Origin of the sequence: Candidatus Corynebacterium faecigallinarum (assembly GCF_052264515.1) — a bacterium.
Taxonomy (GTDB): domain Bacteria; phylum Actinomycetota; class Actinomycetes; order Mycobacteriales; family Mycobacteriaceae; genus Corynebacterium; species Corynebacterium faecigallinarum.
Window position 1 is genome coordinate 1 of the sequence record NZ_JBQQOC010000014.1, and the last position, 57671, is coordinate 57671.

45 protein-coding genes and 1 tRNA gene (1 of these 46 running past the window's edge) are annotated in these 57671 nt (G+C 67.2%); 23 read left to right on the forward strand and 23 right to left on the reverse strand.

The window, feature by feature from the left end; translation table 11 throughout:
* Positions 1-167 precede the first annotated feature (167 nt).
* From ACTXPP_RS08690 to ACTXPP_RS08710, 5 genes are all read right to left on the reverse strand, one after another.
* Positions 168-530, reverse strand: coding sequence for a hypothetical protein (locus tag ACTXPP_RS08690; protein ID WP_301524899.1), 363 nt, complete (start codon positions 528-530; stop codon positions 168-170).
* Positions 531-618: 88 nt separating this feature from the next.
* A complete protein-coding gene (locus ACTXPP_RS08695; RefSeq protein ID WP_301495503.1) occupies positions 619-1182 on the reverse strand; it encodes a hypothetical protein in 564 nt (187 codons plus the stop codon).
* Between the two features lie 121 nt (positions 1183-1303).
* Positions 1304-1969, reverse strand: a complete 666-nt coding sequence (locus ACTXPP_RS08700) for an SDR family oxidoreductase (RefSeq protein WP_301495505.1) — start codon at positions 1967-1969, stop codon at positions 1304-1306.
* A gap of 42 nt (positions 1970-2011) precedes the next feature.
* Positions 2012-3898 (reverse strand): hypothetical protein, encoded by a 1887-nt coding sequence (locus ACTXPP_RS08705; protein ID WP_301495507.1) that lies wholly within the window; start codon positions 3896-3898, stop codon positions 2012-2014.
* A 1-nt stretch (position 3899) separates the two neighbouring features.
* Positions 3900-4529 (reverse strand): DUF4232 domain-containing protein, encoded by a 630-nt coding sequence (locus ACTXPP_RS08710; RefSeq protein ID WP_301495509.1) that lies wholly within the window; start codon positions 4527-4529, stop codon positions 3900-3902.
* 137 nt (positions 4530-4666) lie between these two features.
* Between ACTXPP_RS08710 and ACTXPP_RS08715 the strand changes: the two genes are divergently transcribed.
* Positions 4667-5836: an acyl-CoA dehydrogenase family protein gene (locus ACTXPP_RS08715; protein ID WP_301520949.1), complete on the forward strand. Its 1170-nt coding sequence runs from the start codon at positions 4667-4669 to the stop codon at positions 5834-5836.
* A gap of 21 nt (positions 5837-5857) precedes the next feature.
* Here ACTXPP_RS08715 and ACTXPP_RS08720 read toward each other — a convergent pair whose 3' ends face one another.
* Positions 5858-6424, reverse strand: coding sequence for a ribonuclease FAU-1 family protein (locus tag ACTXPP_RS08720; RefSeq protein WP_301495513.1), 567 nt, complete (start codon positions 6422-6424; stop codon positions 5858-5860).
* Positions 6425-6472: 48 nt separating this feature from the next.
* Entirely contained in the window at positions 6473-7192 is a 720-nt protein-coding gene (locus ACTXPP_RS08725; RefSeq protein WP_301495515.1) for an Rv1157c family protein, read from the reverse strand.
* 389 nt (positions 7193-7581) lie between these two features.
* Between ACTXPP_RS08725 and typA the strand changes: the two genes are divergently transcribed.
* From typA to dapC, 6 genes are all read left to right on the forward strand, one after another.
* A complete protein-coding gene (gene typA / locus ACTXPP_RS08730) occupies positions 7582-9492 on the forward strand; it encodes a translational GTPase TypA (protein WP_301520302.1) in 1911 nt (636 codons plus the stop codon).
* A 40-nt stretch (positions 9493-9532) separates the two neighbouring features.
* Positions 9533-11473, forward strand: coding sequence for an ABC transporter family substrate-binding protein (locus tag ACTXPP_RS08735; protein ID WP_443341814.1), 1941 nt, complete (start codon positions 9533-9535; stop codon positions 11471-11473).
* Entirely contained in the window at positions 11466-12449 is a 984-nt protein-coding gene (gene mshB / locus ACTXPP_RS08740) for an N-acetyl-1-D-myo-inositol-2-amino-2-deoxy-alpha-D-glucopyranoside deacetylase (RefSeq protein ID WP_301495521.1), read from the forward strand. Before ACTXPP_RS08735 ends, mshB begins: the two co-directional genes overlap by 8 nt.
* A gap of 4 nt (positions 12450-12453) precedes the next feature.
* Positions 12454-12927, forward strand: coding sequence for a hypothetical protein (locus ACTXPP_RS08745; RefSeq protein WP_301495522.1), 474 nt, complete (start codon positions 12454-12456; stop codon positions 12925-12927).
* A 116-nt stretch (positions 12928-13043) separates the two neighbouring features.
* The gene (gene fdxA, locus ACTXPP_RS08750; protein ID WP_301495524.1) at positions 13044-13367 is read left to right on the forward strand and encodes a ferredoxin; all 324 of its coding nucleotides are present in this window, start codon (positions 13044-13046) and stop codon (positions 13365-13367) included.
* Positions 13368-13419: 52 nt separating this feature from the next.
* Entirely contained in the window at positions 13420-14568 is a 1149-nt protein-coding gene (gene dapC, locus ACTXPP_RS08755) for a succinyldiaminopimelate transaminase (RefSeq protein WP_301495526.1), read from the forward strand.
* A gap of 16 nt (positions 14569-14584) precedes the next feature.
* Here the strand turns inward: dapC and ACTXPP_RS08760 are convergent, their stop codons facing one another.
* The 3 genes from ACTXPP_RS08760 to ACTXPP_RS08770 all read right to left on the reverse strand — a co-directional run bounded on the left by ACTXPP_RS08760 (position 14585) and on the right by ACTXPP_RS08770 (position 19720).
* Positions 14585-17209 carry an ABC transporter permease gene (locus ACTXPP_RS08760; RefSeq protein WP_301520304.1) on the reverse strand — a complete coding sequence of 875 codons (2625 nt, stop codon included), beginning with the start codon at positions 17207-17209 and terminating at the stop codon, positions 14585-14587.
* 142 nt (positions 17210-17351) lie between these two features.
* Positions 17352-18314, reverse strand: coding sequence for a 2,3,4,5-tetrahydropyridine-2,6-dicarboxylate N-succinyltransferase (gene dapD / locus ACTXPP_RS08765; protein ID WP_301497898.1), 963 nt, complete (start codon positions 18312-18314; stop codon positions 17352-17354).
* 11 nt (positions 18315-18325) lie between these two features.
* Entirely contained in the window at positions 18326-19720 is a 1395-nt protein-coding gene (locus ACTXPP_RS08770) for an amino acid permease (RefSeq protein WP_367618713.1), read from the reverse strand.
* A 184-nt stretch (positions 19721-19904) separates the two neighbouring features.
* On the opposite strand from ACTXPP_RS08770, the gene dapE reads away from it, so the two are divergent.
* From dapE to ACTXPP_RS08790, 4 genes are all read left to right on the forward strand, one after another.
* Positions 19905-21074: a succinyl-diaminopimelate desuccinylase gene (dapE, locus tag ACTXPP_RS08775; protein WP_301520305.1), complete on the forward strand. Its 1170-nt coding sequence runs from the start codon at positions 19905-19907 to the stop codon at positions 21072-21074.
* Positions 21071-21922, forward strand: a complete 852-nt coding sequence (locus ACTXPP_RS08780; protein WP_489926552.1) for an LOG family protein — start codon at positions 21071-21073, stop codon at positions 21920-21922. Before dapE ends, ACTXPP_RS08780 begins: the two co-directional genes overlap by 4 nt.
* Before the next feature lie 28 nt (positions 21923-21950).
* Positions 21951-23432 (forward strand): aminopeptidase, encoded by a 1482-nt coding sequence (locus ACTXPP_RS08785; RefSeq protein ID WP_443341818.1) that lies wholly within the window; start codon positions 21951-21953, stop codon positions 23430-23432.
* Between the two features lie 71 nt (positions 23433-23503).
* Complete coding sequence (locus ACTXPP_RS08790; RefSeq protein WP_301496362.1) at positions 23504-24385, forward strand: methyltransferase domain-containing protein; 882 nt, start codon at positions 23504-23506, stop codon at positions 24383-24385.
* A gap of 473 nt (positions 24386-24858) precedes the next feature.
* Here ACTXPP_RS08790 and ACTXPP_RS08795 read toward each other — a convergent pair whose 3' ends face one another.
* Both ACTXPP_RS08795 and ACTXPP_RS08800 read right to left on the reverse strand, forming a co-directional pair.
* Positions 24859-26397, reverse strand: a complete 1539-nt coding sequence (locus ACTXPP_RS08795; RefSeq protein WP_443341820.1) for a glycoside hydrolase family 32 protein — start codon at positions 26395-26397, stop codon at positions 24859-24861.
* Positions 26398-26447: 50 nt separating this feature from the next.
* Complete coding sequence (locus tag ACTXPP_RS08800; RefSeq protein WP_301496366.1) at positions 26448-27116, reverse strand: O-methyltransferase; 669 nt, start codon at positions 27114-27116, stop codon at positions 26448-26450.
* Between the two features lie 262 nt (positions 27117-27378).
* Between ACTXPP_RS08800 and sigE the strand changes: the two genes are divergently transcribed.
* From sigE to tatB, 3 genes are all read left to right on the forward strand, one after another.
* Positions 27379-27990, forward strand: coding sequence for an RNA polymerase sigma factor SigE (gene sigE, locus ACTXPP_RS08805; protein ID WP_443341822.1), 612 nt, complete (start codon positions 27379-27381; stop codon positions 27988-27990).
* A gap of 81 nt (positions 27991-28071) precedes the next feature.
* Positions 28072-28518, forward strand: a complete 447-nt coding sequence (locus ACTXPP_RS08810; protein ID WP_301496369.1) for an anti-sigma factor — start codon at positions 28072-28074, stop codon at positions 28516-28518.
* A 46-nt stretch (positions 28519-28564) separates the two neighbouring features.
* A complete protein-coding gene (gene tatB / locus ACTXPP_RS08815) occupies positions 28565-29179 on the forward strand; it encodes a Sec-independent protein translocase protein TatB (RefSeq protein WP_367618712.1) in 615 nt (204 codons plus the stop codon).
* Positions 29180-29199: 20 nt separating this feature from the next.
* On the opposite strand, the gene ACTXPP_RS08820 is transcribed toward tatB, so the two are convergent.
* The 4 genes from ACTXPP_RS08820 to ACTXPP_RS08835 all read right to left on the reverse strand — a co-directional run bounded on the left by ACTXPP_RS08820 (position 29200) and on the right by ACTXPP_RS08835 (position 33409).
* Entirely contained in the window at positions 29200-30339 is a 1140-nt protein-coding gene (locus tag ACTXPP_RS08820; protein WP_301496371.1) for an Mrp/NBP35 family ATP-binding protein, read from the reverse strand.
* 35 nt (positions 30340-30374) lie between these two features.
* On the reverse strand, positions 30375-30908 hold the full coding sequence (locus ACTXPP_RS08825; protein WP_301496373.1) for a DUF1003 domain-containing protein: 534 nt from the start codon (positions 30906-30908) through the stop codon (positions 30375-30377).
* An 8-nt stretch (positions 30909-30916) separates the two neighbouring features.
* Entirely contained in the window at positions 30917-32260 is a 1344-nt protein-coding gene (locus tag ACTXPP_RS08830) for a magnesium transporter MgtE N-terminal domain-containing protein (protein ID WP_301496374.1), read from the reverse strand.
* A 93-nt stretch (positions 32261-32353) separates the two neighbouring features.
* Positions 32354-33409 carry a magnesium and cobalt transport protein CorA gene (locus tag ACTXPP_RS08835; RefSeq protein WP_301496376.1) on the reverse strand — a complete coding sequence of 352 codons (1056 nt, stop codon included), beginning with the start codon at positions 33407-33409 and terminating at the stop codon, positions 32354-32356.
* Positions 33410-33481: 72 nt separating this feature from the next.
* On the opposite strand from ACTXPP_RS08835, the gene ACTXPP_RS08840 reads away from it, so the two are divergent.
* Together ACTXPP_RS08840 and ACTXPP_RS08845 are read left to right on the forward strand one after the other, a co-directional pair.
* Positions 33482-33676, forward strand: coding sequence for a hypothetical protein (locus ACTXPP_RS08840; protein WP_301496378.1), 195 nt, complete (start codon positions 33482-33484; stop codon positions 33674-33676).
* Between the two features lie 86 nt (positions 33677-33762).
* Positions 33763-34389, forward strand: a complete 627-nt coding sequence (locus ACTXPP_RS08845) for a hypothetical protein (protein WP_301496380.1) — start codon at positions 33763-33765, stop codon at positions 34387-34389.
* A 199-nt stretch (positions 34390-34588) separates the two neighbouring features.
* Here the strand turns inward: ACTXPP_RS08845 and ACTXPP_RS08850 are convergent, their stop codons facing one another.
* The gene (locus tag ACTXPP_RS08850) at positions 34589-38317 is read right to left on the reverse strand and encodes a multifunctional oxoglutarate decarboxylase/oxoglutarate dehydrogenase thiamine pyrophosphate-binding subunit/dihydrolipoyllysine-residue succinyltransferase subunit (protein WP_301520600.1); all 3729 of its coding nucleotides are present in this window, start codon (positions 38315-38317) and stop codon (positions 34589-34591) included.
* Positions 38318-38575: 258 nt separating this feature from the next.
* On the opposite strand from ACTXPP_RS08850, the gene ACTXPP_RS08855 reads away from it, so the two are divergent.
* A complete protein-coding gene (locus ACTXPP_RS08855) occupies positions 38576-39346 on the forward strand; it encodes a hypothetical protein (protein ID WP_443341848.1) in 771 nt (256 codons plus the stop codon).
* A 28-nt stretch (positions 39347-39374) separates the two neighbouring features.
* Here ACTXPP_RS08855 and ACTXPP_RS08860 read toward each other — a convergent pair whose 3' ends face one another.
* The 3 genes from ACTXPP_RS08860 to ACTXPP_RS08870 all read right to left on the reverse strand — a co-directional run bounded on the left by ACTXPP_RS08860 (position 39375) and on the right by ACTXPP_RS08870 (position 43081).
* Complete coding sequence (locus ACTXPP_RS08860) at positions 39375-39995, reverse strand: hypothetical protein (protein ID WP_301496658.1); 621 nt, start codon at positions 39993-39995, stop codon at positions 39375-39377.
* 80 nt (positions 39996-40075) lie between these two features.
* A complete protein-coding gene (locus ACTXPP_RS08865) occupies positions 40076-41551 on the reverse strand; it encodes a glyceraldehyde-3-phosphate dehydrogenase (RefSeq protein WP_443341826.1) in 1476 nt (491 codons plus the stop codon).
* 90 nt (positions 41552-41641) lie between these two features.
* Positions 41642-43081: an amino acid permease gene (locus ACTXPP_RS08870; RefSeq protein WP_443341828.1), complete on the reverse strand. Its 1440-nt coding sequence runs from the start codon at positions 43079-43081 to the stop codon at positions 41642-41644.
* A 122-nt stretch (positions 43082-43203) separates the two neighbouring features.
* Here ACTXPP_RS08870 and ACTXPP_RS08875 point away from each other — a divergent pair, with 122 nt between their 5' ends.
* Entirely contained in the window at positions 43204-45387 is a 2184-nt protein-coding gene (locus ACTXPP_RS08875) for a DEAD/DEAH box helicase (protein WP_443341829.1), read from the forward strand.
* 60 nt (positions 45388-45447) lie between these two features.
* Here ACTXPP_RS08875 and ACTXPP_RS08880 read toward each other — a convergent pair whose 3' ends face one another.
* Complete coding sequence (locus tag ACTXPP_RS08880; RefSeq protein ID WP_443341831.1) at positions 45448-46170, reverse strand: HNH endonuclease family protein; 723 nt, start codon at positions 46168-46170, stop codon at positions 45448-45450.
* A gap of 104 nt (positions 46171-46274) precedes the next feature.
* Positions 46275-47909, reverse strand: a complete 1635-nt coding sequence (putP, locus tag ACTXPP_RS08885) for a sodium/proline symporter PutP (protein WP_301520603.1) — start codon at positions 47907-47909, stop codon at positions 46275-46277.
* Positions 47910-48282: 373 nt separating this feature from the next.
* Between putP and ACTXPP_RS08890 the strand changes: the two genes are divergently transcribed.
* The 4 genes from ACTXPP_RS08890 to ACTXPP_RS08905 are packed head-to-tail and all read left to right on the forward strand — an operon-like array spanning position 48283 to position 56821.
* Positions 48283-51555 carry a DEAD/DEAH box helicase gene (locus tag ACTXPP_RS08890; RefSeq protein WP_301497521.1) on the forward strand — a complete coding sequence of 1091 codons (3273 nt, stop codon included), beginning with the start codon at positions 48283-48285 and terminating at the stop codon, positions 51553-51555.
* Positions 51548-52702 carry a hypothetical protein gene (locus ACTXPP_RS08895; RefSeq protein WP_301497523.1) on the forward strand — a complete coding sequence of 385 codons (1155 nt, stop codon included), beginning with the start codon at positions 51548-51550 and terminating at the stop codon, positions 52700-52702. Before ACTXPP_RS08890 ends, ACTXPP_RS08895 begins: the two co-directional genes overlap by 8 nt.
* Positions 52695-53990 carry a metallophosphoesterase family protein gene (locus ACTXPP_RS08900; protein ID WP_301497525.1) on the forward strand — a complete coding sequence of 432 codons (1296 nt, stop codon included), beginning with the start codon at positions 52695-52697 and terminating at the stop codon, positions 53988-53990. The genes ACTXPP_RS08895 and ACTXPP_RS08900 overlap by 8 nt, the downstream gene beginning before the upstream one ends.
* Positions 53984-56821 carry an AAA family ATPase gene (locus tag ACTXPP_RS08905; protein WP_301520968.1) on the forward strand — a complete coding sequence of 946 codons (2838 nt, stop codon included), beginning with the start codon at positions 53984-53986 and terminating at the stop codon, positions 56819-56821. Before ACTXPP_RS08900 ends, ACTXPP_RS08905 begins: the two co-directional genes overlap by 7 nt.
* A gap of 70 nt (positions 56822-56891) precedes the next feature.
* Here the strand turns inward: ACTXPP_RS08905 and ACTXPP_RS08910 are convergent.
* A tRNA-Arg gene (locus ACTXPP_RS08910) sits at positions 56892-56964 on the reverse strand.
* A gap of 102 nt (positions 56965-57066) precedes the next feature.
* Between ACTXPP_RS08910 and argS the strand changes: the two genes are divergently transcribed.
* On the forward strand, positions 57067-57671 hold the 5' portion of the coding sequence (gene argS, locus ACTXPP_RS08915; protein WP_443341835.1) for an arginine--tRNA ligase. Its footprint extends 1090 nt past the window's final position; only the first 605 of its 1695 coding nucleotides appear in the window; it begins with the start codon at positions 57067-57069; the stop codon falls past the right edge of the window.

Here is a 57671-nt window from a genome sequence, read left to right on the forward strand (position 1 = left end):
GATCGGCAGTGCGATCGCCCCGACGAAGGCAGTCAGGATCATAGCGACGCCCAGCAGGATCATGCCGATCTTGAGCGCCCAGAGGAACGCCCAGAGTGCGACGGCGAACAGGATGAGCACCCCACACCCGGTGACAGCGGGGCCGTTACCGCGGTTGTCGTTCATGACTATCCCACTTCCCAGGCGACGCCGATGTCGAAGATCCAGGTGCCGAGGGCGGCGAGGAGCAGGGCGCCGATCAGCGTCAGGATCGTCAGGACCGTAGCCGCCATCGGGGTGGAGACCTTTGTGACGGCACGGGCGCGCGCATCGGCGATCAGTCGAAGATCCTGGGTGGTTCCGTGGAGGTTCTCGCGCAGTTCGGCATCGCGCCGCAACCCGTCGGCAGGTGTCTCCGGGGTGGTGCCGGGGATCCCGATCCGGGGGAGAGGTGTGGGGGCTGGTGACAGCAGGGCTGCCCGGGTGCCCAGGACGTCCTTCAACTCAGGGACCGGGGCGGCAGGAGCACCGGGGTCGTGTTGTGCGTTCATACCCACAACATTACCGGTCCGGCCGGACATGAATCGGGATGAGGTGTTCGAGATGTTCGACTGAGTCGAACACCTCACTGGCGGGAATCTAGCGCCGGCGATGGAGGATGTCTTCGAGTGCATGAAGCAGCTCTGCGCGGGTCGACACCACATGGACCGGATTGTCGACCGGTGACTCCGTCACCAGTCCACCGACCTCACGCCGGAAGAGGTCGTCCTGAGCCAGAGCCCGGCGGTGCAGCAGAGCGCCGGACCACAGGTGAGTGAGGGCCAGTGCACCGCTGCACAGGCCGGCGAAGATGACCAGCAGGCCGACGACGGTGAGCGCCACACCGTTGCCCAGGGCGAGTGCCCCGGCAGTGAACAGGGCGGCGGCGACAGTGACCACCGGGAGCGTCCACACCAGGGCAGAGCGGACGGTCCGGGAGCGGTCGATGTTCTCGGTGATCATCGTGTCGATCCGCCACAGGTCCGCGAGTGCGTCCACAGCGACATCCTCACCGGAGCGCTGCGCTATCGCAGAGCGGTACCGGGCGACGACCTCCGGTGTGTCAGAGGGGCGCACGGGACCACCCTCGGCAGAGGTACCGCGGGCATCCGGGATGTCTTTGGCGTTATTGGCGCGCGTGGTGCCCGTGAACGGGTGGGTCATGTACAGAACACTACCGTTGCACCCCTACCCGTGGGCGTACTCGGCGTAGATGGGTGCCGGCACCCTATCGGGGACACCGGCGATCAGGTCCGACGGGATCGCTCCCTGGTGGACGGGGGAACTACCAGACGCTGCGCAAAGCGTCGTGGGGGTCGGTGTCGCCAGCGTTGAATCGGACGACCGCGCCGGAGGACTGGGGGCACTCCAGGGCGGCGAGGATGGTGCGGGCCACGGTCTCCCGGGGTACCTCGGTGGCATCGGTGTAGCCGTCGCCCTCGGGCAGTACGGAGATCCCGCCGCTGTCGGGGTCGTCGGTCAGTGTGCTGGGGCCCAGCACCGTCCAGTCGAGTTCGGAGTCCATCAGATGCTGGTCGGCAATGGCCTTGGCCTCGGCGTAGGGGTAGAACCCGCTGTCCTCGGGAATGCCGTGGTCCAGGTAGGAGCCGGACCAGGAGACCATGATGAAGCGGGTGACGCTGACCTCTTCGGAGGCGTTGATGGTGCGGATCGCCGCGTCCAGGTCAACGGCGAAGGTCCGCTCGGGGTCGCCGCCGCCGGCACCGGCCGCCCAGATGACGGTGTCGTGGCCGGAGAGCATCTCGGCGATGTCGTCGGTGCTCATGGTCTCGATGTCCGCGACCTTCGGGGTCGCCCCGGTCTCCCGGATGTCCGCGGCGTGATCCGGGTTGCGGATGATCGAGGTGACGGTGTTACCTGCCTCGACCAGCATCGGCGCAGTCAACAGCGCTACTTTGCCGTGGCCGCCGACGATGACGATGTCATGCATGATGAGGAGTCGCCTTTCTCAGGTGGATGTGTGACATCCACCCTATCTGGGAATGAGCGGCCCCATGGCCCCAGCCCCGATACAGATGTGTGCCCCGGTGGGACCGACGACATTGGCCATGAGGGTTCCGCCGCCGCCGCCGGACATGTTCACCCACCGGGTGGTCAGGGAGTCGTCGACCGGGACGGTGAGCGTCCGTGCCCGCCACTGCGACTCCTCTTCCAGACCGTTGGGCATCGACAGCTCCACGTCCACCTCCTCGGTGGCTGTGGCAGTGAACTCCCAGGTCCAGTCGCCGAGGGGCAATGGCGGCTCGACGCGGATGATCCGGGGTTGGCCAACCTCCACCCGCACGCCGCACTGGGGTTCCTCCCCGGCTTCACTGCGGGAGGCGTCGAGAACGTGGCCTTCGACCAGCTCTCCGTCTGGCGTGATGATCTGTGGATTGTCCACGACGTCGGAGACACCTCCCTGCCCGCCGGCGACGTGGCTGGCGGAGTTGTAGGGGGTGACCAACGGGGTCAGGAGGTCGAGGGGGAGGTTCTGGTCCAGCAGTGGACGCTCGGGATCTGCGGTGGCCTCGCGCAGCGTCGCGAGATATTTCGCCGAAAGGTCGTCCGACCACGCGGCCACCCAGGTGAGTGTCGAGGCGGTGGAACTGCAGACAAGGAGCACAGCCAGGGTGAGCAGGACCGGTGACACCGGGCGCAGGGCGCCGCCGGCAGGGCGTCCTGCCTCAGCATCCGTGTCTGCGCCGGAATTTGCGTCGATATCGACGTCGCTGTCTGTTCCCGTGCCGGATGCCGGCCCACGCGCAGGCACGGGCACAGACACAGCCGCGACCAGCGCCAGCACGGTGACCGACCACCAGTCGACGTAGTAGTGCATTCCGCGGGCCAGCAGGTCGGTGGCACCGTCCCCGGAGCGTCCCGACTGCAACAACAGAAGTACCGTCGCCAGGTAGCCGACGCTGAGCAGCAGAGCGGCGCCCACGGGAACCGGACGCCGCCGGTTGGCGACCACCAGGGCCACCACCGCGGCCAACAGAACACCCGCCAGGACGGCCTGCACGGCGCCCGGGGTCGTCGGGAACGCCGGGGAGGAGTTCCAGCGGTCCCAGGTCCACGGGCCCCCGAGAGCCCCGGGCAACACCGCAGCGCCCATCGCGCCGGTCAGATCGTCCAGCGCCGGCCCGGAACCCGGGGACATCCGGCCCGCGAGATACAGGTACAACCCCGCCCACCCAGCGGTGATCGCCGTCGGTGCCAGCCACGGCAGTGCTGGCAGGCGTCGTCCTCCCAGCCGCAGAATGATCCCCACAGCGATCAAGGCGGGAACCACGGTAAGGACCTTCTCGGTCATCAGTAGGCCGACCAGCAGCACCGCCGACGCCGCGAGCGTGTGCTTCCATGTCACCCGGGGACGCAGCAACAGCAACGCCACTGCCCCGGCGGTCAGCTGCCAGGACAGGGCGTTCACCCCGGCTGACCACCAGCCGGACGCGATACCGAGGAAGGGGGAGAAGACAAGGGCCGTGAAGCCCAGCAGCCGGACCCACGGGGCCCGGGTGAGCTGCCCGAGCACCAGCCACCACAGCACGCCCGCGGCCACGGTCGCGACCAGGGTGATCACCACAGGTAACCACCACTGCAGTGGCGCGAGGGTGTCGGCGACGATCTGCAGCGCCCCCGATCCCGGCATCAGGTGGCCGTCATAGGGAACCCAGAGTCCGGCGTCCCGGAAGCGTGCCGGGATGACAAGGTCATCCCAGTAGAAGGTGCGTTGGCTGAGCTGCCAACCGCGGAGGACGACGGCGAGGGTCAGGATCAGTGCCGGGGCGGCGAGGGCTCGTGAGGAGAGGGGCGAGTCGGAGAGCGGCGAGGTCGAGGGGGAAGGGACGTCGGACTCCCGCGTGATGGGGGACGCCACCTTAGATGGCGGGGGTGAACGGCTGGACGGACAGGAGTTCGACCTCGTCGCTGGCGCAGGCGGTCAGGTCGTCCTGCCCGATGACGACCGGGGTGGTCTCCTCCGGGATGATGACCTGGTAGCCGGCGGCCGGGGTCGGCTCACAGGTGGCCTCGTCGTAGTTGCCGGCCTGGCCCAGGCGCACCCCGGAGGTCGCGGACTCGCCGGGTGCCAGGCTGACGGCCTCGGAGCTGCCGGTGTCTTCACGGGTGGCCGGTGCACCGATCGTTTCCTCGTCGGCGTCGACCAGGGCCACGCCCGGGTATCCCTGGACGGTGCAGGGGGTGTCGGAGTCGTTGAGCACGGTGATGTCGGCGAGCATGCTGCCCGCCGCACCCTGCTGGTTCTCCAGGCTGACGGTCACGTCGTCGGCGGTGCAGGCACCGTCGGACCCGTCGGTGCCGGAACCATCGCCGTCGTTGCCTGCGTCGGTGCCCCCGTCGGCGGTCGCCGCGGTGTCGGAGACGGCCCCGGACGCTCCGTCATCGGTGCTGTCGTTGTCGTCGGTGCCGCAGCCGACGATTCCAGCGAGGGTGAGCACGGCGGTAGCGGCGATGGCCGCGCTCCGGGTGAGTAGGTGTGTGTTCGTCATGTCATCCAGTGTAGGTACACTGAACAACACAGGTCACTGCGGGTGTGAGACGGCCAAAATGCCACCAGCGGACGGTGGGATGACTACCATTGACGGACGAGCACGAACCACCCCACAATCTCAGGAGACTCACGTCCATGGCCTTCAACCCTGAATTCGACCTCTTCCAGCTTCCGGCGGAGTACCAGGAGCTGCGCGACAGCATCCGCGCACTCTCCGAGCAGCAGATCGCACCGTACGCGGCGGCCGTCGACGAGGAGGAGCGTTTCCCGGAGGAGGCGCTGAAGGCCCTCAACGAATCCGGCTTCAACGCCGTCCACGTCCCCGACGAGTTCGAGGGCCAGGGCGCTGACTCCCTGGCCGCCGTCATCGTCATCGAGGAAGTCGCCCGCGTCTGCGGTTCGTCCTCCCTGATCCCGGCCGTGAACAAGCTCGGCACCATGGGTCTTATCCTGCAGGGCTCCGAGGAGCTCAAGGCGAAAGTCCTGCCGGACATCGCCAACGGCGCACTCGCCGCCTACGCGCTGACCGAGCGTGAGGCAGGTTCGGATGCCGGCGGTATGAAGACCAAGGCCGTCCGCGACGGTGATGAGTGGGTCCTCAACGGCTCGAAGTGCTTCATCACCAACGGTTCCCGCGCGACCTGGATCACCGTCATGGCCGTCACCGACCCGGAGGCCGGTGCCAACGGCATCTCCGCGTTCATGGTCCACAAGGATGATCCGGGATTCCGCGTCGGTGGCCTGGAGCACAAGCTGGGCATCAAGGGTTCCCCGACCGCGGAGCTGTACTTCGAGGACTGCCGCGTCCCTGCCGACCGGATGATCGGCGAGGAGGGCACCGGTTTCAAGACCGCGCTGCAGACCCTCGACCACACCCGTCCGACCATCGGCGCCCAGGCTCTCGGCATCGCCCAGGGTGCCTTCGATGCTGCTGTGGAGTACGTCAAGGAGCGCAAGCAGTTCGGCAAGCCGATCGCCGCCTTCCAGAACACCCAGTTCACCCTGGCCGACATGAAGATGAAGATCGATGCCGCCCGGCTGATGATCTACACCGCAGCGTCCAACGCCGAGCGCGGTGTGGCCGAGGACGGCGGCAAGCTCGGTCTCATGGCCGCCGGCTCGAAGGCCTACGCCTCCGACATCGCCATGGAGGTCACCCTCGATGCCATCCAGCTGCTCGGCGGTTACGGCTACACCCGCGACTTCCCGGTGGAGCGGATGATGCGCGACGCCAAGATCACGCAGATCTACGAAGGAACCAACCAGGTCTGCCGCATGGTCATGGGCCGCCAGATCCTCGGCTAGAGGTTCACCGGGGCCAGGGGGTCACCCTTGCGGGGCCAGGGTGACGTCACCGGCCCAGGTCAGTTGGACGCCTTCGCGGGCCAGCCAGGGGGCGACACCGCCAGCGTCGAGCATGCCGGTGACCAGGCGCTGTGCTGAGGCCAGCGCCCGGTCGGCGGTGGGGGTGTCGATGTAACCGCGGGTCAGGGCGCCGCCGAGCTCATCGAGGTCGAGGACCTCCCAGCGGTTGCCGCGGTAGGTGACCACATCGATGTAGAGGTCGGTGGTGTGCCAGGTGGCCCCATCGTCAACGCCGCCGTCGGTACCGTGCTCACGGCTGATCTGGGCGATGTCGACGTAGAGCTGCTGGCCGGCGAGACTGCCGCGGGCACCGGGGCGGAAGTGGAAGATGCTGACCCGCACGTCGAGACGGGGGATCAGCCAGCTCTCGAGGTAGCCGAATCGGGGATGGTCGGCAGGGCGTGCCATGTACAGCGCGTCACCGACCACCCGGTACTCGTCGACCGGGCGCACGAAGCCTTTGGGGTCGGTGTTGGTCCGGGCCTGGACGTCAAAAGTCTCCTGCTTGGGCGGGTGAATGTCCACCATGGCAGGAGACTTTACGGTGTCTGCGGAGGCTCGGCGACCGGAAGGAAGTTACCGGACGTTGAATACTCCGACGGTCGGGATGTAGTCACAGCTGACGCGACCGGAGTCCTCGTCGGTGCTCACGCCGCCCTCGAGCAGGGCGACGACGGTGCCACCGCCGGTGTTGGCCTGGCCGTTGACCGTGCCGGGGCCGTCGGCGTTGATGCCGTTGAAGCGCAGCGGGGTCTGGCCGGTGCGGCCGTTGTTGATGTTGACCCAGTGCACGCGCATGCCGTTGGCCTGACGCTCGGACACCGGGCCGGTGCCCAGGGCGGTGAAGACGAAGTCGATGTGGCCGCGGGGGACACCGGGCAGGGGCAGATCGGCCGGGCCGGGCACGCCCATGCCCATGCCGATGGGGCTGCCGTCGCTGCCCTGGCAGCCCGTGGACGGGGCGGGCCAACCGAACTGGGTGAAGGCGGGGCCGCCCTCGGGCATGGCGACACCGGGCTCGCCGTCGCCGCGGAAGAAGCCCACCACGCGCATCAGGGTGTCGCCGATGTCATCGGGGACCTGTGGGCTCTTCGCGAAGTTCTCGATCTCCTTGAGGATCTGCTCGTTCGGGCGCCCCAGGTGGTCGATCGGTGCGGGCGGCAGGCCGGGCAGGGCCTGGGCTGCGGGGGCTGCGGCCAGGGCCGTGCCACCCGCCAGTGAGACGGCAGCCAGTGCTGCGACGGCTGCGCGGCGGACGCGGCCTGGGGAGCGGTTCTGCGAGTGGTGGGTGAGCACGGGCGGCCTTTCGGTCGTTTGTCTGGTGTGAGTCGTCAATAGCGGTCCTGCGGGACAGCGGAACCTTAGTCACATCAGTCACAATAGTAACACGAGCAACATATACGCTATCTCTTCGGTTTTATCCACCATATCAGCGTCGGTAGCGCGGGTGCAGTCGAATCGGCGGAAAAGTTCCACCACCTCCCGGAAGTATGCGCGTGCGCGCGGGCGCAGAGAGGCGGGATTCCCGTTCAATGAGATAAATGGGCGCTACGTCGCGTATCGTGTAGTGCTGTTGACGGTGTGTGGCGTCCGGACCATCCCGGACCTTCCCGCCCGCACCGCTGAAATCGCCCTGTACCGCTGCCGGTACCAACTGCATCCACTGCAAGGAAGCTGAAGGATCTGTGTCACTGACTGAATTCCGTAACGTCGCCATCGTCGCACACGTCGACCACGGCAAGACCACCCTCGTTGACGCCATGCTGCGTCAGTCCGGCGTCTTCGACGCCCACGGCGATGTCGAGGACCGTGTGATGGACTCCGGCGACCTGGAAAAGGAGAAGGGCATCACGATCCTGGCGAAGAACACCGCCATCCGTCGTGCCGGTCAGGGCAAAGGCGGCTCCGACCTCGTCATCAACGTCATCGATACCCCGGGCCACGCCGACTTCGGCGGCGAGGTCGAGCGCGCGCTGTCGATGGTCGACGGTGTCGTCCTGCTGATCGACGCCTCCGAAGGCCCGCTGCCCCAGACCCGCTTCGTGCTGGGTAAGGCTCTCGAGGCCAAGATGCCGGTCATCATCTGCGTGAACAAGACCGACCGTCCGGACGCCCGCATCGACGAGGTCGTCACTGAGGCCCAGGACCTGCTGCTGGAGCTCGCCGCGTCCCTGGACGACGACGAGGCCGCCGAGGCAGCCGAGACCCTGCTGGACCTGCCGGTGCTGTACGCCTCCGGGCGCGCCGGCAAGGCCTCCACCGAGAACCCCGGCAACGGCAACATCCCGGACGCCGAAGACCTCCAGGCACTGTTCGACGTCCTCTACGACACCCTCCCGGAGCCCTCCGCCGACATCGACGCCCCGCTACAGGCCCACGTCACCAACCTGGACTCCAGCTCCTTCCTGGGCCGTATCGGCCTCATCCGCGTCTTCGCCGGCACGATCCGCAAGGGCCAGCAGGTCTCCTGGATCCACTACGACGCCGATGGCAACCAGCACTTCAAGACCGCCAAGATCGCCGAGCTGCTGCGCACCGTCGGTGTCTCCCGCGTGCCCACCGAGGAGGTCATCGCCGGTGACATCGCCGCGATCTCGGGCATCGAGGACATCATGATCGGCGACACCCTCGCCGACACCGAGAACCCCGTCGCCCTGCCGCGGATCACCGTCGACGAGCCGGCGATCTCCATGACCATTGGTGTGAACACCTCCCCGATGGCCGGTCGCGGCGGCGGCGACAAGCTCACCGCCCGCGTCGTCAAGGCCCGCCTGGACCAGGAGCTGATCGGTAACGTGTCGATCCGCGTCCTGCCCACCGAGCGTCCCGACGCCTGGGAGGTCCAGGGCCGTGGTGAGATGGCACTGTCGATCCTGGTGGAGACCATGCGTCGTGAAGGCTTCGAGCTGACCGTGGGTAAGCCGCAGGTCGTCACCCGTACCGTCGACGGCAAGCTGCAGGAGCCCTACGAGCACATGATCATCGACGTGCCCGAGGAGCACCTCGGTGCCGTCACCCAGCTGATGGCCGCCCGTAAGGGCCGCATGGAGGCGATGGACAACACCGGCTCCGGCTGGATCCGGATGAACTTCACCGTGCCGTCCCGCGGCCTGATCGGTTTCCGCACCATCTTCATGACCGAGACCCGTGGTACCGGTATCGCCAACCACTACTCCGCCGGTTACGAGGGCTGGGCCGGTGAGATCAAGGACCGTCCCAACGGTTCGCTGGTCTCGGACCGCACCGGTCAGATCACCGCCTATGCACTGACCCAGCTGGCCGACCGCGGCAGCTTCTTCGTCGAGCCCGGCACCCAGACCTACGAGGGCATGGTCGTCGGGCAGAACAACCGCGACGAGGACATGGACATCAACATCACCAAGGAGAAGAAGCTCACGAACATGCGCTCGGCGACCGCCGATGCCACCGTGACGCTGGCCAAAGCCCACAACCTCACCCTGGACGAGGCCATGGAGTTCTGTGGCCACGACGAGTGCGTCGAGGTCACCCCGGAGAACGTCCGGGTGCGCAAGGTCATCCTCGGTGCGACCGAGCGTGCTCGCGCGCTGTCGCGCATGAAGGCACGTAACAAGTAGCCGACCCACCGGGTCACACCGGGTAAGGAGCCGTTGACAGGTGAGTCATATTCGTCGCCCGTCGACGGCTTCTCGTCGTCGTGTCCCGGTGGCGGTTCTCACCACCCTGGGACTGGTGTTGACCGGATGCCAGGCGAACCCGGGGGACGCACCGACGGTGGAGGACCAGGCACCGGCCACCGACATCGAGGACGGCGCGGGGGATGCCGATGACACCGACCAGGGGGACTCGTCGGTTGCTCCGGAACTGCGCCGCATCGAGATCGGCGTGGACTCGGTGCCCGCCGACCTCAATCCGCACCTGGTGTCCACCCAGTCCATGCTGACCTCCACGGTCGCCGAGTTGACCCTGCCCAGTGCATACCGCCGCGGCCCGAACGGGCTACGCCACGACATCAACAACGACCTGCTCGACTCGGTGGAGATCGACGGGGGCGACGAGGACGCCCCGGAGAAGGTCGTGTACGTGATCAACAGTCGGGCGCAGTGGTCCGACGGGACCCCGATCGTGGGCTCGGATTTCGAGTACCTGCATCAGCAGATCACCACCCAGCCGGGTGTGACGTCCACCGATCTCTATGACTCGGTGGACGAGATCTCCACCTCCGCCGGTGGCCGACGGGTCACAGTGACCTTCGACTCGCCGACGGCCCAGTGGCGTGAGCTGTTCGCGAATCTGCTGCCAAGTCACATCTACCGGGGGGAGAACCGTCCGTTCTCAACCATGATGAGCGATATTCCGGCGGCCTCCGGCGGGGTGTACACCGTCCGGCAATACGACGCGGGGCGCGGGACACTGCTCCTGGAACGCAACGCCCGGTTCTGGGGGCAGATCCCGCCGCAGACCGACCAACTCGAGTTCTCCACCGTCAACGACACCGACACCGCCGCCCAGATGCTGCGCACCGGACAGATCCAGGCGGTGACCACCCGGAACTCCGGGGTGGCAGCCGAGAGCATCCGCACGGTCCCGGGGGTGCAGGCCCGGACGACGACGCTACGTCGCCAGCTGACGCTGCAGCTCAACACGGCATCGACCCGGTTGGACGCACCGGACGCCCGCGCCGAGGTCCTCGCCGCCGTCGACGCAGACCGGGTCGCCCGGCTGGTCACCGGACATCCGCGGGCCACGGCACCGCAAGACGACCTGGTTGCTGATGTGGCAGGGCCCACCACCGGGGAGCAGGGGACCGCGATTGTCGGGGTGAGCCGGAAACGTCCCCTGCAGATCGGTGCGGACACCCTCGACGAGGAGGCGGTCGAGGCCGCCCGTCGTGTCGTCGACACTCTGGTGGACAAGGGGATTCCTGCCACAGTGGTGACGCCGTCCGCAACGGAACTCTACGCCGACCTGCTGCCGCGAGGCGAGGTGGACGCGGTCGTGTCCTGGCAGGACGACGCCCGACGATGGACGGATCTGCGCAGTCGCTATGCCTGCGATGAGGCCGATCGCCCATTGTCCGGCACCTCCGGAGGTGATGCTGTGGACACCGATGCCGGTGCAGGTGAATCCGGGGCGGCCACGTCCGGTGCCACCGGAGACACCGACAGCACCGACGGCACTGACGGTGCTGACGGTGCCGGGGATACCGGGGATACAGGTAGTACTGCGGACGCAACTGCCGAACGGGCACGTGCGGCGAACGTCACCGGGATCTGTGACGACACCGTGGACGCGCTGTTGGCCGACGAACCGGAGGGAGGCAGTCTCGAGGCGGTGCCGGAGGAGCTGCGGGCGCGGATCGGTGAGTTGCACCTGTCGCTGCCGCTGGTCGCCGACCGGGTGCTCGTCGGCGCCGGTCCTGATTTGGTCGGTCCCGACCAGGATCTGTCGGAGTGGCCGATCGGGCCGCGATCCGGACCGTTCTACACTGCAGACCGATGGACCCGGATGGATACCGACACCGAGCCCGACACCGAGTCGGACACCGAGTCAGACACGACAACCACCCCATCTGCCGAGGAGACCGACGATGAATGACCTTCAGGACGTGCGCATTCTCGCCGTCCACGCGCACCCGGACGATGAGTCACTGTGGACCGGCCTGTCCCTGGCCCAGTGGGCCCGCCGCGGTGCCGAGGTGACCGTGGTGACCTGCACCCTGGGGGAGGAGGGCGAGGTGATAGGGGAGAAGTACGCCGGTCTGGTCGCTGACGACCACGACATCCTCGGTGGCTACCGGATCGCCGAGCTCCAGCGGGCGCTCGGGGAACTGGGGGTCGGACGTCCGCGGTTCCTCGGCGGCCCGGGTCGCTGGCGGGACTCCGGCATGGCCGGAGCCCCGGCGGCCGAGCACCCGGCGGCGTTCGTGTCCTCCGGCGCGACAGCCGTCGAACAACTCACCGCGGTATTCGACGACTTGCGTCCGCACGTCGTGGTCACCTACGGGCCCGATGGTGGCTACGGGCACCCCGACCACATCCGGGCCCACGAGATCGTCCATGCCGCAGCAGATGCCGCAGCAGAGAGCCATGATGCACACTGGACGCCCGCCAGGATCTACTGGGCGGTCCAGGAACGCGAGCGGGTCGAGGCAGGCCTGGCGGCGATGCGTGACGCCGGTGACCCGCCCGCCGGCTGGCGGTGGCCGGAGCCCGGGGAACTTGCCTCGGTGCCGGCGGCGTCGGTTGATGTCCGGGTCGTCGCCGGTGCCTATCCCGATGATGGCGGCGGTGACGGCGGCAAGGCCGGAAACAGTGATCTCGATGCGAAACGTCGGGCGATGACAGCCCATGCGACCCAGCTGTGGGTCGCCGACGGTAGTGCGTCCGACGTCAACGACCGGGCCCGTGAGCCTGTCGGTGACGGGGTGCCGATGGCGTACTGCCTGTCCAACCTCATCGCCCAGCCGCTGCTGCCGTCGGAAAGTTATATGATTGGTGCGGCTTTTCCGGTGCCTCGACTTTCGCAGGACACTCTGAACAGACTAGACTGTCTATTCGCTGAAGGGAGGTGACCCGATGGGAACCGACAAGACGACGACTACACCGTCCACCGGTGCAGACGTCCGTGACCTGGAACCGCACTGGGGCGACCCTGAACGGTCCCAACCACGCCGCGACACCACCCGGTCCGAACGCGTGGCCGGAATCGTCTGGCTGTCCGTGGGCGCGGTGATCTCCGTCCTGCTCGCGGTGCTCTACCTCGGGTCACGGATCACCTTCGGCAGCGTCTCCGTGCCATTCCCCTGGCCGCTGGTCGTGGCTCCCTGGTTCAACTACGTGCTGGTCAAAACGGCACTGCTGTGGACCGACAATCGTTCCATCGCCGCCATCCCGCTGTGGACCTGGGTGGTGGGCTACGCGCTGCTGGTGTTCTGGCCGGTACTGCCCGGCACCGGTGGGGACACTGTGGTCTCCAGCAGCATATGGAGCCTGCTTCTGCTGCCTGTCGGAGCCCTCGGCGGCGGTTGGGCATTTCTGCGGTTGAAGTGAGAAGATCAGCAGCGACAACTGCGGTGCGCGAGACCATGCCCGGGTGACCTCCGGGCGTAGCGGTACAACCGACGACAATCTACAACGTGACGAGAAACCAGAAGGTGACTTAACAGATGACCTACGTGATCGCACAGCCCTGTGTGGATGTGCTCGACCGGGCGTGCGTGGAGGAATGCCCCGTCGACTGCATCTACGAAGGCCAGCGGATGCTCTACATTCACCCCGATGAATGTGTGGACTGCGGCGCGTGCGAACCAGTCTGTCCGACCGAGGCGATCTTCTACGAAGACGACCTGCCCGACGAGTGGGAGGACTACATCGACTACAACGTGGCGTTCTTCGATGACCTGGGCGACCCGGGCGGAGCAGCGAAGTTGGGCCCGCAGGACTTCGACGTCGAGGGCATCGCCACGTTGCCGCCCCAGAACCAGGACTAGAGCGCCAGGCACAGGCCAGCCCTCCCCAACAACGAACAGGACCTCTTCGACCATGCCGAGACTGTCACGCCGCACGCTGTCCGCCGAGCTTCCCGACTTCCCGTGGGACTCCCTCGCCGGGGCGAAGCAGACCGCTTCGTCCTACCCGGACGGACTGGTGAACCTCTCGGTCGGCACCCCGGTCGACGAGGTCGCCCCGTCGATCCAGCTGGCACTGTCCGAGGCCGCCGGTGAGCCCGGCTACCCGCAGACTGTCGGCACCCCGGCGCTGCGCACGGCGATCACCGAGGCCCTGGCACGACGGTTCGGTGTCACCGGGGTATCGCAGGACGCCGTGCTGCCGGTGGTGGGAACCAAGGAGGCCATCGCCTGGCTGCCGTTCCTGCTGGGCGTGGTGCCCGGCCAGACAGTCGTCATCCCGGAGCTGGCGTACCCGACCTACGAGGTCGGCGCGAAGCTGGCCGGGGCCGAGGTGCTGCGCAGCGACTCGCTGCTCAAGCTCGGCCCCCAGGTGCCGACGATGATCTTCCTGAACTCCCCGGCGAACCCGCACGGCAAGGTGCTGGGCATCGACCACCTGCGCAAGGTCGTCGAGTACGCGCGGGAACGTGACGTGGTCGTGGTCTCCGACGAATGCTACCTCGGCCTGGGCTGGTCCACCGACCGGGAGGAAGGGGCGGAGTCCCCGGCCCCGATCTCCCTGCTGGACCCCCGGGTCTGCGGCGGGGACCACACCAACCTGCTGGTGGTGCACTCCCTGTCGAAGACCTCGAACCTGGCGTCCTACCGCGCCGGCTTCCTCGCCGGTGACGGGGAGCTGATCGCCGAACTGCTCAGCGTCCGCAAGAATGCCGGGCTGATGATGCCGGGGCCGATCCAGGCCGCCATGTCCGCAGCCCTCGAGGACGACGGTCAGGAGCTGCTGCAGAAGGAGCGCTACCGGCGTCGCCGCGAGGTCCTGTCCACCGCCGTGCGCGCCGCGGGGATGCGCATCGACAACTCTGAGGGCGGGCTGTACCTGTGGGCCACCGAAGGCCGTCCCTGCCGGGAGACCGTCGACCGGCTGGCTGCCCTCGGCATCCTCGTCGCACCGGGAGACTTCTACGGTCCCGCCGGTGCCGAGCACGTCCGGATCGGTCTGACCGCCACCGACTCCGACATCGTCAAGGCCGCCGAGCGCCTGGTCACACTGGCCGACTAGCACCGGTCAGCACGCTCTACGGCCGGTCGTCGTTCTCCGCGACAGCCTGCAGCACCGGCATCCGGGCGGCCCGCAGCGCCGGGGTCAGTGCGGCAACCGCGCCGGCCGCCACCGCACCGATCACGACCAGTACCACGGTGGACCACGGCACCACGACTGTGTCGACGCCCTCCGCAGACAGCGACCCGAGCAGCGACCAGCCAGCCAACAGGCCGATACCGATGCCGGCGAACGCCCCGAGAACAGCGGTCTGGACCGCCTCGATGAGCACCATCCCGGCGACCTGCCCGCGGCCCATACCGACAGCGCGCAGCACACCGAACTCCCGACGGCGCTCCACCACCGACAGTGCCAGTGTGTTGACCACGCCCAACACCGCCACGGCGACGGCGAGGGCGAGCAGGGCGTAGACCACGACCACCAGCCGGTCGATGATCACCGCCTGCTCACCGCCGAACTCCGCCGGGGTCTGGACCTGGAGCATCGGATACTCCTGTGTCGCCGCCTCCAGACTCTCCCGCAGGGCAGCTGGCTCAGCGGTGCCGTCGCCGGTGACCGCCACAGCGAGGATCCGGTGACCGCCGCTGCCTTGGGAGCCGGGGGCCAGCCTCCAGTAGGCGTTGGAGTCGATGATGACGTCGCCGAGCAACCGGGACTGCTCGAAGATACCGGCGACCGGCATGTCCACCGTCTGGGTCTGGGTGAGGACCCCCACCGGCACCGTGGCACCCAGGGCGAGATCATGCTCGTCGGCGAAGCTGCGGGACACCACCAGACCGTCGTGGCCCGGGTTGAGCTCCCCACTGGTCTCCCCGAGAGCGAAGGTGTGCTGCGGATCGCCCGACCCCACGGTGATCAGCGTGGTGGAGTCGCCCACCCGCGCCGGTGCCTTGCCGACCGTGTAGGTGGCACCGACACCGGGGGTCTCGGTGATCCTCCCGGCCGCGCTCCCGGGCACGGCCACATCGACCGCCCCTCCCGGTGGGCCGACCACCAGATCGGCGGTGACCTCGGAATCGACCACACCGGCCACCGACGCCGTCACGGAGGAACCCAGCATGCCGGTCAAGGTCACCAGGGACAGGCCCAGGGTGAGAGCGAAGACGGTGCCGGAGGTCCGTCGTGGTTGGCGTCGTCCGATACCGGACGCCATGCGCCCGGCACTACCGAAGGGGGCGCCGACCAGGCGCCCGAGTGCCGGCAGAACCCGGGCGCAGACGGCGGGGCCCACCAGAATGACACCGACGACGACGGCGAGGGTGCCGAGTCCGCTCACTGAGGCGCGCGCCCCGGTTCCCCACCCGTCGGTGAGGGCTGCGATCACGGCCATCGCGACACCGGCGAGAAGCACCAGGGTGCCGGAGACGGTGCGGGTGCGCGGCACCGGTGGTTCGACGGCGTCGCGGACCCCGGCCAGGGGAGAGGGCGCCCCGGCCCGGCGGGCGGGAGCCCAGGCGGCCGCGAGGGTGACCAGCACGCCGAGGACGACCGGCAGCAGTATCGTCCCGGTGGTCGGCGCGAGTTCCAGTGTCGGCAGCCCCAGGTCGAGACGGGCGGCGATGGCCAGGATCCCGACGACCATCGCGACCCCGGCGCCGACCCCCAACACCGAGCCGACCAGTCCGATGACCAGGGCCTCGGCGGTGACCGTGGCGGTGACCTGACGACGTGACAGCCCCAGTGCGCGCAACAACGAGAAGTCCCGGGTGCGTTGGGCGACGGTCATGGCGAAGGTGTTGGCGATGATGAACATCCCGACAGCCAGGGCGATCACTGCGAAAGCCAGCAGGATGTACCCCACAAACCCCAGGCCCGCGGTGAGGGCGGCGCTGTCGGTTGCGGCGGCCTGCTCCCCGGTCCGCACCGTCGGTGGTTCCGGGGTCCCCGGCAGGGCGGCGAGTTCATCGGTCAGGGCGGCGGCCACCTCCGGTGCCTGCTGACCCGGTGCCACGGTGGCCACCAGGCCGGGGAGACCGGCACCGGCGTAGCGCTGCAGGTAGGTGTCGCGACCGAGGACCAGGTCGAGCTGGTGCTCTTCGGTGGCGGCACCGGTATCGGCGTCGGTGTCGGCGTCCGGGCCGGTGCCGAAGATCCCGCTGACCGTCAACGGTAGTTCGCCGGCCTGGTCATTGAGCGTCAAAGTGGACCCGGGGGAGAGGTTCAGCTCCTCGGCGGTCCGGGAACTCACGGCGACGGCGTCCGGTCCGGGGGCGGTGCCCTCGGTGAGGGTGCGGGGCGGGCCGACGAGTCCGTCCTGGTCGTACCAGGGGGTCGGACGTATCGTCCTGTCACCGGTGTCCAGTGCCTGCCCGTCGCGGCTGAGCGCGACACTGTGGTCGCCGCGGATGTTGAGTCGGTCCACCAGCGGGCTGCCCGCCAGGTGGTCGCTCGCGGCGTCCGGCAGGCTGCGCTGTCCGTCACCGGGGACGACGACTATGTCGACACCGTCGTACCCGGCTTCCGCCGAGGAGGTGACCGAGTGGTCCAGGGTGGTGGTGAGCAGCATCGTGCCGGCCACGAAGCCGGTGCCGAGCACCACGGTGAACAGGGTGAGCAGCAGCCGTGCGGCATGGGCACGCAGGCCGCGCAGGCTCAGGGTGGCCAGGGTGCGGAGGACACGTGCGCCGGAACAAGGGGCCATGGAGAGGGTCCTGGAGAGAGAATTAAAGAGTGAGGGAACTGGAGAGTCAGAAACCGCACGGCGGGTGAGGTGGGTCGCCGTGCGGTGGGGGAGAGGGCAGTACTGACCCCGGGCTGACCCCGGGGATGGTCCCGGGCGTTGTCTAGTTCTGGTGGAGGGCCTCGTTGAGCTCGACCGAACCGGTGGCACGGGCGACGGCCTCCACCGCGCCACTCACCGAGTTACGGCGGAAGAGCACGTTGGAGACACCGGAGAGGTCGGACGCCTTGACAACATCGCCGTCGGCGACACCGGCGACACCGGCGGCATCGGCGACCGCGCCGTTGACGACGACCTTGGTGCCGAAGGTGACGTACAGACCGGCTTCGACGACACAGTCGTCGCCGAGGGAGACACCGACACCGGCATTCGCGCCGAGCAGGCAGCGCTCGCCGACGGAGATGACCTCCTTGCCGCCACCGGACAGGGTGCCCATGATCGAGGCACCGCCGCCGACGTCGGAACCGTCACCGACGACCACGCCACCGGAGATGCGGCCCTCGACCATGGAGGAGCCCAGGGTGCCGGCGTTGAAGTTCACGAAGCCCTCGTGCATCACGGTCGTGCCCTCGGCGAGGTGGGCGCCGAGACGCACGCGGTCGGCATCGCCGATGCGGACCCCGGTGGGAACGACGTAGTCGACCATGCGGGGGAACTTGTCGACGGAGTACACGGTGACCCGGCCGTGGCGGGACAGCTTGGCTCGGGTGGCCTCGAAGCCCTCGACGGCGCAGGGCCCGAAGTTGGTCCACACCACATTCGACAGCTTGCCGAAGACACCGTCGAGGTTGACCCCGTGCGGACGGACGACCCGGCCGGAGATCAGGTGCAGACGCAGGTAGGCGTCCGCGGCATCGGTCGGGGCGGTATCGGTGTCGGCGATGACGGTGTGGACGACCTCGCGGCGGACCCCACGGTCGGCGGCGGTGTCGTCGGCACCCTCCAGGTGGCTGAGGTCCAGCGGGGAGGCGGGTGCCTCACCCAGGCCGAACTCGGGGTACCACACGTCCAGGACGGTGTCGTCGGCGGTCAGGGTCGCGATTCCGGTTCCATAAGCGGCAGTCATGGTCGTCAAGCCTACCGGTCAGCCAGACGGTCTGTGTCAATAGACGTGGTGCCGGCTGTGCCGGCTGTGCCGTCGGTGATGACAGTGCCGTCGGGGTTGATGACACCGCGGGCGACGTTACGACGTCCCACGTACCAGCCCAGCAGACTCAACAGGGCGAAGGCGATGGTGACGGTGACGACCTGGTCGCGGGCGACGTCGTCGAAGAGCATCAGGACGGTCAGGCCGACCAAGGCGATGATCGTGATGATCGGCAGCGTGGGCCACGCCCACATCTTCACCGACAGCGACCCCTCGGCCTCGAGTTCGCGGCGCAGCTTCAGTTCGCTGGCGACGATGCCGAGCCAGATCACCAGCAGGCAACCACCGACGGCGTTGAACAGCAGGTTGATCAGGTTGTCCGGTCCCCACAGCTGCAGGCCCACGGAGATGAAGGCGAAGATCAGCGAGCAGATGACCGCCGGCAGCGGCACCCGCTGGGAGGAGACCTTGCGGAACAGCTTCGGGGCGTTGCCCTGGTGGGAGAAGGAGAACATCAGGCGCGATGTGGCGTAGATCTGGGCGTTGAACGCCGAGAGCAGGGCCAGCACGATGATCGCCTCCATGAAACCGACCACCCCGGGGATGTCTGCCATGGCCAGCACCCGGGTGAACGGGGAGTCCGCGGCGACGTCGGCGTCGTCGAGGGTGGTGTAGTTCAGCAGGGCGCAGATGACCAGGACAGAACCGAGGTAGAAGACCATGATGCGCCAGACGACCGCACGCACCGCGGCGGTGATCGCCTGGGCGGGCTTCTCCGACTCAGCGGCGGCGATGGTGACGATCTCGATGCCGCCGAAGGCGAAGGCCACGGCCAGCAGACCGGCGGCGATGCCGGAGATGCCGTTGGGGGCGAAGGGGGTGAAGTTGTCCACGCCGACCGGCTCATGCCCGGGGAGCAGGCCGAAGACCAGCAGCACACCGATGGCCAGGAAGAAGACGATGACCGCGACCTTGATGAACGAGAACCAGTACTCGAACTCACCGAAGCCGCGCACCGCGGACAGGTTGACCACGGTGAACAGAACCACGCAGATCAGCCCGGGGATCCAGCCCTCGACACCGAACCAGTTGCCCATGATGGCCCCGGCACCGGTGATCTCGGTGCCCATCACCATGATCAGCATGAACCAGTACAGCCAGCCCAGGGAGAACCCGGCCCACGGACCGAACGCCATCCGGGCGTAGGTGGCGAAGGTACCGGAGGCCGGACGGGCAGCGGCGAGCTCACCGAGCATGCGCATCACGAAGACCACGATGACACCGGCGACGATGTAGGACAGCAGCACCGCCGGCCCCGCGGCGTTGATGCCCACGCCGGTGCCCAGGAACAGTCCGGCGCCGACGGCCGACCCCAGTCCCATCATGGTCAGGTGACGGACCTGCAGTCCGTGACCCAGTTTGCGGTTGCCGACCTCGGCCTGGGGTGCGGCCGATGTGTCGGCCGCCCCGGTGGCCCCGGTGCCCTCTGCGTGTTCAGTGCTCATGGACAGTAATTGTCCCACACCTGCCGGGCGGCGCCAGCGATCGGCCATTAGAGTGTTAACCACGATGACTACCGCCACGACACCCCCGAACATTGACCTGACGGCCTCCCCCGTCGAGCTCACCCGCCAGCTGGTGGACGTCCCCAGCCAGTCCCACCAGGAACAGGCCCTGGCCGATGCCCTGGAAACAGCGCTGACCAGACTTGCCGCCGAGGTCGGCGGGAGTGTCGGCATGACCGTCGACCGACTCGGTAACACCCTGGTCGCCCGGACGAACCGGAACCTTCCCAGCCGGGTCGTGTTGGCCGGTCACATCGATACCGTCCCCCCGGCCGACAACCTCCCCTCGTTCAAGGGGCCGGACGCAGACGGCAACGACTGTCTCCACGGGCTCGGCACCGTGGACATGAAGTCCGGGGACGCGGTGTACCTCCACGCCTTCGCCACCCTGGCCACCGCTGAGGAGCTCGTCCACGACCTCACCCTGATCCTGTACGAGGGTGAGGAGGTCGCCTCCCGGTTTAACGGGCTGCTCCACGTCGCCGAGGCCCACCCGGAATGGCTCGCCGGTGACATCGCGCTGCTCGGTGAACCCTCCGGGGCCATGATCGAGGCCGGCTGCCAGGGCACGTTGCGGGTGCGGGTCACCGCCCACGGCACCCGCGCGCACTCCGCCCGGGCCTGGCTGGGGGACAATGCCGCCCACAAACTCGGTCCGGTGATCTCACGGATCGCCGAGTACCAGCCGAGGCAGGTCGATATCGACGACTGCGTCTACCGCGAGGGGCTCAACGTGGTCCACCTGGAATCCGGGGTGGCGACCAACACCCTGCCCGACGAGGCCTGGATGTTCGTCAACTTCCGCTTCGCCCCGGACCGCAGCGAGGACGAGGCACTGGCGCACACCTGGCAGGTGCTCGGCGTGGGAACGCCGGACGAACCGGCCGAGGGCTTCAGCCTGGAGATCGACGACATCGCACCGGGCGCGCTACCGGGCCTGCACCAGGTGGCCGCCGCCACACTGGTGACCGCCACCGGCGGCAACGTCCGCGCCAAGTACGGATGGACCGACGTCGCCCGGTTCTCCTCTCTCGGCGTGCCCGCGGTGAATTTCGGCCCCGGTGACCCCGGGCTGTGCCACACCCCGCAGGAGAACTGCCCGGTGGAGATGATCGAGACCGTCTCCGCCCAGCTGATCAGCTACCTCACCACCCCGACAGGAGCCCCCGAGTGAGCTACATCGACCGTTCCTTCAGTTACACCGGCCCGGTGCTCCGGCGTGGCGACCTGCCCGGCGCCCGCATCCGGTCCACCACCGACCAGCGACTGCTCGACGAGCAGCCCTCCACCGACTGGAAGCACTCCGACCCGTGGCGGGTCATGCGGATCCAGTCCGAGTTCGTCGAGGGATTCGGGACGCTGGCGGAGATCCCCAAGGCGGTCACCGTCTGGGGCTCCGCGCGGGTCAAGGTGGAGCACCCCTACTACGAGATGGGTGTGGAGCTCGGCCGTCGTCTGCACGAGGCAGGCTATGCGGTGATCACCGGGGGCGGTCCGGGGTTGATGGAGGCCCCCAACCGGGGAAGTGCGGAGGCTGGCGGTGTGTCCGTCGGGCTGGGCATCGAACTGCCGATGGAGCAGGGGCTCAATGACTGGGTCACCCTCGGACTCAACTTCCGGTACTTCTTCGTGCGCAAGACCATGTTCCTGAAGTACGCCCAGGCATTCGTGTGCCTGCCGGGCGGCTACGGCACCCTCGACGAGCTTTTCGAAGCGCTGGTCATGGTGCAGACCGGGAAGGTGCGACGGTTCCCGATCGTCCTGCTCGGCTGTGATTTCTGGGGCGGGTTGGTGCAGTGGGTCCGCGGCCGACTCGTCGAGGAGGGGATGATCGGCGAGTCCGACCCGGATCTTTTCTTGCTGACTGACTCCCCGGAGGAGGCCGTGGCACATATCGTTGAGGTACACCGCGGTCGTGTCGAGGAACTGGAACGTCGCCGTCAGGGTCTGCTCAAGGAACTCCGCGATCTTGAGGGGCACAGTGACTGGCTGGAGAACGGACACAACGGAACCCCCGAATAGTTCAGAACCTGATCAGGAGGAAAGCAGCGTGAAGAAGACCCCGAGTCTGCCCCGGCACGTCCCGGACGTCACCGTCGGCGACCCGGTGGACGGTGGCGACGTCATCGACTGCCGGGTGGTCGTCGGTGAGATCCCGGAAACCGGTGTGCGCGCCGTCCTCGCCGACGACGGGGTCTGGGAGGTGGCTGTCCCGGCGCAGCCGGTGGCGCTGACTGACCTGGCCGAGCTGTCCGATGAGCCCCGGCTCGGCGACGACGGGTGGCGGGCCGCGGGGGCGGTGCTGATGCGTCGACTCGGGGCACTGGTGGCCGGTCATCCGGTGCGTGCGAAGCGACACACCGTCCAGATCTCCCTGCCGGGGTCCACCACGACCATGAACCTGCGCAACCTCGCCCAGGGACTGATGCTGGGGAGCCGCCGCATCGCCGTGCGCCGGAAGGACGCCCCCGCCGAGGTGCGGCAGGTACACCTCAACCTGGACGGACTGGACCCTCATGTCGTCCGACGTGCCACCGACAACGTGGACAAAGGGTGTGTCCAGGGCGGCGCGACGGCCCTGGCCCGTGACATCACCGGGTTGCCGGGCAACGGGGCCCCCCTGCGTTGGTGGCGTCGCCAGATGAAGTCTCTGCTGGCCGAGATCCCGGGGACCCGGGTGAAGACCCACGGTGTCGCCTGGCTGGAGCGCAAGGGCTTCGGTGGGCTGCTGTCCACCGCCACGGGTGGTGTCGGTGGTGCCGCCGGTGATCCTGATGTCGACGGGACGCCGGGTCTGGTGGAGTTGTTCTGGGACCCTGCGGCGGCCGAAGGTGATCTCACCGACGATCAGCCGGACGTGCTCCTCGTCGGTGGCGCGGAGGTGGCCGCGGCCGTCCGGGCCCTCGCCGACCTCAAGGGACCGCGCAAGGTGGTCGGGATCATCCCGGTCTACAGGCGCAGTACCACAAGCGGGGTCCAGGTCGTCGCCAGTGCCGTGGATCCTGGTGGGTCCGGGTACAGCCTGGTGGAGCATGTCAACGGCCTGACCACCCAGGTACCGTACGCCGCGACCCCGCAGCAACAGGCCCAAGTGGCCAGGCGGTTGGCCCTGGCCGATGTAGTGGCCTACGGGGTCAAGCGGTACCAGCCGCGCCGGGTCGTGGTGGTGGCGCCGGTGTCGGCGGCGTCGAAGTCGGCGCTGGGGGAGCGTACCGGTGCCGTGTTCGGTTCGGAGCAGGCCGTGAAGCGGGTGACCTTCCGTGGCGCCCGGGTCGGGGAACGGTGGTGGCCGATGCCGACCCCGTCCTGGCTGGAGTCGTCGGTGACCGGGAAAGTCAGCGATGTGACCGTGCGCGCCGACGGTCCGGATGCGGTGATGGCCGCGATGTTCCTGCGCCGGTTCGCCGGGCAGGTTCCCTGCACGGTCCTGGACATCACTGGGCCGGTTCGCTCCGAATCGGTGTCCGGTGACATCGACCGGGGGAGCACCGGTTTCGCGGCGCGGACTCTTGTAGAGTGGTTCAGGAAGTAGGAGCGCCCCGCGTGCTCCGTGTGATTCCGTTGCGCCATCACCAGCGATCTCTCGAGGGGAGACCAGCACTCGTGCTCTCAGACGTCATTGACCTGCTCGCCGACCCGGTTGACGGCACCGCGCTGCGCCAGGGGGACGACTCCTGGCGCACCCTGGTGTCCGAGTCCGGGCACAGCTACGACGTTGCCCGGCAGGGGTACGTGACCCTGGCAGGCGGGGCGGGGCTGCGGTACTCCGGCGACGATGCGGAGATGATCCAGGCCCGTGAGACCTTCCTGTCGGGCGGACATTTCGCCCGCTTCGTCGAGGCAGTCACCGACAACGTCACCCGGGCCCTGGACGATGCCGGGGTGCCCGATGACGTCCCGCCGTCGATCCTGGAGGTCGGCGCCGGAACCGGGTACTACCTGGCTCACACCCTCGATTCGATCGACGGGGCCCGCGGTGTGGGCATCGACGTGTCCGTGCCCGCGGCGAAGCGGCTGGCGCACTGCCACCCGCGGGTCGGTGCCGTGGTGGCGGACGCCTGGTCGAGGCTGCCGTTGTGTGATGGTTCGGTGAATGCGGTGACCGTGATCTTCGCACCGCGTAACGCCGCCGAGTTCGCCCGCGTCCTGGCCCCTGAGGGACAGGTCGTGGTGCTGACGGCTGATTCCGGCCACCTGGCTGAGCTGCGGGAGCCGCTGGGCATCATTGATGTCGAGGAGGGCAAGGTCGACCGGATGATCGCCCAGGCCTCCGGTCACCTGGTCCCGGTGGGGGAGCCGGAGACCGTGGAGTTCAGCATGGAACTCGACCAGGCGTCCATCGCGGCCCAGATCGGGATGAGTCCCTCGGCGCGGCACATTCATCCGAAGGTGCTGGCTGAGCGGATCGCTGATCTGCCGGAGACGATGATGGTCACCGCCCGGGCATCGGTCACCCGCCTCAAGCGGGATCCCCAGCTGGGGTAGCTGGCTGCGCTAACCAGTCTCGCGTACTTCCTGCAGTTCGCGCGCACTCGCTCTGCTCGCGTGGCCTCAGCGCAGCGCTCAGCTGCAGCGCACCGACGGGCCCACCTCCTGCGATCGGGAAAGGGGCCCTTTGCTGTGCCCCTCTGTTCCTGCTCCACCCTTCTGTGTAGGCACCGCTCATCCCCACCCCTCTGTGTCGGTTCGGCTGCGCAACCGGGCTTCCTGGAAAGTGGCCCTGTCAACGACAGTGGCATGTGGTCGCAGCAGAGAAAAGTCGCATCGTCAGCGGCACACCGACGGCAGTGGCATTGTAGATGGTCAACTGGCTAGTGTAGATGGCCGGATTCCTGGTCGTTTCCGGCCGTTTGGACTGACCAGTTGACCGTTTACAATGCCAGCTCACTATGGGGCAAGGTTTAGACCCCTCCCCGGGAAGTACGGCTAGCCGGGATAACCGGGACAGTCGGGTTCTCTCAGTCGATCGACGGGTCGATGCCGGCGGTGAGATCCCGGTCGGCCAGGGCTGCCTCGCGGATCAGTCGTTCCTGCTCCTCGGGGTCGTGGAGGTGGGCGAGTCGACGCTGCAGTGACCGGCCGAGGGATTCGAGGGTGGAGATGACACCGGCCCCGCCGCGGGGGGTCACGGCGAACTGGTCCACCAGCCCGGTGTTCGTCAGTGCGGTGGTCAGGGACACCAACCCACCGTCGGCGAAGACCTCGCACACCGGTCCGTCGATGAAGATCGTCAAGGTGTCGCTGTCGCCGTCGGCCAGTGGGGCGCGACGCACATCGCCCTGTCGGTCCACGGCAACGTGGTCGCCACAGTGAGTGACCGTGACGAGGCTTTGCCCGGAGTCGTCGACGACGTCTACGGTGACGGAATCGTCCTCCCGGTCACCGTCCACGGTCAGTTGTGCGGTGAACACCGCCGCCTGGTCGGTGTAGGAGCGTACTGCGGTGGGCAGGCCGACGACGTCCTGGTAGAGATGCCCGCCGCGCAGGGTGAGGAACCGGGGGATCGACAGGCAGTTGGCCCAGGTGTCATGTCCGGAAGCGACATCGGTACTTGTGGGGACGGACCCGACGAGGCCGGCGATCACCGGTCGTTCACCGTGGACGAGGCGGGGGCGGGTGAAGTCGTGCCCGTGGTCCAGCACGGTGAACCCGGTGGTGGCGTGGAAGGTGGTGCCGTCAAGGTTGCCCACCAGATAGCCGGTGGTTTCCGGGATCTGCCCGGAATCGTCGGGGGCCTCCGCGGTGCTCGGGTGGGTGATGAACAGGACGTCCCGACGCTCTCCGGAGTCGCGGTCGGTCATCACCGCGATCCGCGGGGCGTACGGCCGCGATTCCGGGGTGATGCCTTCCGGGGTGCCGCTGAAGGTGAGCGGCCCCTGCACCGTCCAGTGTTGCCGGTCCGCGGAGGTCAGCACCACGATGTCGGCGGCCCGGTCATCGGTCAGCGACAGGGCGAGCATCAGCCAGCCGGAGCCATGCGGGATCACCGAGGGGGTGACCAGGTCGGGGACCGGGAAGGCGGAGTCATCGACGTCGATGGGGCCGAGGCGTTCGACGAGTGGGGAGACCACCGTGGGGTCGTCGGTGATCTCGTCGGTGGTCGCCCCGAGGTCGTTGATCCGGGCGCGCTGCACCGTGAAGGTACGTTCGCCGCGATGACCGTGGGGGACGGTGTTGGAACGCTGGCCGGCGGGATCCTGGCTGTCAGTGGTGGTGGTGACGAAGAACAGTTCGACGGTGTCGTCCACCGGCACCGAGGAGCCCGCCAGACAGTCGAGTTCGTCGCCGGTGGGTGCCAGGACATCGTCGCAGACATCCCATCCGTAGGGCAGGCCGGAGGCCACCTGGTGGGCCCACCGGGCGCCGGCGTCGGCGTGCGGACGGAACTGGTGGAAGACGTGGAGGACGTCGCCCATCGCGAGGGCTCCGGCGGGGGCTTCGAGGACACCCACCTCGGCGGTGACGTGCAGTTCAGGTCGTTTGCGATTCACGCCCATCCTGTATACCAAAAGTCGTTGGCGAAGGGAGGTCCCCGCAGGGTTCGGGGCTACTGTCCGCTTTTGGTGACGATCGTCGATCCAGCACCCAGGGGAAGCCTGGCGACGGTGACAGCGCCGGTGGTCGCGATCTCGGCCAGGTGGTGATCGGCCTCCCGTGCGGCCCGGACCTGTCGGTCGGTGTGTTCGGGGTCGCCCAGGGTGCCGTCCAGCAGGGAGTCCAGCAGGACCAGGACCCCACCGGGCCGTAGCGCCGGCAGGGCAGCATCGACGGTGGCGGAGAGATGCTCGACCTCTGACTCGGAGATGATGAGGTCGTAGGCGTCGGAGGCCAGTCGGGTGACCCCGTCGAGCGGTGCGGACGGCAGGAAGCGGTAGGCATTGGTGCGTACCCCGGCACCGGCGAAAGTGTGACGTGCCAGGGTCTGGTGCTGGGCCTCCGGGTCGATGCAGGTGACGTGCCCGCCCACGGCGCCGAAGCCGGCGAACAGGTGCAGGCCGATGACACCGTAGGCCGGGGACATGACCACGGCGGTCGGCGGGGCGGATCCGGCACGGGCGGCGAGGAACGTCAGGAACTCGCCGGTCATCGCGTCGGGCGTCGTCAGTCCGTACTCGGCGGCCGCGTCGCGTGCGGCGACCAGGTGGTCGTCGGCCACGGCAGTGTCGTTGACGTAGTCACGGACGGCGTCTGAGGCGGAGCTGGGAAGTGCGTTCACGAGTGCTCACTTTAGGTCAGTTCTGTGCCGGTGGCGGTACCTTTTCCGGCGAGTCGGAGCGGCGACGGCCAATGTGTGAATGCAGTGACTGATGGGATTGAAGTGGCGTTCACGTGGCGCCGGGAGCGGCTGGACAGCGGCCCTGTGGGCAGGATAGATTTGACTGAGAACGTTAGTCAGGAGTCCGGCTCATCTCACCCGGGGTGGACTCACAGTGAACGTCCAGTCATCGAGTACGAGATGACAATGTCCGTGCATCAGGATGGAGACCATGAACCCCGCCACATCGTCCTCCCAGACCTTGATCCAGGACGACAGCGCCACTGCCGCCTTCGACCGTGGCGAAGGCGACATGCCCACGTGGGCGGAACTCGTCGCCGAGCACGCCGACGGTGTCTACCGACTGGCCTACCGGCTCAGCGGTGACCCGCAGGATGCCGAGGACCTCACCCAGGACACCTTCATGCGGGCCTTTCGCTCGCTGAAGACGTACCGGCCGGGCACGTTCTCGGGCTGGCTGCACCGCATCACCACCAACCTCTTCCTCGACATGGTGCGTCACCGGGCGACGATCCGCATGGAGGCACTGCCGGAGAATTACGACCGCGTGGAGGGGACGCGGTCCGGTCCCGAGCACGCCTTCGAGATGAACAACCTGGACCCGGCGCTGCAGCGTGCGCTCGACGACCTGTCGCCGGAGTTCCGCGTGGCGGTGGTGCTCTGTGACGGCCTCGACATGACCTACGAGGAGATCGCCGACACCCTCGGCCTGAAGATGGGTACCGTACGTTCGCGTATCCACCGGGCCCGGACCCAGCTGCGACAGAGCCTGGAGCGTTCCACCGGGGAGCTGAGCTACGTACCGCGGGGCTAGAAGATCGCTAGAGTGGTGGGCGCAACGGGCCGTCGGGATGGAGCTGACCGTCCGTTAACGACGAAGAGGAGAGTGGCGACCATGACCGACACAGGGGCATTCTCCGCCGTCGGCCACCTCACTCCCGAGGTCGTTGCCGCCCTGGTGGACGGTGAGCTGAGCCGGGGCGCGGAGCAACGGGCCAAGGTCCACCTGGTGCACTGCCAGGAGTGTCGGAATGAAGTCCGGGCCCAGCGACAGGCCGCCGACCGGTTGCGTGGCAGTGACCCGCTGGACGGGGTACACATCTCCGGCACCCTGTTGGACCGACTGACGCAGATCCCGGTGGTCTGCGATGAGTCAGAACAATCCGCCGGCGTTGACGCCACAGCAGGTTCCGGGGACGGCAACGTCTCCGACGAGGTCGGTCCGGACGGCTGTCGGCGCCCGGACACCTTCTCCGGTCGCATGGCTGCCGCCATGCGTCGGGTACAACGCAGGGGAGGGGCCGCACAGCCCAACTCGCGGGGGTATCGCCGAGGGCGGTAGGATCTGATTCGTCAGCGCAGTCAGTCGACCGGAAGGCAGATACACGGTGTTCTCGAACATCGGATGGTTTGAGGTTCTCATCATCCTTGTCGTCGGTATCGTCGTCGTCGGACCGGAACGCCTGCCACGGATGATCAACGACGTCAAGGCTCTCCTGCTGGCTGCCCGCCGGACGGTGGCGAACGCCCGTAAGGAGTTCGACGAGGACTTCGGGGAGGACTTCGAGGAGTTCCGTAAACCGCTGGAGCAGCTCAACAGCGTGCGACGGATGGGGGCGAGGGGCTTCATCACCAAGACCCTGCTGGACGACGACGACAGCATGCTCACCGACCTGGAGACGTCCGCGCGTGAGGTCACGAACGCGGCGAAGGGCACCGCTGAGGCCGTCCGTCACCCGGGCCGGGCACTGCGTGCCCAGGAAGAAGCGGACCGGGAGCAGGCGAAGAACAACCAGCCCACCGAACTGCCGACCGAGCGTCCGACAGCGTCCGCCACTGAGCCCGCCAGTGACACCGGTGCCGCAGCCGTGTCCGCGCCAACGCCCGGCGAGGTCCCCGACGACCCTGCAATACCGGAGCGCCGCGTGGAGGTCCCCCAGCAGGACGAGGCCGGCGTCTCACGTGACTGGAGCAACGCCGACGGGCTGGACGACGCGATGTAACTCCCTTCCGGGAGGACGTCCTAGTTCGACGTCACGCCCAGGTTCAGCGAACGGCCGGCCAGGGACTGTCGACGGGTGACCAGCGAATCGGCGATGCTGCCGAGTGCCTCGCCCGCCGGGGAGTCCGGCTCCGAGATGGCGATCGGGTTGCCGAGGTCGCCCCCGATACGCAGATTCGGGTCCAGCGGGATCTGCCCCATCAGCGGCACATCGCCACCGGTGATCTCGGTCAACCGGTCGGCCACCACCTGACCGCCACCGGAGCCGAAGATCTCCATACGGGTACCGTCCGGCATGTCCATCCAGCTCATGTTCTCGATGACCCCGCCGATCCGCTGACGGGTCTGCTGAGAGATGCTGCCGGCGCGCTCGGCAACCTCCGCGGCCGCGGCCTGTGGGGTGGTCACGATGAGCAGCTCAGCGTTGGGGACCAGCTGGGCCACCGAGATGGCGACGTCACCGGTACCGGGCGGGAGGTCCAGCAGCAGCACGTCGAGGTCCCCCCAGAACACGTCGGCGAGGAACTGCTGGATCGCACGGTGCAGCATCGGGCCACGCCACACCACCGGCGCATTGCCGTCGAGAAAATGGCCGATGGAGATCATCTTCACCCCGTGCGCCTGCGGCGGCATGATCATGTCGTCGACCTGGTGCGGGCGGCGGTCCGAACCCATCATGTGCGGCACGGAGTGGCCGTAGATGTCGGCGTCGACCACACCGACGTTGAGTCCACGAGCGGCCAGGGCAGTCGCCAGGTTGACCGTCACCGAGGACTTGCCGACACCGCCCTTACCGGACGCTACGGCGTAGACACGGGTGGTGGACTCCGGCTGGGCGAAGGGGACCACCGGTTCGGCCTTGCCGCCGCGCAGTGACATACGTAGCTCACGACGCTGCTCATCGCTCATCACGTCGGTGGTGACGGTGACCCGTTCGACTCCCTCGACACCTTCGGTGGCTTCCCTGGTGCTGGAGGTCAGGGTGGACTTCATCGGGCAGGCGGCGATCGTGAGGTAGATCTCGACGGCGACATCGGCACCGTCGATCGCGATCGACTTGACCATGCCCAGTTCGGTGATCGGCTTGTTGAGCTCCGGGTCCTCGACGGTGGACAGAGCCTCGCGGACCGCGTCTTCGGTAACAGTGGGAACAGTAGACATCGGCTCCGATAGTACGCTGGTACGCAGCGTACGGGTCAATCGGTGTGTGCGGCCCGGTCTGGCTCGTCGTCGGCTGCCTGGTCCTCCAACTTGTCCTCGATCCGGCGCAGCACGTCATTGAGGTCGTCGAGTTCCCGCCGCAGGTAGTCCCGGGTGACGGTCTCGCCCACCGCGATGCGTACTCCGGCGAGTTCGCGGGCCAGGAACTCGGTGTCCGCCTTGGTCTGGGCCGCACGTTGCCGGTCCTCGTTCAGCGAGACGCGGTCGCGGTCGTCCTGTCGGTTCTGTGCCAGCAGGATCAGCGGGGCGGCGTAGGCGGCCTGGGTGGAGAAGGCCAGGTTGAGGAGGATGAAGGGGTAGGGGTCCCAGTTCCACCAGAGTCCGCCGATGTTGAGACAGATCCACACGATCACGATGACGGTCTGCCACATCAGGTACTGGCCGGTGCCCAGGAAACGTGCGACGCGTTCCGCACCCTGGCCGACCGCGTCGTCGTTGTACGAGAACACCTTGCGCCGGGGGACGACGACCGGGGTGTCGAGGTCGGTGCGGTTGAAGTTGTCCGGCATAGCTCTCCTCAGTCGGTCACAGTCAGTGTTGCAGGGGCTGTTGCAGGGGATTCTGCAGGGTCTGTCGCGTCGGCGGTGTCACGTTCGGACCGCCACCCGTCATCGCGCCAGTTCTCCGGCAAAAGGTGGTCGAGGAGGTCGTCGACACCGACGGCACCGAGTAGGTGGTGGTTCTCGTCGAGGACCGGGGCGGCCACGAGGTTGTAGGTGGCGAAGTAACGGGCCGCCGTCTCCTCACTGTCCTCCGGATGCAGGGCGGGCAGGTCCAGGTCGAGGATGCCGCCGATCAACGACGACGGTGGTTCGCGCAGCAGTTTCTGCAGGTGAACGCAGCCGAGGTAGTGTCCGGTGGGGGTGGCCTGGGGAGGACGCACCACGAAGATCAGCGAACTCAACGACATCGGTACCTCGGGGTTGCGTGCATGCGCCAGGGCCTCGGCGACCGTCGCCTGCGGCGGCAGGATCAGCGGTTCGGAAGTCATCAGCGCACCGACGGTGTCGGGGGAGAAACTCATCAGGCGGCGCACCGGCTCGGACTCCTCGGGGTCCATGAGTTCCAGCAGGACGTCCGCTTTGTCGTCGGGGAGTTCACCGAGCAGATCGGCGGCGTCGTCGGGGTCCATCTCCTCGAGCACCGTCGCGGCACGTTCGATGTTCAGCGCCTCCAGGATGTGGGTCTGCTCATCGTCCGGTAGTTCGGCGAGGACGTCGGCCAGGCGGTCGTCGTCGAGCTCGGAGGCGACCCGGACCCGGCGATCGTCGGAGAGTCCGCGAAGGGACTGGGCGACGTCCGCATTGCGCATGGACTTGAACTCGGCGATGAGCTCGGCGTCGACGTCGCGGGGACCGGCACCGGAGGCGGAGAGGCCGTGGACGTGGCTGAGTGGCACGATCGCCGGGACGCTGCGGCGTCCCAGTCGGGAGCGGGTGACCACGGCCACCCGCGCGACGTCCCACTCCCGGGTCCGGGTGCGTTCCAGTTCCACGTCGGCGATCTCCACCGCCCGGCCGGAGAGGTGCTCGAAGGAGGGGTCGTCGGTGTGCACCTTCGCCCCGATCAGGTCGTCCATCACGGTGATCTCACCGGTGCGGGAGCGGAAGGGACGCATGTTCACTGAACTGGTGGACAGGGTCACCTCCTTCGGGTCGATCGAGGCGACCCGGCCGATCGGGAGGAAGATCCGACGTTTGCCGGCGACCTCAGCCACCAGACCGAGGACCTGCGCCCGGGAGGGACGGATGGTCAGGACCACGTCACGGATCCGGCCGAGTGACTCACCGTCGGTGCCGAGCAGCAGCATGCCGGCCAGTCGTCCGGCGTATACGCGTGTCGTCGTCCATGAGCTTGCCATGAGACTGAAGAGTACCGGTTGTCCCCGCTCACGACATTTCCAGAGGTGTTCCCGGAGTTCTCCCGGGATGGTCCCGGGTTCGTTCCGGAGTGGTCACAACCAGTTGTTGCGACGGAAGATGACCACCAGAGCGATGGCGGAGGCCAGGATGGCCGCGATCGCCGCCGGGTAGCCCCATGACGTGGCCAGTTCCGGCATGTGGACGAAGTTCATCCCGTAGAAGCCGGTGAACAGGGTCGGGACCGCGATCACACCGGCCCAGGCCGAGATTTTGCGCATGTCGGTGTTCTGCTGCATCGAGATTCGGGCACTGGCGGCGTCGATCAGGGTGGAGAGCCGCTGGGCATAGGAGTCGATGCGTCCGGATGCCTGGATCTGGTGGTCCAGTACGTCCCGTATGTAGGCCAGGTGCTGGGCGTCGTGGCTGGACAGCGTCGTCAGGACCGTGGTCAGCGGGTCCAGCGTGTGCCGGATGGTCAGGACTTCCCGCATCTGCAGGTAGACGTCCTCGATGGAGAAGTCACCTGAGCGGGAGAACACGGCGTCCTCCAGTTCGTTGATCTCTTCCTCGAGGGCGTCGGTGATCGAGGTGTAGTGGTCCACGACGGCATCGGTGACGGCGAAGAGTACCGCATGCGGGCCGAAGGACCGACGCAGGACGGACTCCACCCGCGCGGTGCGGTCTGGGGTGGGATCCGGGCTGAGCGCGGTGGGTCGGTGGTCGATCGACAGGACGAAGCTGTCGCCGACGACGACCAGGACCTCACCGGTCTGCATCCTGGGGCCGGAGCCTGTCTCCTGCGTGTTGTCGGGCTGCTCCAGTGTCCTGGCCACCAGCAGTAGTTGATCGTCGTAGTGCTCCACCTTGGGGCGTTGCTCCCCGATGACGGCGTCCTCCACGATCAGTTCGTGGATGCCGAAGACATCGGCCAGGCCGCGCATCAGCGAGACAGGCGGCGCGGGCAGACTGATCCAGCAGAACTGGTCAGACGACAGCCCGCGGTACATGCGTCCCAACTCGTCGGTGTCTGACGGGGTGATCTCCTGGGAGGAGACGGTGCCGTCACCGGAGCGGGTGAAGACGGTGCAGTCAATGGCGATGTCGGTGGCGTCTCCGTCGCCGGGTAGGTGGGTGCTCGAGGTGCTCATGAACAAAAGTTAATCAGACAATGGCTTCGGGGCTATTCTGGGACGGATGCGAGAGATGAAGTGGAGGGTCCGATGTCACGGATGATCGCCGGTGGTTTGTGCGGGATGGCGGTGATTCTCGCGCTGCTGGGCAGTGGTTTGTGGATTCCGCATGCCGTCGGCGGCGTCGTGGCCACGGCTGCGGCCCTGCTCAGTGACCGGGCGCGGGGCTGGGCGATCGTGCCCTGGGTCGCCCTGGTCGTGGTGTTTGTGGTGGCATGGTGGTGATCGACGCCGTGTGGTCGACGATCAGAGCCTTCAGGTCGAACAGAATGAACAGTCCGGACAGAATGAACAGGATGGTAGGCAGGACGATGCGGCGAAACCCTCGTACCCGTGTGGTGACCGGTGTGCTCTGTGCCGGGCTGGCAATGGGGGTCGCCGGCTGCACCTCCAGTGAGTCCACCCGGGTCGCGGCTCCGGCGTTGAAGGCTGCGGAGGAACGAACTCTGGAGTTGGGGGTCACGGACGATCCCGTCCAGCAGCAGCTGGTGGAGAACTACACCAGCGAGTTCGCCGCAGTGGGACGCGAGGTCGAGGTCAGCGAGGTCGAACAAGGTGACCGTGTGCCGCGCCTTCTGGCTGGGGACCTGACGGTGGTGTTGGGGTGCGTCGGCGAACTGCTGGATGAGTTGGACCCCGTGAAGGGCCGGGAGCTGCGGGAGCTGTACACCGAGGCGCAGGCGGAGGAGGCCGGGGGAGGCGAGCCCGTGGACGCCGCCCAGTGGCGGGACATCGCTCATACGACGATGTTCTCGGCGCTGCCCACCGAGCTGCAGGCCAGCGACCCGGGGGAGGCGGTGGGCTGTGCCGATGACTCCCTGCCGCAGAACATCGTGGCGGTATACCGTAAGGGTGAGCTGGACCGACCGGACCGAAAGGCGTTGAACAATGTCGCCGGTGGCGTCACCAGCGCCGAGGTAGCCATCGAGGACGATTGATCCCGGACACGTCTTCCCGGGCAGGATGCCTCGACCCAAACAACCACTCTCGATCGAGAGTGGTTGTTCACCGGTTACCGGAACGCCATAGAGCTCCACGGAACGCCGGCGCGCCTCCGAAACGCCGAACGCCCCGCCCGGGAGGGGCGGGGCGTGGGAACCCGATGGGCGGGGCACAGGACCCGGAGGGCGGGACCTCCTAGGCGAAGGCCTCGTCCAGCAGGGCCTGCTGCTCCAGCTTGTGGACCTTGGCCAGGCCGGTGGCAGTGGAGGACTGGGCACGACGGGAGACGCGCGTCATCGTGAAGTCCGGCAGGCGCTCCATGAGGGTCAGCGCCACGAACTGCCACGGACCCTGGTTGGCCGGCTCGTCCTGCACCCAGCGGAACTCCGCGTTCGGGTAGCGGTCGATGACGTCCTTGATCCGGTTGTGCGGCAGCGGGTGCAGCATCTCGACGCGGACGATGGCGACATCGTCATGGCCCTCATCGGCACGCTTCTTCTCCAGGTCGTAGTAGATCTTACCGGAGCACAACAGCACCTTGGTGATGTTGTCCTGCTTGTCGCCGTTGTCCACCAGACGCGGGTCGTCCAGCACGGAGGTGAAGCTGGTGGTCTCGGTGAAGTCCTCGATGGAGGAGGTCGCAGCCTTGTTGCGCAGCATCGACTTCGGGGTGAACACGATCAGCGGGCGACGCATGGTGCCCATGGCGTGGCGACGTAGCAGGTGGAAGTGGTTCGCCGGGGTGGTCGGCTGGGCGACCGTCATCGAGCCCTCGGCGGCCATCTGCAGGAAGCGCTCGATACGCGCGCTGGAGTGGTCCGGGCCCTGGCCCTCGTAGCCGTGGGGCAGCAGCAGGATCAGGCTGGACAGCTGACCCCACTTGGCCTCGCCGGAGACCAGGTACTGGTCGATGATGGTCTGGGCGCCGTTGGCGAAGTCACCGAACTGGGCTTCCCAGGCGACGACGGCGTCGAGGTTGCCGACGGAGTAGCCGTACTCGAAGCCCATCCCGGCGAACTCGGTCAGCGGGGAGTTGTAGGCCTCGAAGGTGCCACCGTTGCCGAAGTCACCTGCCAGCTTTTCCAGCGGGCTGTAGGGCTCGGCGGTCTCCGAGTCGAACAGCACCGCGTGGCGCTGGGTGAAGGTTCCTCGCAGCGAGTCCTCACCGGCCAGGCGCACCCGGCGACCGTCCTCGGCGAGGGTGGCGAAGGCCAGCAGCTCACCGAATGCCCAGTCGATGCCACCGTTGCGGGACATCTCGTGGCGCCGCTTGACCACCGGCTTGACCCGCTGGTGGACAGTGAAGCCCTCCGGCACGTTGGCGAAGGCATCACCGACCTCGGCGATGACTTCGCGGGACACCGAGGTGTCGAGGCCGCGGGTCAGCGACTGCGAACCTGTGATGCCGGTCTGTTCGGCGGCGGCGCTGCCCTTCTCCGCCTCGCGCACCTGGTTGAAGACGGTCTCCATCTGGTCGTGGAAGTCGTCGGCGGCACGCTTGGCGTCCTCGGCGGTCAGCTCACCACGGCCGACCAGGGTGTCGTGGTAGAGCTCACGCACGGTCGGACGGTCCTCGATGAGGTCGTACATCCGCGGCTGGGTCATCGACGGGTCGTCGGACTCGTTGTGGCCGCGACGGCGGTAGCAGACCAGGTCGATGAAGACGTCCTTGTCGAAGCGGCGGCGGTATTCCACGGCCAGGCGGGCGACCCAGACCACGGCCTCGGGGTTGTCACCGTTGACGTGGAAGATCGGGGCGTCGAAGCCCTTGGCCAGGTCGGTGACGTAGTGGGTCGAACGGCCGGCGTCAGGGGTGGTGGTGAAGCCGATCTGGTTGTTGACCACGACGTGGACGGTACCGCCGACGGTGTAGCCCTTCAGCTTGCCCAGGTTGATCGTCTCCTGGACGATGCCGAGGCCGATGAAGGCCGCGTCACCGTGCATCAGGATCGGCATGATCGGGTTCTCGTCGGCGTTGGGGGAGAGGTCCTGGTGGGCCCGGGACAGGCCCTCCATCACCGGGTTGACGGCCTCGAGGTGTGAGGGGTTCGCGGTCAGGTGGATGTCGATGTCGTTGTCACCGAACATCTGGGTGTACTGGCCGGACTGGCCCAGGTGGTACTTCACGTCACCGGAACCACCGGCGACGGTGGGCTCGATGTTGCCCTCGAACTCGGTGAAGACCTTGGCGTAGGGCTTGCCGACGATGTTGGCCAGGACGTTGAGTCGGCCACGGTGCGGCATACCGATGACGACCTCTTCGAGGCCCTGCTCGGCGGCGGTGTCGACGGCGGCGTCCAGCAGCGGGATCAGTGCCTCGGCACCCTCCAGGGAGAAGCGCTTCTGGCCGATGTACTTGGTCTGCAGGAAGTTCTCGAAGGCCTCAGCGGCGTTGAGGGTCTGCAGCAGGTACTTCTGCTCGGGGTTCGACAGTGTCGGCTGGCCACCCTCGATCTGCTGCTCGAGCCAGTTGCGCTCGTCGCGGTCGAGAATGTGGGTGTACTCGGAGCCGACCTTGAGGGTGTAGGCCTTGCGCAGGGTGGCGAGCACCTCGCGCAGGGTCATCTTCTCCCGACCGGCGAAGCCACCGACGTTGAAACTGCGGTCGTAGTCCCACAGGGTGAGACCGTGGGTCTCGATGTCCAGGTCGGAGTGGTCCGGGATCGGCAGACCCGGCTGGGTCCACTGCAGCGGGTCGATGTCGGCGATGAGGTGACCGCGGGCGCGGTAGGCCTCGATCAGCTGCATCACGCGGGTCGACTTGTCGACACCGATGTTGGGCAGGTCCTGGCTCCAGCGCACCGGTGCGTAGGGCACCGACATGGCGTCGAAGAGGTCGTCCCAGAAGTCGTCGTTGATCAACAGGCGGCTGATGTCGCGCAGGAACTCACCGGACTCCGCACCTTGGATGATGCGGTGGTCGTAGGTGGAGGTCATGGTGACAAGCTTGCCGACACCCATCTCGGCGAGACGGTCCTCGGACGCACCGGCGAACTCGGCCGGGTAGTCCATGGCACCGACACCCACGATGGTGCCCTGGCCGCGGGTGAGGCGGGGCACCGAGTGGCGGGTGCCGATGCCGCCGGGGTTGGTCAGCTGGATGGTGACTCCGGAGAAGTCGTCCATGGTCAGCTTGCCGTTGCGGGCACGGCGGACGATGTCCTCGTAGGCCTCGACGAAGCCGTCGAAGGTCAGGGCCTCGCAGGCACGGATGGCGGCGACGACGAGGTTGCGCGCTCCGTTCTTGCTGACCATGTCGATGGCCAGACCCAGGTTGATGTGCTCCGGGGTCACCATGACGGGCTTGCCGTCGACGACCTTGTAGCTGTTGTTCATCGACGGGTGGGCCTGGACGGCCTTGACCATGGCCCAGCCGATGATGTGGGTGAAGCTGATCTTGCCCTTACCGCGGGAGACCAGGTGCTCATTGACCATGGCGCGGTTCTCGAACATGAGCTTCGCCGGCATGTCGCGCACCGTGGTGGCGGTGGGGATCTCCAGCGAGATGTCCATGTTCTTGGCGATGGACTTCTGGGCTCCCTTCAGCTGCTTCTCGCCAGCCTCCGGGGCATCGACCGGAGCGGCGGGTGCCGGCGGTGCGACGCGCTCGGGGATCGGGTTCACCGACCGTGCCGGGGTCGCGGGCTGAACCGGCTTCGGTGCCTTGCGCGGTGCGGAGGGTGCCGGGGTGGCGGCTGCCGCAGGCGCTGCTGACGACGGGGACTCCGTCGTGGTGGGGGTTGTGGTCTCCCCCGGTGTCGTCCCGTTCGCCGATGCATCGGCAGTCCCCGGCTGGTCAGCCTGGTCCGGCCGCGTGCTGAAAAGCTCCCGCCATTCCTGGTCAACGGACTGCGGGTCTTTCTTGAACTGCTGGTACATCTGGTCGACCAGCCATTCGTTTTGGCCGAAATTGGTGCTGTTCACAGCAGGTCCTCGCCTCATTTCGTGATGTGGTCAATCTCGGTTAACCACACTACTACAATGTCGTGACGATGCGATGAGCCGGGGGAGGGTACCATAACGGCAGATGAGCGTATGTTTTCAGGTGTAGTTTGTGTGCCGAGGATCTCACGCGGACCGGGTGTGTGATCACTGCCTACCGGCACGTTGCGCCGTGCGGCTAGCATGGTGGCGTTGCGGCGCACACAGCGTCGGAGGACAACCGTCGAGGAGGTGCCCGTCATGGGCTTCTATGAGGACATCGCTGAATCGTTGGACACCGAGGGGATCGAATCGAGGGTGAATGACGGGACGTTGTTCGTCCCGGTGTCCACCGATCTGGAGATCCAGTTCGTTGAGCTCGATGGTGTGGCCGGTACCGCGCTGACGGCGGCCAATGTCTTCCTCGCCATGGCTGACGTGGCCGAGGACGACGAGGAGTTCGAGGCCGCACTGGTCGGGGTGGTCTTCTCGGTGGAGGACGCGGTGGCTACGGTGGCCCGTCACGTGGCCACCGACCAGGTCGTGGGCGTGATCCGTGATCTGGTGGAGGGGACGGATCCGCGGATCGAGGACCTCGAGTTCATCCAGGACCCGGATGACGCACTGCTGGTCTCCGCCGAGATCGGCGAGAGCTCCGAACTCGTCGTCTCCTTCAACGGGGAGGCGACCGTGCCTTCCGCGAAGGTGCGGTTCATCACCCTCGGCGAAGGCCTCGATGATCTGATGGACCAGGTCATCTCGGAGGTGTGGGACGAGGGCGCGGCCGGGGACGAGCTCTCGGAGCTTGAGCGTCAGGCCTTGTTCCAGGGCATGGTCAGCGACGTCGCCGAACAGGCCGAGGAGATTCTCGAGCTGGGTGAATTCACCGACTTTGACCAGCTCTTCGACGTCCTCGCCGTCGCACAGGAGCAGGCGGATTCGTGGGAGGATCTGCTGGTTCCGCTGGAGCAGCTCTGGGATGACGAGGATGACGAAGGCGATGACGAGGTTGACGAAGGGATCGTCAGGTGACGGTCCCCGTTGGCTGAGACCGTCCGCCTCAGGCGGCGACCCCATTGCTGCCACCGGTGCCCGGGCCTGCGGCACCGGGGGAGGGGCGCCGCTCGAGCTGCTCTGCGGTGAGCAGTGCATGCCAGGTCCATTCCAGGGACTGCCCGTCGGCGTGAAGCCTGCCGCAGGACTCTGATCCGACCCACTCCGTCCCGCCGGGGCGGGAGCGGTCGGCGTCGGTGTCGGGTCCGCGGGAGTTGGTGGGATCCGGGCGCGGAGCGAGGATCTGGCGGAACAGGGAGTGCACGCTCACCGTCATGTCGCGCAGTGTGCCGTGGAGATGGTCGGTCTCGGTGACTGCGCTGAGAGTGACAAGGTGCAGTGGGGCGGTGGGGGCTGCCGTGCTGACACCCACTTTCGTCAGTGCGCGCCACATGGCGGGGGAGACCCGGTGGCGGGACACGAACACCGTCGCGGTGCCAGCAGGCAGGACGACGGTGGTGGACGGGGCCTGCCAGCCAGGAGTGACCCGGATCCGGGCACGAGGGTGCCGGAGGAGGCCGGCACACCGCTCGGCAGTGCGCCGGATCGAGGCCGGTGGTTTCAGCAGGCTCAGCGGGTGACGGACAGGTGAGTCAGGGGCAGAGGGCCGTGGTGTGGTATTCGACATGTCGAGAACCGTATCGGCCGTGCCGGACACCGAAATATCGAACAGGCGATCGTTCGAACGCCCGTTCGATACAGAGGTGGTTAAGCCAGTTCAGTCGGGGCGATACGTTTCGGGAAGACACGCGGACGGGCGCCCGAGATCTCCTCGACGATACGGATGACCTGGTTGGAGTAGCCGTACTCGTTGTCGTACCAGACGTAGAGCACCAGGTTCTTGCCCTCGGCGATGGTGGCCAGGCCATCGACGATGCCGGCGTGGGTCGAGCCCACGAAGTCGGTCGAGACGATCTCCGGGGACTTGATGTAGTCGATCTGCTGGCGAAGGTCGGAGTGCAGGGCGACGCGGTGCAGGAAGTTGTTGACCTCCTCGCGGTCGGTCTCGGTGTCCAGTGACAGGTTCAGCACCGCCATCGAGACGTCCGGGGTGGGGACGCGGATGGCGTTACCGGTGAGCTTTCCGCCGAGCTCCGGCAGGGCCTTGGCCACGGCCTTGGCTGCACCGGTCTCGGTGAGCACCATGTTCAGGCCGGCAGCACGACCACGACGCGGTCCCTTGTGGAAGTTGTCGATGAGGTTCTGGTCGTTGGTGAACGAGTGCACCGTCTCAACGTGACCGTGGACGATGCCGAAGCGGTCGTTGATGACCTTGAGCACCGGGGTGATTGCATTGGTGGTGCAGGACGCGGCCGACAGCACCCGGTCGGAATCGTCCTCGGTGATGTCCTCGTGGTTGATGCCGTAGACGATGTTGCGGACGTCGCCCTTGCCCGGGGCGGTCAGCAGGACCTTGGCGATGCCGTCGTTGGCGAGGTGCTTGGACAGGCCCTCGCGGTCGCGCCAGCGTCCGGTGTTGTCGACCAGCACGGCGTCGGAGATGCCGTAGGAGCTGTAGTCCACGGTCGAGGGATCACTGGAGTAGATGACCTGGATCGGGGTGCCGTTGGCCCAGATGATGTTCTGCTCGTGGTCGACGGTGATCGTGCCGTCGAAGGCACCGTGTACGGAGTCGCGGCGCAGCAGGCTGGCGCGCTTCTCCAGGTCCTCCTCGCCGTTCTTGCGGACCACGATGGCGCGCAGCCGGGAGCCGCCGAACGCAGCCTCGCGGGCGACGAGGATGCGGGCCAGCAGACGGCCGATGCGTCCGAAACCGTAGAGGACGACATCGGTGGACGGCTTGTCGGTGCGGGTGCCGGTCACCTCGGCGAGCTCACGCTCCAGGTAAGCGCGCAGGTCGAGCGAGGCGTCCTGCTCCTTCTCGTTGTCGAAGCCGGTGGCCAGACGTCCGAGGTCGATCGAGGCGGTGCCCAGGTTCATGTCCACCAGTTCCTGCAGGATCGGCAGGGTGGAGTCCAGAGGTAGCTCCCGGTCGGTGACCAGACGGGCGTAGCGGTGAGATTTGATGATGTCGATGTCGGTGACGTTGATCAGCAGCCGGCCGAAGACGGAGGTCACCACATTGTGCTCCCGGTGCAGCCGGGAGATCAGCGGAAGAATCTGCTGGGCGAGCAGGATGCGCGAGTTCCAGTCGTCCTGGTTGTCGGGGGCCTGAGTAGTCATGTGGATGGGCTTCCTCACGTGATCGTCCGGTCTTACCCCCGGCTCGGGGGTGCTGGCCCCTCAAAGGTAATTCAGATCGGGGTGAGAAGCCTACTTGGCCCCCTGATTGGTGTCCGTGTCGTGCTCCGCCCTCGTCCGTCGCCGGGTCAGCGGGTAGAGCACACTCATCAGGACCAGGAAGATCACTCCAGCCCAGAGGGCGGGATGGTACTGGTCCATCCACACCATCGTGCCGAAGGTCACCAGGATCACCGCGATGGAGAAGAGCTGCCCCAGTGGCCACAGCGGCACCGTGAACGACAAGGTCGCCGGGTCGACGCGGTGCCGGTACCGGCTGGCAAGGTGGGCCAGCAGAATCATGAGCCAGACGAATACCGTGGCGAAGGTCGCCAGTGCCGCGATGTTCTGGAACATCTCAGCGGCGGTGTCGCTGGTCAGTTGCAGCCCGACCCCGATCAGCAGGACCACCAGCATCACTCCCACCGTGGTCACCGGGACCCCGCGGTGGTTCAGCGTCGAGAACAGCTTCGGGGCCATGCCCTGGCGGGCCATGCCGAAGACGACTCGTCCGGCCCCGTAGAGATCCGAGTTGATTGCGGAGAGTGCCGCGGAAACGACCACCACGTTCAGTGCTGCCGCGGCCCAACCGATGCCGAGGTTGCTGAAGATCTGCACGAACGGTGATTCCTCGCCGGTGATCTCCCGCCACGGGATCACCGAGACGATCACCAGGATCGCCAGCACATAGAACAACAGGATGCGCATCGGGACGGTGTTGACCGCCTTGGGGATGGTCTTCTCGTGGTCGGTGGCCTCGCCAGCGGTCACGCCGATGATCTCGGTGCCGCCGAAGGCGAACAGGACCAGGATCAGTGCACTGAACACACCCTCGATCCCGTTGGGGAACAGGCCACCGTCGCCCCACAGGTTGTGGAACCCGGCCGATCCGCCGGTGTCGACGTTGAACAGCAGGATGGCGGCACCGCCCAGGATCATCGCGACCACGGCGGTGACCTTGATCGAGGTGAACCAGAACTCCAGCTCGCCGTACCAGCGGGCGCTGGCCAGGTTGGCCGCGCCGACCACGAGCAAGGCCACGGCGACCCAGACCCAGCCGGGGGTCTCCGGGAACCAGAAGGTCATGTACACCGTGATCGCGGTGAGGTCAGCCAGGCACACGATGATCATCTCGAAGGCGTACATCCACCCGGTGATGTAGCCGGCCCAGCCGCCCAGGTATCGGCGGCAGTACTCTGCGAAGGAGCCGGGTGCCGGGTCGGCGACGGCCATCTCGCCGAGCGCCCGGAGCATGAAGTAGACCACTGCGCCGCCGAGCAGGTAGACGAAGACCACGCCAGGTCCGGCTGCGCTGATCGCGCCGGAGGATCCGTAGAACAGTCCGGTACCGATCGCCGACCCCAGGGCGATGAAGTGGATGTGCCGGTGGGAGAGGGTGCGCTGGAGCTTCCTGACGGGTGCTGGGGATGCCGGGGGCACCGGGGACGCAGATGATTCAGTCACGCGGGTCATCGTAGACCTGGGCCGTTCGAGGATGGGAACCACGTGGGTCACCCGGGGGAACGGTCGTGACATACCACACGGTCCAGCCCGTGGAATCGCTTTTGGACCATCAGGCACGTATGGTGGGCATAATGTCTGAAACTGAGAACGTGACCGGCGACGAGAATATGCCGGAAACCTCCCAGTCGTCAGTACCTCAGGAGAATCTGCACGAGGCCACCACCTCCCCGGCAACGGGGACGTTGGCCCTCGGTGACGTTGTGGGCGCAGAGATTCCCGAGAGCACTGTGGACGGGGACGTCACCGAGAAGAACATCCGAGAAGAGAACACCGACAACAACGGGGCGACCGAGCCTGCCCCCGCCGAGGGTTTTGCCTCGCTGGGTCTCCCGCAGAAGATCCTCGACGCCGTCGCCGGCGTCGGGTTCACCAACCCTTCGCCGATCCAGGCCGCTACCATCCCCACACTGATGGATGGCCGGGACGTCGTCGGACTGGCGCAGACGGGCACCGGTAAGACCGCCGCCTTTGCGCTCCCGGCCCTGGCCAACATCGACCGCTCCCAGCGTACCCCGCAGGTGCTGGTGCTCGCCCCCACCCGCGAGCTCGCACTGCAGGTCGCTGAATCGTTCGGGTCCTTCGCCAAGCAGCTCGGCGGAATCAGCGTCCTGCCGATCTACGGTGGTGCACCCTACGGGGCACAGCTCTCCGGCCTGCGTCGCGGCGCCCACGTCGTCGTCGGCACCCCCGGCCGTGTCATCGACCACCTCGAGAAGGGCAGCCTGGACCTCTCCGGTCTGCGTTTCCTGGTCCTCGACGAGGCCGACGAGATGCTGAACATGGGCTTCCAGGAGGATGTCGAGCGCATCCTCTCCGACACCCCGGAAGACCGTCAGGTCGCACTGTTCTCGGCAACCATGCCGTCGGCCATCCGCCGCCTGTCGAAGCAGTACCTCAACAACGCTGAAGAGGTTACGGTCAAGTCGACCCAGCGTACCGCGGACAACATCACGCAGGACTACCTGTACGTGACCTACCGCAACAAGCTCAACGCGCTGACCCGCATCCTCGAGGTCACCGAGTTCGACGCGATGATTCTCTTCGTGCGGACCAAGAACGACACCGAGGAGGTCGCCGAGAAGCTACGCGAGCGCGGTTTCGACGCTGCCGCGATCAACGGTGACATTCCGCAGAACCAGCGTGAGCGCACCGTCGACCAGCTCAAGGACGGCCGCCTGGACATCCTGGTGGCGACCGACGTCGCCGCCCGTGGTCTGGACGTCGACCGCATCACCCACGTCTTCAACTACGACATCCCGCGTGACACGGAGTCCTACGTGCACCGCATCGGCCGTACCGGCCGTGCAGGTCGTACCGGACGGGCCATCCTGTTCGTCACCCCGCGTGAGGGTCGCCTGCTGAAGAACATCGAGCGGGCCACCAAGTCGAAGCTCAACGAGATCGACCTGCCGCCGGTGTCCGAGGTCAACGAGGCCCGCAAGGCCAAGTTCCACGCTTCGATCACCGAGGCACTCAAGGGCAGGCAGGTCGACACTTTCCGCGAGTTGGTCTCGTCCTACGCCGCCGAGCACGAGGTGGATGCGACCGACATCGCCGCCGCACTTGCTGCGAAGCTGCAGGGCAAGGAGCCCTTCTATATGGAGGAACTGCCGGAGCCGCAGCGTCGTGAGCGTCGTGACCGTGGCGAGCGCGGTGACCGTCGTGATCGCGGCGACCGCGACTTCGACGGCAACGGTGGCGTGTCCCGCCCCTTCAAGGACCGGTTCAACAAGGACGCCCCGACGGTCACCGACCGCAACGGCAACACCCTGGCGGTGTACCGGGTCAACGTCGGCCACCGGCAGCGCGTCCGCCCCGGCGCGATCGTCGGTGCACTGGCCAACGAGGGCAACATGAACTCCCGGGACTTCGGCCGGATCAGCATCTTCTCCGAACACTCCCTGGTGGAGCTCCCGGCGGATCTGCCGCGTGAGGTCTTCGAGTCCCTCGACCAGACCCGCATCTCCGGCAAGCTGATCAACATCGAGCCGGACCCGGGCGCCCCGGCAGGACGTCCTGCCCGTCACCGTCACGACAATGACGGTCGGGACGGCGGTGGCCGTGGCGGCCGTGACCGTCGCGGCGGCCACGGTGGACACGGCCGCGACGGCCGGGACAACCGTGGTGGCCGCGGACGGTCCGACCGTGACCGCAGCGACCGTGACCGCGGTGACCGGGGTGGCCGTGGCAGCCACCGTGGCAACCGTCCGGCACGCAGCGACGACCGCTACGGTCGCCGCGACGGGGACAACTGATCCCTGGGCGATCACCGGGGTGACCCCGGGTGGGTGGGCTGACCGCCCACCGGTGAGCCCTCAGAGGCCGCAGGCATCGCCTGCGGCCTCTTTGTCGTCCCCGGTGATGGTGAGGGAGTAGCGCACGACGACCGAGAGATAGCGTGCGGCGTAGGCGCAGGCCGTCCCGGCCCGCGGCGGCAACCATTCACCCAGCGAGGCATCACTCTTGCGTTGGTTCTGGACGCCGGAGACCGCGAGCAGGTTCAGCTCGCGGTCATTGGCGAACCGGATACGACGCTCCCGCGGCCACTCGTTGGCCCCGTGGTCCCAGGCGACGGCAAGGGGGATGACATGGTCGATCTCCACGTCCTGCGGGACGATCTCCTCACCGGAGTAGACGTCGGTCGCGGTACCGCTGGCTGCCGGACAGGAACCGACGGGACTGTTCCCGTACCCAGACTCGTCATCATTCGCGTGCTCGGTGTCGTGCCCGGCCCCGGGGGAGGGGGCGAAAGTCTCCAGCAGGACGATCTCCCGCGTGCTACACATTCCTGACCCCGCTGGATGCTCGTGGAAGTAGCTGATCCAGCCGCCGAAGTGTTCCCGGGAGTAGCCCAGGACATGCACCCGCCGGTCGACGACGGTGAGGCCCGACAACGCCTGGGCGACCACCGCGGCGTCGTCGGAGCGTCCTACATCGTCGGTTGTGCCGGGCTGCGGGGCGGCGCATCCGGCGGCTCCGGTGAGTACCGCGACAGTGAGTACCGCGACGGCGGCGAACAGGGCGGCTGGGCCGCGCATACGAACGGCCGGCCCGGTGTGTCCTCTCATACTGTGGAGGGACGCACCGGGCCGGCCGTCAGGTTCCCCGGGGGGTGGTGTGCCGGGGTGGTGTGGGAGGTCAGCTAGGAGCTGGAACCCTTGGCACCTTCAGGGTCGACGCCGACCTGGGCGCGGGCGGCATCGACGTCGGCATCCGGGTCGGTTGCCTTCTGGGAGAAGCGAATGGCGAGGTCGAACTCGTCGGTGATCTCCTTCGACGGTGCGGCGGTCATCTTGGTCACGATGATCATCACGATGACGTTGACGATGATGCCCGGGATCATCTCGTAGAGGCCCCACGGCTTGTCCATGACGCCGAACTGCGGCAGACCGCCCCAGATGAAGGCGACGATGGCACCACTCGCCAGGCCCGCGGCGGCACCCTGGGTGTTGAGTTTGCGCCAGTACAGTGCAGCGACGATGACCGGGCCGAAGGAGGCACCGAAGCCGGCCCAGGCGAACTCGACGAGTCCCAGGATCGCGGATTCCGGGTCCAGGGCGACCAGCGCGGCGATCACGGCGACGACGATGACCATCACGCGGGACAGGTTCTTCAGCATCGTGTCCGAGGCGTTTCGGTTGATCATACCGGCGTAGATGTCCTCCACCAGGGCGGAGGAGACGACCAGGAGCTGGGAGGAGATGGTGGACATGATCGCTGCCAGCACCCCGGTGAGGATCAGCCCGGCGACCAGCGGGTGGAACAGCACCGTGGCCATGTCCAGGAAGTTGGTCTCGTAGTTCGCGGTGTCCGAGAAGCTGGCGTCCGGGGTGGCCGCGAAGAAGGCCGGGGCGGAGATCGCGACGAACACGGTGCCGACCAGGCAGAGGAACATCCAGGTCACACCGTAACGACGGCCGGCGGTGGCGTCCGAGGGCTTACGCATGGCCATGTAGCGCACCACGATGTGCGGCTGGCCGACGTAACCGAAGCCCCAGGCCAGGCCGGAGATGATGATGATGAATGTCGCCATCGCCCCGGTGTTGTCGAACTGGAAGAGGTTGAAGAACTGCGAGTTCGGGCCGAGGATGTTCGCGATGTCGCCGTACTCGTTGTCCAGCTGGAAGGTGAAGATGTCGCCCGGCTTGTCCAGCGACAGAATCGCGAACACCGGGACCAGGACCAGAGCCAGGAACATCATCGAACCCTGGACCACGTCGGTGTAGGAGACAGCGAGGAATCCACCGACGAAGGTGTAGAGCACGGTCACCGCACCGATGACGGCCAGGCCGGTGACGTAGTCACCGTTGAAGCTGGACTCGAAGTAGCGGCCGGAGGCCACCATGCCGGAGGAGACGTAGAAGGTGAAGAACACCAGGATGATGATTCCGGCGACCACGCGCAGGGTGTGGCTCTTGTCCCGGAAGCGGTTCTCCAGGAATGACGGCAGGGTGATCGAGTTGTTGGCCACCTCGGTGTAGCTGCGGAGGCGCGGGGCGACCCACTTCCAGCTGCACCAGCAACCGATGACCAGGCCGATGGCGATCCAGAGTTCGGAGAATCCGGACATGAAGATCGCGCCCGGCAGACCCATGATCAGCCAGCCGGACATGTCGGAGGCTCCCGCCGAGAGCGCGGCGACAAACGGGTGGAGACCACGGCCGCCGACCATGTAGTCCTCGTACTTGTCCGTCTTGGCGAAACTCCACAGGCCGATGCCTAGCATGACCAGCAGATAGATCACCATGGCGATGATGAACCAGGTTGATTCACTCACCGGTGCCTCCTAGATGTGTCGTAGTTGATTGTGGTGTTATGTGGCCGCCACTGTGGTGGTACAGCCTGGAGCGTCTCCGGGAGGGTTCCCGGAGACGCGCTCATTAGAAGCGTGTCATGGTCTGGCCCTCAATGCCAGCCAATTCGCGAAACTCCATCATATGATTCCCGGTCAATTGCCAGGTAATTGACGAAAATGGGAGTTTTTTACATTCGCGTGAACTCCTTGGTGTGATGCCATGATCGTCCGGTTGCGGTTGCGGTTGCGGTTGCGGTTGCGGTTGCGGTTGTGGGCGGGACTGGGGTGGGGTCCGACGGCTGTCGCGGGGTTGTCTGACATCTTTCGTGTCCGGGCGGCGTGGTACACAAGGGGAGTGACTGAACACCGCCTGCATCTGCTGTGGCTCGCTGGCCGGGGACTGAATCTCTGGGTCGAGCGGGTGGAGGGGCATGTCGCGGTGACCGGGCCAGCCGAGGTGCGCGCCGGCGATCTGCCGCAGGTGCTGCAGAACTTGGTGTTGTCTCGGCCGTTGCGGCGCCGGGGTCAGGTTCAGGTGGCGACCCCCAAGGGCCGGGTCAAGTCACTGGATCTGCCGACCCAGGCCTATACCCCGGAGCAGGCTCTGGTGGTTCTGGGCCGCCTGTCACACCACCTGCGGCAGGCAGCGGGAGTCGGTGACGGGGACGGTGCGGCGTCTGTCGACGGGCTGAGTCCCGAGGCTGTGTGGTTGGTGCGCTACTACGACCTGCTCGTCGACATCGTCCACGCCGGCAGGGTGATGGTGAAAGCTCAGTTCAGCGACGGGCAGTGGTACCCGTCCTGGTGCGTGGCCTCCAGTGGTGATCACAACCGGGTGCTGCAGGAGTTCCGGGCCTCGGCACCGGCGGTGCTCACCCTCAACGGCGGGCCGGACATGATGCGTCGGGCAGCCGACGACCTCGTGCACTGGATGTGTGTGCACCTGCTCCAGGACAGGCTGACTGGTGAGGACGCCGACCCGGACAACCACTTCATCGCCTCCCTGGTTTCGGGTGAGGCTGATCACCGTGCCACCGCGGGCATCGCCGATGCACTCAATGCCTGGCGTATGTCGGCCCGGGAAGCGGCGACGAAGGTGGTGTTCTCGCTCGAGGAGCCGGACTCGTTGGCATCCTCCGTCGGTCCCGACCGCGACCGGGCCACAGAAGCCCGGACGCCGCGCTGGCGGCTGGTGGTGCGGCTGTCCACCGACGATGCACCGGCAGAGGCGGTCGTCGCCGCCGAAGCCACCCCGCAGGTTCGTCAGGCGCTGCGCTCCCACCTCAACCTCGCCTACCAGGCGTGGCCGGAGCTCCGCGACATGGCGTCAGCCCCGGAGGCGTGGCTGCGTACCAATGTGTGGTTCCCTCCGCCGGAGACTCTGACCGGACGGGCGGAGAAGGACCGGGTGGTCTACCTCGCTCTCAGCGACGAGGACATGGAGAATCTCCTGGCCCACGGTGTGCCGGCCCTGCAGTCCACCGGCATCGACATCCAGGTGCCCCGCGGGTGGTCGACACTGCGTCCCGCCGTGAAGGTGAGGGTTGCCCCGGTCGGCCAGGGGCCCGGGTCCGGGCACATGGGCATGGACCAGATCCTGTCCTTCGACTGGGCGGTGTCGGTGGACGGCGAGGAACTCTCCGGCCCGGAGATGGTTGACCTGCTGAGTACGGCGAAGACCGTCGTGGAACTGCACGGGCGGTACGTCCGACTCGACACCCGCTCCCTCGGGGTGGCGCGCAGCTACTTCACCCGCCTGCGCGCCGCCGAGCGCGAGCGGCAGCGAGCCCGGACATGGGCTGTCACCGGCGAGGAGGGTGAGGACGGTCAGGACGGATTCAGTGGTTCGGCGGACGCCGGTGGTCACCTGCGACTGGTGGATTTCCTGGAGTCGGAGTCGGAGGCCGCCGCCGAACGGCAACCGGTGTACGCCGGCGACCTGACCATCGAGGCAGACGGTTGGGTGGACCGGGTCATCCGGGCGGTGACCCCTGTCCACGAGGCCACGGGCGCTGGCACCGATGACGATGGCGACGACGCCGACGACGGCGCGTCGGGTGCCCGCGTCATGGCGCCGGTCATCGACCCGCCGGAGGAGGTGGACGTCCCACAGATGGTCACCACCGAGCTGCGGGACCATCAGCGCCGCGGGCTCAACTGGCTGGTGTGGATGTACCGCCACCGTCTCGGCGCGATCCTCGCTGACGACATGGGACTGGGCAAGACCCTGCAGGTGCTGGCGCTGCTGGCCTGGGAACGGGAGGCAGGGGAGTGCGACGGTCCGACCCTGGTGGTCGCCCCGACCTCGGTGCTGGAGACCTGGCGAACCGAGGCCGCGGCGCATGTCCCGGATCTGTCGGTGCTCATCGACCACGGACACCGTAAGACGACCGACGAGGAGTTTCCCACGGCGGCGACAGCTGCGGACGTCGTCGTGACGTCCTACGGGACCCTGGCGCGCAATGCGGCGCGCTACCGGCAGTTGCGGTGGGGCCGGGTGGTGCTCGACGAGGCACAGAACATCAAGAACCCCAACACGTCCCAGAGTCAGGCGGCGCGCACCCTGCCTGCGGGGCACCGGCTCGCGCTGACCGGTACTCCGGTGGAGAACCGCCTGTCCGAACTGCACTCGATCATGGATTTCTGCAATCCCGGCATCCTCGGCAGTGCCGCGTCCTTCCAGCACCGACTCGCCGTCCCGGTGGAGCGTCACGACGATGCCGACGCCATGGACCGGCTCCGTCGCCTGGTGGAGCCGTTCTACCTGCGGCGGGTGAAGACCGATGCCGCGGTGGGGCTCAACCTCCCCGAGAAGACGGAACTGATCGACCTGGTGCCACTGACCGAGGAACAGGCCGCGCTGTACCAGGCCTACACCGCGGACCTCAATGCCCGTATCGAACAGGCCAGGGGCCGGGGACGCAGCGGCATCATCCTGGGCGCACTGATCCGCTTCAAGCAGATATGCAATCATCCGGCGCACTTCATCGGGGACGGCTCCGGCCTGCTGCAGAACGGTCGCCACCGGTCGAAGAAGGTCGAGCGGCTGAGTGAGATCGTCACCCAGGCGCGCCGGGACGACCGGAAGGTACTGGTGTTCACCCAGTTCCCGAGTTTCGGGGTGATGCTGGCACCTCACCTCGCCGACCTTGTCGGCACCGAGGTGCCGATGCTGCACGGTGGGTTGACCAGGCGTCAGCGCACCGAGATGGTCGATGCCTTCCAGACCGACGACGGTCCACCGGTGATGATCCTGTCGACCCGGGCTGGCGGCACCGGCATCACCCTGACCCACGCCAGTGTGGTGGTGCACGTCGACCGCTGGTGGAACCCGGCGGTCGAGGACCAGGCGACCGACCGTGCCTACCGCATCGGCCAGGGGCGCGAGGTCACCGTCCACAAGCTGGTCACCACCGGTACGATCGACGAGAGGATCAATGACATTCTCAGCGCCAAGCGGGAACTCGCCGGTGACATCGTGACCGCCGGAGAAGGCTGGATTACCCGCCTGGGCGACAAGGAACTGGCAGAACTGTGGACGCTGAACAAGTCGTCGGTGGACCGCGGCTCGTCCGCGGCCTATCGGGCGGCACCGGTGGGGACGGAAGGAGGGAGGCACGGTGAGTGACCGACGCAATGAGCGGTGCACAGCGTCACGGCTCGGCACCCCGCAGCCACAGTGGGGGGACAATGTCATCTCCGCGGATTTCAGCCGGGGACGGAAAGGCACCCGCTACTCGTCGACGGTGCCGTCGAGGACGCCCGAGCGCTCCGCCGAGCTTCCCCAGGACAGTGACCTGTCGAAGGACAGTTGGTCGTCGACGATGGTCATGCGCACGGTGACCTCGTTGACGGACTCCGGACGGCTGAGTCGGGGTCGGACGGTGTTCCGTTCCAAGTCACTGCTGCAGTTCGACGCCGAGCTCGGCAGGGTCAACGGACTGGTGCAGGGGACCCAGATCGAACCATTCGAGGTGCAGGTGAGGTGGCGGCCGCTGTCGCCGCGCCAGATCGACTACATCATCGGTGAGTTGGACGACCACCCGGAGAACCTGCGTCTACTGCTGGCCGGGAGTCGGCCGTCGACCGAGGTGTCTGCGGTGTTGTTCAGTGTGGACCAGTACATCGACTCGTGGTGCACCTGCCCGGACCACGGGGTGTTCTGCAAGCATCGGGTGTGCCTCTGTTACGCCCTGGCGGCGCAGTTCAGTGCGGACCCGCTGGCGTTCCTGTCCTGGCGGGGGTTCGACCCTGAGGTGTTGCTCGACCGGATGCGACGTGGGGCGGGGTCGCAGGGAGGACGTCGGAAGTCGGACAGTGACGGTGCTGGCGGTGCTGGCGGTGATGCCGGGGGTGATGTCGGGCCCGACGGTGGCACCGGTGGGGGCACTGGGCCCGACGGTGGCACCCCGGGCACCCCGGACAGTCCTGTACGTCCAGGAGTTGCAGACACTGAGAATACTGAGAATGATGAGTCCCCGGACGATGCGGAGCGGTATACGCCGGAGGAGTTCTGGGGCGATGTGACCGTGGTGCCGCAGTGGGACGATTTCGAGGTCCAGTACGGGCTGGAACTCGGCGATCTGGATCTGCGAACGCAGGCGATCCGGCGTTTCAGCTGGAATAACGTCGACCAGCTGCGTGTGCTGCACAGTCTGGGACAGTGCTACGACGCGCTCACCGATCCACCCCCTCACCCTGAGGAATCAGAACAGAAGTTCGAACGTGAACCGTGGCTGTCCGGGACGACTGATAGGAATGGTGACCATGACTGACACCACCACACTCAGCCACACGCCGGAGCCCGGCACCTTCCGGTTCCTGCACACCTCCGACTGGCAGCTCGGCATGGACCGCTGGTTCCTCGGCGAGGAGGCCAGCCCCCGCTACCGGGAGGCCCGGCTCCGCGTCATCGAGACCCTGCTGGAGATCGCACAGGAGCGTGGCTGTGCCGCTGTGGTGGTTGCTGGGGACGTCTTCGACGACAACCTCGTCGACCGGGTGACCTGGCGCAGAGCAGTCGACATCCTGCGGGGCTCCCCGGTTCCGGTGTTCCTGCTGCCCGGCAACCATGACCCCTATGACGCGGCCAGCGTGTACCGCTCACCGGAGTTCCGGGCTCTCGCACCCACGGTGCAGGTTCTGTCGGACTCGACACCGCACCGGGTCACAGGGGAGCAGGGCCCGGACGCCGACATCGTCGGCGCCCCACTGCTGTCGAAGTACATGAGCGTCGACCCGGTAGCCACGGTGCTCGCCGAACTCCGGGCAGAGGACAGCGCAGAGGACAGCGCAGAGGGCAACACAGAGGACAACGGGGAGAAAGCACGGGCCGCGGTGCGCGTCGTCGTCGGTCACGGTGCCACCGAGTCGCGGGAATCCGGGGCCGACCCGTCAATCATCGACGTTGACGGGGCGGCACAGGCCTGCGCCGAGAGTGTCGTGGATGTCGTCGCCCTCGGCGACACCCACTCGGTGGTCAACCTGCACCCCTCCGGAACCGTTTGGTACTCGGGAAGCCCGGAGGTGACCGACTTCCGGGAGCAGCACGGTGGCGGCGAGCATCGCTCGGGATTCGTCCTGATCACGGACGTCACACCGGCTGAGGCAGGCCCCAGCACCGTGGAGGTCGAGGAGGTCGCCACCGGACAGTGGCGTTTCCTGGCCCTGGCGGCGGAGATCACCGGGCCGGAGGACCTGGATACCTGGCTGGACAGGCTCGAAGGGTTGCCTGACAAGCGCACCACGGTGGTCAAGTACGCCCTGAGCGGCTCGGTGGACCTGGCGACCTCAGCGCGTCTCGATGAGGAGATGGAGCGTCTCGTCCCGTCCTTCGCCGCGCTGTACCCGCGGGAACGGCTGATGGACCTGCATGTCATCCCCGGAGACGAGGAACTCGCCGGGGCCGACTGGCCCGGGGTCATCGGCGTGGCTGCCACCGAGCTGTCCGAGGCCGCCGTTGAGGGAGATGCCGCGTCCCGCGATGCACTGAGACTGTTGTACCGGCTGAGCCCGACGACTGCCGTCGCCACCGGGCAGGGGGGAGTAGTCCGACCATGCTGAAGATCACCTCACTGACACTCGACCACGTCGCAGGAGTCACCCACGCCACCGTCACCGTGCCCGAGAAGGGGGTCATGGTGGTGCACGGGCCTAATGAGCGAGGCAAGTCGACCGTCCTTAAGGCACTGCGTCTGCTGTTGTCGGACACCCTGTTCAGTAGCGGCAAGCGGGAGGTCCGAGAACTCAAGGACGTCTCCGCCGACGAACCTCCGACAATCACCGCCGAACTGACGGTGGGAGAACACGAGCTCCGCATCACCAAGGCCTACAAGCAGGGCAGTGGACGCTGCGAGCTGACCGTCACCGCACCGCGCACCGAGAACCTCACCGGCAGGGAGGCATCCGACCGGTTCGCCGAGATCCTGGCGCAGGAGGTGGACGCGGACCTGTTGGACGCCCTGACCATCGAGCAGGGCAAGAGCATGGAGATGCTGGTCGCTGCGGGTCTGGGGCCCCTGGAACAGGCACTGGTGGCTGCGCCCGGAGCAGATGGCGACCAGGACAGCCCCCGGTCTGGTGAGGCTGGCGCTGTGTCGTCTGTGGCCTCTGTGTCCTCCGCGGCATCCGCGGCAGACACCACCTCACTGATCGACCGCATAGAGAAGGAGCGGAAGCGGTACTTCACCCCGACCGGTCGACCGACCGGGGAACTCGATGCTGCGCAGAAGGCGGTGACCGCCGCTCAGGCCGAGCACGATGAGGCTGACGTCCGCTACGGCCAGGCCCAGGGGCTGATCGAGGAACTCGGCCGGCTGCGCGCTGACAGGGATGACATCATGCGCCAGCAGCCCGAGGCCGAGGCATCCGCGGAGAAGGCCGAGGCGGAACTGACGGCTGGCCGAGAGGAACATGCCGTGCTGGAACGTCACCGTGCGGCGGTCGCCCAGGCCACCGACGTTCTCGAGGTGGCGGAGCAGCGGCAACAGGTCCGCTCCGAGAAGAGTGCCGAACTCGACGTCGCCACCGAGGCGGTGACCACTGCTGCGCAGCAGGTTGAGGAGGCCACGGAAGCGGCGACGCTGGAGAAGCAGCAGGAGTCCGAGGTCCGAGCGAAGTGGGAGCAGGCGCGGCGGACCACGGCGGTCGCCACGGCCTACGTCAATTACCTTGCCGCAGTGCGGGACAACGTCCGGGTGCGGCAGTCGTGCGAGGACCTCGCGACACAGCAGAAGGCGGCGGCGGAAATCTCCGAGCGACTCGGAGCCGCCGAGACCACCGTGTCGGAGAACCCGGTGACTCTGGACACCGTGGCAGAGCTGCACCGTCTGGCGGCCGACCGTCGCCGTGCCGATGGAGTGCGGGACGCTGCCGCGACCACCGTGCAGATCAGTGGGCCGGGCGGTGGCCGCATCACCGTCGACGGCGAGACCACGGAGCTGGACACCGACGGGCTCACCGTCGGCGTCACCGCCCGCCGCGAGTTCGGTGTCGGGGACTACCGGGTCAGCGTGACCCCGGCGCTGGACCTGAAGGACATCGACGATGATGTCGCCCGTGCGCAGGCCGCCCTGGCCCGGGCACTGGCGGACCTCGGGGTGGGTTCCATCGAGGACGCCGAGACGCTGGCGGAGAGCCGTCGGGTCGCCGTGGAAACGGTGACTGAGCTGCGGCTGGAACTCGGCACGGCCACCGGTGGACTGTCGGTGACAGAGCTGGAGGCGAAGGCCCAGCAGCTGGAGACTGAGGTCGTGGACACCGCCGCGTCCATTGATGCGGCACGGGAGTCCGTCCTGGCCGCAGACCCGGACTCGACGGTCGATGAGCAACTGCTGCCGGGCCTTGGTGCACTCCGGGCCGGGGGAACAGGTGCCGACGCTGTCGCGGACGGTGACAGTAATGCTGACGCTGACACCGTGGACCTCGCCAAGGTTCGTCGGGTGGTCGTGGACTCCGACAAGCAGGCCGACCGGTTGCGTGAGGACCTCGACAACATCGTCAAGGCCGGCGCAGTCTTCCGGCTGGCCAGCCGGGAAGCTGATCTGGAACGGGAGACCGAACGCCGGGAACGCCTGGACAAGGCACTGACCCAGGCGCGCTCGGAGATCAGCGATGAAGACCTGCAGCAGGCGGTGGACACCGCCCGCACCAGCCTCGACACCGCCCGAACCGCATTGCAGGACGCCATCGCCGAACTCGGTGAGGGCGCAGGCGGTGAGTCGGGGCTGGTCGACCTCGAGGTCCTGGAAGGCCTCGCCGCCGGTGCGACGACGCGGGTCGAGCGGCTCCGGGAGCGTGCCGAGGCGATCGGTCACGAGATCTCCCGGGCCAATGGTGCACTCGGTGAGCACGCCGGAGTCGCCGAACGACGTGAGGAAGCGTCCACCAACTTGGAGCGGGTGAGCCGTCAGCTCCGCAGCGTCCAGGAACGCGCCACCGCTGCCGACCTGCTCTACACCACGGTCGAAGCGGCACGTGCCGATGCGAGACAGCGCTACGAGGCGCCGTTCCGGGCGTCCTTCGAGAAGCTGGCCCGCACCCTCTACGGGCGCTGGGTCGAGTTCGAGTTCAACGAGGACCTCACCGTAGCCCGCCGCATCCTCGACGGGACATCCCTGGCGACCTCCCAGTTGTCCGGTGGGGCGCAGGAACAGATCGCGGTGCTCAGCAGGCTGGCCGTCGCCGACATTATCGGCGGAGGGGAGGCGGTCCCGATCGTCATCGACGACGCCCTCGGCTTCTCCGACGCCGGACGTGCCCAGCGAATGAATCTGGTGCTCGCACAGCTGGCGGCCTACCACCAGATCATCGTTCTGACCTGTGACCCCTCCCGCTTCGACAGCGTGCCCGGGGCATTTGCGGTCTCGATGGACAGCCTCCGCGCCGCAGCGTAGCCGCGGCTGCTCGGCGGACCCAGGAAACAAGAAAATCCCCACGTCACAGACGTGGGGATGATCGGAAGTGTGCCCCCGAGACGATTCGAACGTCCGACCGCTGGTACCGGAAACCAGTGCTCTATCCCCTGAGCTACGGAGGCAATGACGGCAACTATAGCACCGCCTCTCCCGCTCGCCGCAAAACCCCCGATCGATGGTGCGATTCACCGACTCCGCACCCCGACTTGTTACTCTCGTCAACTGTGACTCCTGCTGAACTCGCCTCCATCATCACGGCAACAACCCGCACCGTCCTCACCGACCACGGGCTGGATGCCGACGTCGTCCCCGAGCAGGCAACCGTCGAACGTCCCCGGAACCCGGAGCACGGCGACTACGCCACCAACATCGCCCTGCAGACCGCCAAGAAGGCCGGCACCAACCCCCGTGAACTCGGGACCTGGCTCGCCGATGCCCTCGCAGCAGTCGACGGCATCGACGAGGCCAGCATCGCAGGCCCCGGCTTCCTGAACATCCGCCTCGCCGCGGATGCCCAGGCCAAGCTGGTCACCGACATCCTCGCCGCCGGTGACTCCTACGGCACCGGCGCGGACTTCGACGGGCAGAAGATCAACCTTGAGTTCGTCTCCGCCAACCCCACCGGCCCGATCCACCTCGGCGGCACCCGCTGGGCGGCCGTCGGTGACTCCCTCGGCCGGATCCTCACCGCCCGCGGTGCCACGGTGACCCGCGAGTACTACTTCAACGACCACGGTTCCCAGATCGACCGCTTCGCCCGGTCACTGGTCGCCGCGGCCAAGGGCGAGCCCGCCCCGGAGGACGGCTACGGCGGCGAGTACATCGGAGA

Coding starts and splice junctions, on each gene's coding strand:
- ACTXPP_RS08710 (WP_301495509.1), bottom strand. CDS start 4,529: ATGACGAACACACACCTACTCACCCGGAGCGCGGCCATCGCCGCTACC.
- ACTXPP_RS08880 (WP_443341831.1), bottom strand. CDS start 46,170: ATGCGCGGCCCAGCCGCCCTGTTCGCCGCCGTCGCGGTACTCACTGTC.
- ACTXPP_RS08860 (WP_301496658.1), bottom strand. CDS start 39,995: ATGTCGAATACCACACCACGGCCCTCTGCCCCTGACTCACCTGTCCGT.
- ACTXPP_RS08830 (WP_301496374.1), bottom strand. CDS start 32,260: ATGGCAAGCTCATGGACGACGACACGCGTATACGCCGGACGACTGGCC.
- ACTXPP_RS08690 (WP_301524899.1), bottom strand. CDS start 530: ATGAACGCACAACACGACCCCGGTGCTCCTGCCGCCCCGGTCCCTGAG.
- ACTXPP_RS08835 (WP_301496376.1), bottom strand. CDS start 33,409: ATGAGCACCTCGAGCACCCACCTACCCGGCGACGGAGACGCCACCGAC.
- ACTXPP_RS08760 (WP_301520304.1), bottom strand. CDS start 17,209: ATGGCCCCTTGTTCCGGCGCACGTGTCCTCCGCACCCTGGCCACCCTG.
- ACTXPP_RS08900 (WP_301497525.1), top strand. CDS start 52,695: ATGACTGACACCACCACACTCAGCCACACGCCGGAGCCCGGCACCTTC.
- ACTXPP_RS08855 (WP_443341848.1), top strand. CDS start 38,576: ATGGGCTTCTATGAGGACATCGCTGAATCGTTGGACACCGAGGGGATC.
- ACTXPP_RS08875 (WP_443341829.1), top strand. CDS start 43,204: ATGTCTGAAACTGAGAACGTGACCGGCGACGAGAATATGCCGGAAACC.
- ACTXPP_RS08870 (WP_443341828.1), bottom strand. CDS start 43,081: ATGACCCGCGTGACTGAATCATCTGCGTCCCCGGTGCCCCCGGCATCC.
- ACTXPP_RS08715 (WP_301520949.1), top strand. CDS start 4,667: ATGGCCTTCAACCCTGAATTCGACCTCTTCCAGCTTCCGGCGGAGTAC.
- ACTXPP_RS08825 (WP_301496373.1), bottom strand. CDS start 30,908: ATGCCGGACAACTTCAACCGCACCGACCTCGACACCCCGGTCGTCGTC.
- ACTXPP_RS08840 (WP_301496378.1), top strand. CDS start 33,482: ATGTCACGGATGATCGCCGGTGGTTTGTGCGGGATGGCGGTGATTCTC.
- dapC (WP_301495526.1), top strand. CDS start 13,420: ATGCCGAGACTGTCACGCCGCACGCTGTCCGCCGAGCTTCCCGACTTC.
- dapD (WP_301497898.1), bottom strand. CDS start 18,314: ATGACTGCCGCTTATGGAACCGGAATCGCGACCCTGACCGCCGACGAC.
- dapE (WP_301520305.1), top strand. CDS start 19,905: ATGACTACCGCCACGACACCCCCGAACATTGACCTGACGGCCTCCCCC.
- ACTXPP_RS08745 (WP_301495522.1), top strand. CDS start 12,454: ATGGGAACCGACAAGACGACGACTACACCGTCCACCGGTGCAGACGTC.
- mshB (WP_301495521.1), top strand. CDS start 11,466: ATGAATGACCTTCAGGACGTGCGCATTCTCGCCGTCCACGCGCACCCG.
- fdxA (WP_301495524.1), top strand. CDS start 13,044: ATGACCTACGTGATCGCACAGCCCTGTGTGGATGTGCTCGACCGGGCG.
- ACTXPP_RS08820 (WP_301496371.1), bottom strand. CDS start 30,339: ATGTCTACTGTTCCCACTGTTACCGAAGACGCGGTCCGCGAGGCTCTG.
- ACTXPP_RS08695 (WP_301495503.1), bottom strand. CDS start 1,182: ATGACCCACCCGTTCACGGGCACCACGCGCGCCAATAACGCCAAAGAC.
- ACTXPP_RS08905 (WP_301520968.1), top strand. CDS start 53,984: ATGCTGAAGATCACCTCACTGACACTCGACCACGTCGCAGGAGTCACC.
- ACTXPP_RS08795 (WP_443341820.1), bottom strand. CDS start 26,397: ATGGGCGTGAATCGCAAACGACCTGAACTGCACGTCACCGCCGAGGTG.
- sigE (WP_443341822.1), top strand. CDS start 27,379: ATGGAGACCATGAACCCCGCCACATCGTCCTCCCAGACCTTGATCCAG.
- ACTXPP_RS08700 (WP_301495505.1), bottom strand. CDS start 1,969: ATGCATGACATCGTCATCGTCGGCGGCCACGGCAAAGTAGCGCTGTTG.
- ACTXPP_RS08770 (WP_367618713.1), bottom strand. CDS start 19,720: ATGATGGGACTGGGGTCGGCCGTCGGCGCCGGACTGTTCCTGGGCACC.
- ACTXPP_RS08720 (WP_301495513.1), bottom strand. CDS start 6,424: ATGGTGGACATTCACCCGCCCAAGCAGGAGACTTTTGACGTCCAGGCC.
- ACTXPP_RS08810 (WP_301496369.1), top strand. CDS start 28,072: ATGACCGACACAGGGGCATTCTCCGCCGTCGGCCACCTCACTCCCGAG.
- ACTXPP_RS08865 (WP_443341826.1), bottom strand. CDS start 41,551: ATGACTACTCAGGCCCCCGACAACCAGGACGACTGGAACTCGCGCATC.
- ACTXPP_RS08845 (WP_301496380.1), top strand. CDS start 33,763: ATGCGGCGAAACCCTCGTACCCGTGTGGTGACCGGTGTGCTCTGTGCC.